Below are 57,671 nucleotides of genomic sequence, written 5' to 3' on the forward strand. Positions count from 1 at the left end.
AAGTCGATCAATGGTCGAATCAATACCTCGACACGTCGATTCTGACTACGACCGGCTTCTGTTTGATTGGACGCAATCGGTTGGAACTCTCCGTAACCGCTGACAGTAAACCGTTTTGGTTCGAGCTTTGGATTGCGTTGTAAGGCACGCATGAAACTGATCGCCCGGTCTGCACTGAGTTCCCAGTTTGATGGATACTGTGCCGTATTGATTGGGATATTATCCGTATGACCGGAGACTTGAATCTGACGTTGTCCTGCCTTGACGAGTAGTGCACTCATGCCTTCTGCGATTTGAAGCGAGCGTCCTCTTACTTCTGCTTGAGCTGGCGAGAAGAGGGCTCGGTCACGAATCGTGAAGACAAGTCCTTCATTTGTAATTTCCACCTTGATGTCTTTTTCGAGTTGTTCATTTTTGATATATTTGTTTGCTTCGTCTTTAATCTTCTCGAGTTCTGCGATTTCATAGCTTTGTGCCTTCGTTCGCGCGTCGAGTTTTTTCGAATCCTCTTCTTCTTGAGTGGAGAGCGAGCTGTTCGTAATCATCCCTGAACCACCATTGAAGACGGAGCTAAACGACTGGGACATCGCTTTTAGCTTGACGGCATCGACATTACTCGAAGCAAAAAGAACGATGAAGAGTGCTAGAAGTAAGGTCAATAAGTCGGCGTAGGGAATCAACCAGCCTTCGGAGATATGTTCGTCATGCGGCTTCTTTTTCCGCTTCATAGTTCGCACGCTCCTTCGGTGTCAGGTACACGAGTAGCTTATCTTCTAAGTTTTTTGGTGATTCACCGTTTTGGATCGACAGAATGCCTTCGATCATCATCTCGTACAGTTGAATCTCGCTCGCTGATTTTTGCTTCAATTTCGTTGCGAACGGGAACCAAAGGACATATCCGGTGAAAATCCCGAACAACGTCGCGATGAAGGCACCTGAGATCGCATGACCTAATTTTTCAATATCTGACAGATCGGATAAAGCGGCAACAAGACCGACGACGGCACCGAGAACCCCAAGGGTCGGAGCGTAAGTTCCAGCTTGCGTGAAGATGTTTGCATTGGCATGATGCCGTTCCGTCATGTTTTCGAGGTCGCGCGTCATGACGTCCTCGACATATTCAGACGGCTGCCCATCGATGACCATCATGACACCACGCTTCATGAACGCATTGTCGACTTCTTCTAAAGCTGCTTCTAATGACAGCAGTCCTTCTTTCCGTGCTTGCGTCGAAAGTGTCAGAAACTGTCCGAGTAAGACTTGTTTCGTCATTAATTTTTGTTCGAAAAAGATGACTTTAAACAGTGCCGGTAGTACCTTTAGGCGTTCCTTCGGGAAGGAAATCATGATGGCAGCGGCTGTCCCGACGAAGATGATGACGAGGGCTGCAGGGTTAAGTAGGGCGACTGGAGGCGCACCTTTTAAGATCATTCCTCCGATCAATGTGATAAGACCTAGTATGATCCCGATTATCGACACGATATCCATGATTGATGTGTGCCACCTTTCTGTATGTAATGCGTATAAGAACGAAAAATAAAAGAGCAGAAGACACTTCTTCTGCTCGGAAATCCAAAAACCGAGAATCAAGCGCCGTTTTCATCGATTAGCATTTGAATGCTTTCGTTTCGTTCGTCACGCTCTATATCGGTCAGTACGTCGTATTTTTTTAACACTTGATACAATTCATTTAGAATCGGTTGCTCCAAATGTAGTGACAAGAGTTCCTCAAATTGATAATACAATTGCGCAGGCATCCATTGTGATTGCCGTTCCAGCCTTCGCCAGACATCCTCAATCGAATGATCAGCCGTCTTAGGGTCCACTGTTTCCCTCAACCTCCTTTAATGATTACACGTCCACTTTTATCTAGTTTACCAAAAAAATAAGAAAACGTTTAGTCGATTGCATATTTCGATAGAACTTCTTAATTCGAGGGAGTATGATAAAGACAATTCTGTCTGAAAAAAATCTAGGGGGAGTAAGATGTTCTCGCATAAAAGACGTTCACCACTGGCACGTTTTGGTCGTGTGGGTGAATTGATGTACCATCAGTTGTTCGATAAACCGGCACGCTTCATCGCGACGGGTTTCACATTGACGATTTTGCTAGGTGGTTTTTTGTTATGGTTGCCTATTTCGCAACAGGAGGGGCAAGATATTTCCTTCATCGATTGTTTGTTCGTCGCGACTTCTGCCGGAACCGTTACCGGTCTATCGACGATTAATATCGCGGAAGCCTTTAATCTGTTCGGGCAACTTATCATGATGCTCTTGATTCAGGTCGGAGGGCTCGGCTTCATGACGATTGCGCTCGTCTTGCTGAGCGTGACAGGGCGAAAGATCGGAATTCGTCAGCGCATCATCATCCAAGAAATGTTCAACCTCGATAGCCCAGGGGGAACGATTCGTCTTGTTCGAAATATCATCGTCACGACAGTCCTTGTCGAAATCGTTGGTATGTTCTTGATTGCGCTCGATTTGTTCATTCAATACAAATATAGCTTTGGGAAAGCACTTTACTACGGTTTGTTCCATGCCGTATCTGCCTTTAACAATGCAGGGTTCGCACTTTGGGGCGATAACTTGATTGGTTTCCAACAAGATACGACGTTCATCCTGACGATCGCGGCGCTCTTGATGATTGGTGGATTAGGCTTTACGGTCATTGCTGACATCGCGGGAAAACGAAGCTTCAAAAAAATCTCCCTACACTCGAAATTGATGGTGCTGTCGTTATTCGTCATTAACGGACTGGGTGTCTTAGCGATGATGCTCTATGAATGGGTGTCTCACTTAGGTTCATTACGCGACGAGTCGTTCTTTCATGCACTTCATATCGTATTCTTCCAAGTCGTCACGACACGGACGGCTGGTTTCCAGACAATCGACTTAACGACGATGGTGCCGCTCTCGATCGGCTTGATGATGGTCTTAATGTATATTGGAGCAGGTTCCGCGTCGACAGGCTCCGGGATCAAGGTTACGACGGCGGCGGTCATCTTAAAGAATGTCTGGACGTATCTACGCGGACAGCGTGAGACCGTTCTGATGCGACGGACGGTGCAAGCACAGGCAATCCAAAAAGCGTATGCGATTGCTGTCTTCAGTTTATTGTTCATCGCTTTGATTACGACGCTCCTTGCGTTGAGTCAACCGAATCTATCGTTCATCGGTCTATTCTTTGAGACCGTCTCTGCATTCGGGACGGTCGGTCTATCATTGAATGTGACACCAGAGTTAAATAGCTTTGGGAAGTTCTTGATCATGTTCATGATGCTGCTCGGGCGTGTGGGATCCTTGACGATCTTGTTCACGTTTGCGGCACAACGAGACCGAACGATTCGTTATCCAAAAGAAAATATGTTGATCGGGTAACCGATAAAAAAAGTCCAATCGACTTCCCTTAGGGAAGAGCGATTGGACTTTTTTAGTGTGTCGCGTGTGTTTGGTAATACTGGACGAGCCGAGGCATCGTTTCTGTTAGGTCCGGACAAATGATTCCAGTATCTCGTAAATCACGTAAGACCTGTGTTGTATCGTATTGAACAGGATGGATGAAATAATCGAGTGTCTGACGTTGCATCTGGAGTCGTTTTGCGACGGTGGGTGTCAACGCTGTACTGATGAGCCGAAATGGTACGATACCACGCGGGTAACGTCCATAATAGGCGACATGTAACATCTCGAAAATCGCGCGTGCGCCATGTGGAAATGGATCCGTCAGATGATATGTCTTATTTTTTCCGGCGGGTGCATGACTGAGATAAGCAGTCGCTTCAATGACATAATCATATGGCACGAGATTGACGAGCGCGTTTGCTCGACCAGGATACGGAAGAGGAGCAAAGGATTGCAGAAGACGCATCGCGTTCAAAACGAAATAAACACCATCCCATTTCGGTGTTTCACCTGTTTCAGAATGTCCAACGACGATGCCGGGGCGGATGATTGTATAGGGAATCGTTCCGAGTTCTTTGCGTAAGCGCACTTCAGCAAGGTATTTTGTTTCTTCGTAAGCATTTTTAAAGCGACTTGTCTGTAATTCCTCTTCGAGAATCGTGCCGGAGCGCAGACCGGAGACATACGCTGTACTGAAGTAGATGTAGCGTTCTAAAGCACGGCATGTGCGGGCAAACTGTGTCACGTTCGCGGTACCGATGACATTGATCCGAAAGGCAGGTTCATATGCCGTAGCTAAATCGTACAGTGCGGCGAGATGAAAGATATGTGTGACCTCTTGTTGCAGGATCATCCGTGTATCAGACGACAAAGCAAGTTGTTCGAGCGTGATATCGCCTTCGTGCAACACGAGTTGCTCAGGTCGTAAGGATGTGCGTTCTAAAAGATCATCGCGTCGCTTAACAGCTGCGTTTCGTTCTGACGATAAATGAAGCACATGAAAACAAGCGATTTGATCTGGAATACGTGCGAGTTGTTCAATTAGTTTGGTCGCTAAAAAGCCGGGAAAACCCGTCATGAAATAGGTCCGCATCAATTCCATTCCTTTCTTGGATCGCGTTCGAGAACGACGGTGAACGTCGAACCATCATTGATTTCTGATTCAACTGAAATCGCTCCTCCGTGTGATTCGATGATTTCCTTACAGATGGCAAGACCGAGTCCGGTACCACCAATTTTCCGGATGTCCGAGTTATCGACCCGGTAAAATTTCGTAAAGAGTTTGTCGAATGCATTTTGTGGAATACCGAGTCCGTAATCGGTCACGGAGAACGTCGCTTTCTCTTCGTTTGCCGAGAGACGGACTTGGATGTGATCCGCCTGCGGAGAGTATTTAATAGCATTCGAAAGCAAGTTCAACATGACTTGCTTGATTTTGTGCTCATCCGCAAAAACGAGTACAGGATCTTCCGGCAGTTCCAATTCAATCCGGTGTTCGACGGTTTCCCGATAGGCATCGACGGTCGATGTGAGGAGATCGCGTAATGAGAACGAGGTAAAGATATACTCCTGTTTTCCACCCTCTAGACGCTGAATATCTAAAAACTCATTTAATAGTGTCGTCAGCCGTTTGGTCTCTTCATGAACGATTTCGACATAACGTTTGATTTTATCAGCTGGTTGCTCTCGGTAGCGAAGCAATTCCATATACCCAAGGATCGATGAGAGTGGCGTCCGTAACTCATGCGATACGGTACTGACAAGTTCATCCTTGACTTGATCCATCTTTGCTTCCTCAGTTCGGTCACGGAAAACGAATAAGAAACCATGACGAGAAATACGACTCTTTTCCTTCTTGATCGCCGTCGCATAAAATTCAAAATAAAGTGGACTTGATTCGTTCGGTCGCTGCAACGTAAAACGAAACGATAGTTCAGAATGTTTTCCGGCGAGTAGCTCTTCGACTTGTCGTAACATATCGAATCGGGTATTCAAATCAAGATTCGGGATCAAGCTGATCCGTTCTTGGATCTTACTTGGCGCAATCCCTGGTACATCAAGTAACTTGCGTGCTTTGACGTTCATGAAGATGAAACTTCCATCCTCTTCCGTCAGCAGGAATCCTTCATTAGAGGCTTGAAGAATCGATTGTGTGATGTCACGTTGACGCATGATGGCATTTTTTTCACGTTCAAGCATTTTCTCGATTTTTTTTCGTTCCGTGATATCACGAACGACGGCGACTCGCATGCGAATATTGTTGTAGATGATTTCACGTGGGAAAACTTCGATTTCGACAGAAGTTCCGTCAGCACGTTGACCAAGAACTTCATAGGGCTCTTCTCGATGCTCTTCGATTCGTTGTAAGACACGCGCATGATGATCCGGATGAATCAACTCAAGTGTCGTTTTTCCTTTCATCTTTTCAAGCTTCGTCCGGAAGATGACCTCTGCTGCACGGTTGGCATCGATGATGATGCCATGATCATGAAAAATGACGGCTTCGACGACGGACTCCGAGAAGAGTCGGAAGCGGCGTTCACTTTTCGTCAGGTGCCATTCGATTTGTTTTTGTGTCGTGATGTCCTGAATGAGTAAAAAGTACGTATCATTCGGCAGACGTGTCATATAAAGCCGTCCATGGAACGTCGAACCATCCAGACGATGATAGGTCCATTCATTTTCCGCTTCCCGACCATGGAGTAAGAAGAGTTGTTCATCTGATAAATCTTTTAAGTTCAGTTGTTCAAGATGTTGACGGCGGGTAGCGACTTCCTTTGCGTCATGGAGAATCGTCGGTTTTAGACCGATGATGTCTTCAGCAAGATCGAATCGGAATAAGGTACTGGCTACCTCGTTGTATGCTCGAATCCGAAACTCCGGATCTGTGATGAATAAGGCAGCATCAAGCGTTGAATCGAATAAGTCTTCTATTTTAAGAGAAGCGACATGGACAAGAAAATAGTCCGTCTCTTCAATCGCTGTGACTGTTAACTGATGTGTCGTCAAAATGACGGTTTCCTGTTGGATCGGAAACAAATCATCCGTAATCGAAAAAAGTTCCTGGATCGTTTCTTTATCCGGAGCGGTCATGAACTGGTGTTGAAACGCGTCATTATGAAAGTGAATCTTTCCATCTGCATCGACAAGAAGTACGGGTTCTTTCATAGCACGTAACGTCGAATGGATGATCCGTAGCGATGAAGGAGATGAATGTTCTGCCATGAGCTACCTCCTGACTGGTCTTCGACCGTGGATTTTAAGACAGTCTTTCCTCGTTAGTTTACTTCTGCAAGACGAGCCGCGTTTCCTGTCGAAGGAAGCAACCAACGAAGAATTTTAGTATAGTGAAAAAAAGGTCACGACGAAGTAGAGGGGAAAAGTAGGATGAAACAATTAAAAAGAAAACGATTGTTACTAGCAGCTTTGTTTGCCATGATAGGAATTTTCGGAACTTATTTTTTTTCGAGTTCTTGGGAACCTTTAATCTTAATCATCAGTATAGTAGGGTGTATCCTTTTTCTTCTTTTGTCCGTTTTAACGCCGTCGCTTGAAAAAAGACTCGATCGAATGGAAGGACGAGAATTTGAAGAATGGCTTGCCGATTTATTTGAAACAGCAGGATATCGGGTCGAGTTGACACCTGCCTCACGCGACTTCGGAGCAGATTTGTTGATAGAGGATGAACGAGGGTATAAGATTGCCATCCAGGCGAAGCGATACAGTGCGGCTGTAGGGCTCGAAGCGGTTCAACAGGTCGCTGCCTCGGTTCCATTCTACGAAATGGACGAGGGATGGGTCGTTACGAATTCGACCTTTACAGAAGCCGCGTATCAACTGGCAGAACCGAATCAAGTTCGCCTCATCGATCGGGAAGAATTGCTCGCATTTGCAAAGGAGATGAACCTGCATTGAACTTGTCGAATGATTGTCGACAAAAGGGGGTTGTCAATTTGAAGAAACGGTGCAATAATCATTTTCGTTAACGAAATATCATACAGATAAAGAAAGTTAAACTATACAGGATGTCTAAATAAACTGGGGACGAAAAACCAGCACGTTTTAGCAGTGAGAGGAGAATTTCTGTTGCGCAAAGTTGTCTATGTGCAGGGTTGCGTTTTTTCGCAAGGTCATGCCGCGATTTATGATGAAGCGCACCAAATGATCGGTGCGGTTCAACACGACGAAAACGGTCGTGTTCAAGTAATGAATGGTGAAGGTAGAGGGGTAGCGTTTGGTAAGTTCATTCCGACATGTAAGAAATGGGTCGTGATGAACCATGATGGACAAGAGGTAGGTCAAATGCGCGAGAAGTTTTCGCTCTTCTCGAAGAAATGTGAGTACAACGTATATGAGCGTGGTACGTTCACGATTTCCTTCGACCTGACAAAAGGAAAATTCTCCGTACGGAGTGCAGCCGGAGAAGTCGTTGCGGAATTATTGCAGGACGGTGATGAATACCGTCTTGTCAAGGATGCTGACAAGCTCTCGATGTACGAACTACTCTCTGTCCTGAAAAGTCTGACGAACAACGTCCACTATAAATCACTGACAGCTGTTTAAATAAAAAAAGATGCCTTCCATGACATGGATGGCATCTTTTTTTCATCATGTCGTTTGCAGGACATGATGGAGGCGTTGTTTGGCTTCGTGTGTCAAATGCGACACACGACGGGCGTAGAGGCAGAGTTGTAAGACATGAACAGTTTCAGGGCGGTAGGCGTTAATCCGCTCGAGCGAGCGTTTGAGACGCTTCTCCGTTAATTCGATCGGTCCACTTGTCTCCGCGTGCTGCGTATAGACGAGATAAAAATTAAGAGGGCTGATTAAATCATCCTCATCGATATTGGGGTTCTGGAAGACGATCGTCAGCAGTTCCCGTGTTTCTTCTAACGAGAAGAGGTGTTTTAAATCATCCAACAGGTAGATGATGGCGGCTTGATTGATCGAGTATTTTTTCCCACGATGCGGTACGCCGATGATGTCCCGAACTTCACGTTTCGTCCAGTTCTGGATCGTCGTCGCTGACATGTGTTCTCCGATTAGAGCATTTGCCAAATGAACGATTTCATTGATCGATAAACCATTTTTTAATGGATCGAATTGTTTCAGGCGATTGATGACCTTTGGCAATTCCGTTCCTTCTATTGCGACGAGGGGTTCGATTCCTTTCCCCTCGTTCAGGCGTTGCAGACAACTTGATAATGTTTGGACTGCTTGAGCATCATACATTTCCAAAACTTCCTCTCTAGGACGTCATTTGACCTTATGTTATCAAATGAAGGTTCAATAGGGCAAATGGCAACTAAAACAACGTACAATAATAGGAAAGGGGGAATCACGATGGAATGGTTTGCTGCCATTGGCACGATTGGAATCGTCGGCTTCATTCTCGTCATTCTTGAATTCGTTGGACGTCGTTTCGGTTTTTCTCCCGAGACGGTTCGGAAATGGATTCATGTCGCTGTCGGTCACTGGGTATTTCTTGCGCTGCTATGGCTTGATCACTGGTACATCGCGATCGTACCATTACTTTTCTTTGCTCTCGTCAATCTGTTGACATTACGAAAAGGAATTGGACAGATGCATGGCGTCGACCGTCCTTCTTATGGAACGGTCTATTATCCGCTCGCATTGGCAGGACTCGTCCTATTCTTCTTCGAACGACAACCGATGGCACTTGTTGCGGGAAGCATGGTGCTCGCTTGGGGAGATGGTCTCGCGGCACTCGTCGGAAAACGCTTCGGGAAGACGTTTTACGTCCGCGGTGAGACGAAACGTTCCTTTGAAGGAAGTATCGCTTTGTTTTTAGCGTCATTCCTTGTTTTGACTGTAACGTTCTTATTTTATGGACAACCGATTTGGCTCGCTGTCAGTTACGGCTTCTTGCTTGCAAACATCGCAGCCTTAATCGAAGCAATCTCATATCGCGATCTCGACAACTTAATCTTGCCATGGACGATCGCGGCACTCGTTGCGTTTGCTTTTTGACTTTCAGTCGTGTAACAACAATTGTTTGAAATAGAGAAAACGTAGTCGAATATAGTCTGGGTACGCACGCCATCCTGCATGACGGATGGTCATATCTCGACACATATCACGGAAAACATAGCGATAGATTTTTTCTTCGGAATCGTCATAAACAGCTGCGTACAAGCCGTGCTCGAGCATATTGGAAATGCGTTCGTCGAGTTTAGCGTAGAGTGTATCGTCGCTGTCTTCACGCAATGTAGCATGTAGCATCTCGTATTGAATACCTTGATTAGCAGAAGCAGTCGCATGAAAGACAGCCGTTTTATCGAGATGAGATACCCCGATGATTAACGCATAGAGTGTTTCCAACATATCGATCGAATGACCGTCTAGTTGTTGGATGGAATCAATAGCCATCAGCGTATCGATTCCAGATGCGCCAACTTTCTTTAAATATGTAAACGCATGGACGGCTGATTCTCCATAAAATTGTCGATGATTGTAATGGACGGCAAGAGAACGATGTCCTGCCGGTTCTTCCGGGAAACGTGTGATGGCTGAAAGGAAAAACTGTTCTGCTTCGTGCATATATCCTTCCTCTTCACTGATGATACCGAGAAGAATGTATCCTTGCACATGCTCGCCGATTTGCTGGTGCGTCTCTTCAATAAGTCGACGCGCTTGAGTGAGTTCGTTCTTAAAATAAAGGGAATGGGCTGTAGCAATGTTGAGCAATGGATGGGATGGAACAAGAACACGTAAGCGCTCGGTTGCGGCAATACGTACGTTCTCTTCTGTATCAGATGTCAGTGCTTCGAGTAACGCAACTTCAGCGACATGGCTCTGAAGTTCATGAGAATGAGCGGTTACGGTTTGTGTCATGTAATGAAATCACCTCTATTAGTTCAAAATCATATATTTTCATTTTCATCATATGACAAGCCGAGTGGTGCCTCAAGAAATAATAAAGAGATTCGTCCGCAATTTCTTCTTTTCATAAAAAATAGCCGATCATTCCTAGAAAAGGAAGCATCGGCTATTTTTACTTTCGAAATTATGCGTGTAAGTGAAGTACATCTTCAACGGATTTGTACGTGTATCCGAGATCGCGTGCGACCGCTTCATACGTGACGAAGCCTTGCGCGACATTCAATCCTTTTTCGAGAGCATCGTTTTCAGCAAGCGCACGATGTGTGCCTTTATTCGCGAGTTCAAGGACATACGGAAGCGTTGCGTTCGTCAATGCCAGGGTAGACGTACGTGGAACGGCACCCGGCATGTTCGCGACCGCGTAATGAACGACACCGAATTTTTCGTACGTTGGATCATCATGCGTCGAGATGCGGTCAACCGTCTCAAAGATTCCACCTTGGTCGATGGCAACGTCAACGATGACAGCACCTGGCTTCATCCGTTTGACCATGTCGGCAGTGACGAGCTTCGGTGCTTTTGCACCTGGAATCAAGACAGCACCGATGACGAGATCACTTTCAGCGACCGATTCAGCAATCGTGTACGGGTTTGAGATCAATGTATTGATCGAGTTACCAAAGATATCATCTAACTGGCGAAGGCGTTCTGGACTAACATCAATGATCGTAACATCTGCACCAAGACCGACAGCGAGTTTCGCAGCATTTGTTCCGACGACACCGCCACCGATGACTGTTACTTTTCCACGACGAACCCCAGGGACACCTGCAAGCAGGATGCCCATACCACCGTGTGGTTTTTCCAAGAACTGTGCACCGATTTGTGATGCCATACGACCGGCGACTTCACTCATTGGTGTTAATAATGGAAGTGTGCGGTTCTTCTCGACTGTCTCATAAGCGATTGCTGTGATGTTCGAATCAACGAGTGCACGTGTCAGTTCTGGCTCAGCAGCTAGATGGAGATACGTGAATAATGTCAGGTCCGGACGGAAATATTGGTACTCTGAAGCGATTGGCTCTTTGACTTTTAAAGCCAGTTCGGCTGTTGCCCAGACTTCAGCAGCAGTCGCGATGATTTCAGCACCAGCTTTGACGTACTCCTCGTTCGTGAAGCCACTCCCCATGCCTGCCATCGATTCAATGATGACACGATGTCCTTGTGCATGTAACGCTGCTACCCCGGCAGGTGTTAATGCAACACGGTTTTCGTTGTTTTTGATTTCCTTTAATACTCCAATGATCATGTGAACGCGATCCCCTTTCGCAAATAAACAAATCAATTTCTCTTCTTCTTCAGTATACGAGAAATGAAAGCGCTCTACTTTATCGGCGTTTTCAAAAATAACCGATATCCTTTGTGTAAAATCACAAAGGATATCGGTCTGCTTTTAGGTACAAATAAAGTAAGGAACGTTCGGGTAATGATTCCATCCGGATACCAGCTTCCTCCTCGATCCGTCGCATCCGATATAGGATCGTATTCGGATGAACATGGAGATGGGAAGCGACTTGCTTGACGTTCCCATCATAATGAAGAAACCATTCTAGCGTCTCACATAAAGAGGAGGCATGTTTCACATCGTAAGCACGCAATCGCTCGATTTCTTCGAGACGAACCGTTCGTCGTCGCAAACGTTCTGAAAAAATTGGCAAGAGCTGAAACAAGCCGAGACGTTCGTAACGCGTCACGTTCTTCAGTTCGAATGGAAAGGCATCTTTCAAACGTAAGACGATACCCGCCTCTTCGTAACGCTCCGGAAGCGCATGGACGCCCGTGAAGACTTCACTACTTGCCGCAACGAAATCCGTATAATCAAACCGCTCCGCAAGCAATTGACGGAAGGACTGAATGAAGGCGTCAAACTGTAGACGCTCTTGTTCTGCGTCGCGGTCGTTTGTGCTGATCCACAAGATAAAATCTGTTTCATCATATGCGTAAAGTAATGGACGAACCGTCTGTTGGATCGTCAATAAATAGCGCAGACGATCCGCAAGTCGTGGTGTGATTGCTTCTGAAAAACGGATGACCATCAAACGACTAATGCCAGGGGGTGCGACATGGAGCTTAGAAAACATTTTCAGGATCTCCGACTCGGATAGTTCTTCATGTAATAACTCAAAGAAGAATTGTTCCGTCTGCTCTTCCTTCCGTTTTTTCTGCATGTCGATCGCTAGTAATTGACGTTGAGCAAGCAGAGCTCCTTTCTTTAAATCTGCTAGTTCTGATGGAGTGAACGGGGTACTGCGAGCAATCGACCAAATGTAGCCGAGAATTTCTGAATCTTGTTTGATGGCAATGGCGACGCGGTCATTCAGTCCAACATCCGTGCGCGCAGAAATGATGAGCGGATCGTCTTGAGTAGCGAGACTCTGGATGACTTCGTCTTTCCAGAGTTGGTCGATGACCGATTCCGGTACCCGGCGACCGATGATCGTTGCGACACGAGCAGGGTCCGTGTCAGCAGTATGCGTACTATAGGCAAGGAGACGGTGATTACGATCTTCAATCGTAATCGGCGCATTTAAGGCGATACCGATCGCTTCCGCTAAATCGTCTAACGAATGGTATGAAGCTTCTAACATGGAGGAATCCCTTCTTTCTCTCTCGTTCAGTATCTTTAGTATAGCTTCTGTTGTGTGAAATCACAAAAAGTATTCTTTCGTATTGTATGAAAACACAACTCCATGCTACGGTAAGCCTCGGAAAAAGGAGAGAGGATGAAATGGCATGGATGTGTTACGTCTGATATCTGCTTGGGTCTGGGGAATTCCAAGCATGGTGTTGTTAGTAGGAACGGGAGTGTACTTTACGATTCGTTTACGTGGTCTTCAGTTTCGTCGCTTGAAACAAGCGTTTCAATTGTCTGTTCAAAAATCAGGACAGGGTGAAGGGGAAATTAGTAGCTTTCAGATGTTAATGACGTCTCTTGCAGCGACGATCGGGAACGGAAACATCGCGGGAATCGCGGTCGCCTTGACGATGGGCGGACCGGGTGCAGTCTTTTGGATGTGGATCATCGGTTTGATCGGAATGGCGACGAAATATGCGGAAAGTCTTCTTGCGATTCTTTTTAGAAGTCGAAATGAACGCGGCGAAGCTGTCAGTGGACCGATGTATTATATCGAAAAGGGACTAGGTGCAAAATTTAAATTCCTCGCCATCTTGTTTGCGGTATTTGGTTTGATTGCATCATTTGGTGTCGGGAACACTGTGCAAGCGAATGCGATGGCAACGGTGCTTGAGCAATCGTTTCATGTACCGCTTCTACTCTTCGGCATTCTGCTCGCGCTGGCAGTCTATGTATCGATTCGTGGTGGGCTCGAACGTGTCAGTGCGATCTCGACGATCTTCGTTCCGATCATGAGCTTGCTCTATATCGGTGCCGCTTGTGTGCTTTTGGTAGTGAAAGCAGATCAGATTCTACCAGCCCTTGGTTTAATCTTTGCGTATGCTTTCCAGCCGCTTGCACCTGCAGGCGCCTTCACTGGTGTATCGATCATGATGGCGATGCAAGTCGGTGTAGCACGAGGCATTTTCACGAATGAGGCAGGACTCGGGACAGCAGCCTTGATCGCCGGATCTGCGAAAAGTGAGCGTCCGGTCGAACAAGGATTGATCTCGATGACAAGTACCTTCATCGTGACTTTGGTCGTCTGTACGATGACGGCACTCGTTCTTCTGACGACAGGATTTTGGGATCCGTCAGGCGGACTACATTCAGGTATGACGCATGATGCAAATCTTTCTGGGGCAGCACTGACAGCAACCGCCTTTACGAGCGTCCTTGGATCATTTGGAGAATGGACTGTCGCATTCTCCGTCTTCTTCTTCGGTTATTCGACGATCATCGGTTGGTATGTCTATGGAGAGAAGTGCTTGGAGTACTTGAGCGGTACGACACGTTTCAACGAAGGATACCGTGTATTCTTTGCACTCGCAGCCTGTTATGGTGCCGTCGCGCAATTAGAACCGTTGTGGCTCGTCGCAGATATCGCAAATGGATTGATGATGATTCCGAACTTGATCGGGATGCTGTTCTTGTCGCACTTGGTCATTGAACAAACGAGGAATTACGAACGGACGGGTCATAAACGAGTCGCTTAAACGAACAAAAGCCGTGATGCCTTTAAACAGGCACCACGGCTTTTATGATGAGACGATTCATCCATTCGTCCGACGACGACTGTAGATGAGGAGTGTCAGTAAGAAAATCAAACTCAGCGCAACGAGGACAGAGAGTGAAGCGACGTTCCAGCCGATGACCTCGAGTAAAACACTGATCGCAACCGTCAAATAGAAGATACCGAGGTACTTTTTGACGAATGGGCTTTCGAAGTGCGTCAATTGCTTCGCGCCAATCGGTGCTCCGAGCAAGGCACCGACGATCAGCATGATTCCGACCAGGATATCGATGTTCGTACTTGCGACCGTGTAATTGACAAGTCCCGATAGGACAATCAGCAACGCGGAAGCAATACTCGTTCCGACCGCACGTTTCAACTCATAGCCAACGATCCCAACGAGTAACGGGGTGATGATGAAGCCACCGCTGACACCAAGTAATGAAGAAATGAATCCGGCGAACAAACCAGTGAAGGCAAGAGCGAGATATCGATTTTTCCACCCCGTCTGTTCACCCGTCGTTGATTTCGGACGTAAGAATTTATTCGCGAAGTAGAGTAAGAGACCGATATAAACGATTGAGATGACGAGATGAGCACCATTGACTGCCTCTAGACGAAGAACGAGTGGTGTCGCGATCGTCGAACCGATGATTCCGACGCCACCGACGACGAGACTATCGCGCCAGACGACATTTTTAAGACGTAAGTGAGAGATCGTTCCTGAAACGGTAGATCCAAGTGTCAGCATAAGACTCGTCGCGATCGCGACACTTGGAGCATATCCTAAAATGAGTAACAGGGGCGTCAAGATGATACCGCCACCGATTCCGAAAAATCCGGAAATGATTCCAATGAAAAATCCGAGGATTAAGAAATAATAAAAAGCGAGATCCATGTACAGTCTTCCTTTCCTTTTCTTCTCTATTATTCACTTAGTATGGCAATGAATGAGAAGAATGTAAAAGGGGACGGCTCCTTCAAGGGGGTTGAAGGAGCCGTTAAGGGGAACTTATTCTTTTGACGCGGCGACTTCCGTTGCTGCATCGATACCGGTATTGGCCTTGACTAAGATACGTTCGAAGTTACCGGCAACCTCGTTCGATTTCGTCAACAATGTCCCGACGATAGCTCCGAGGAAACCAAGCGGGATGGAGACGATTCCTGGATTCGTCAGCGGGAAGAGGGCTTCCCCGACGAACAAGGCTGAACCGTCGACTGCCCAAAGGTTTGGACTGAGTGCGACGAGAATCAGTGAAGAGAATAACCCGACGACCATACCTGTGACAGCTCCGCCAGTATTGAAACGGCGCCAGAAGATCGTCAAGAGAATGACTGGCAAGTTGGCACTTGCCGCGACAGCGAAGGCAAGCGATACGAGGAACGCGACGTTCATCGATTGTGCGAACAATGCCAGTACCATCGAAATCAAGGCGACAGCGATGGAAGCAAGTCGTGCTGCCGTCATCTGTTCTTTTTCCGTTGCTTGCCCTTTGCGTAGAATATGACTATAAAAATCATGAGCAAAGGCAGACGCAGCGGATAAGACGAGTCCTGCAACAACAGCGAGGATTGTCGCAAAAGCGACCGCAGCGACGAAGGCAAAGAGTAAATCGCCACCAAGTGCTTTAGCGAGAAGTGGCGCAGCCATGTTACCAGCAGCATTAGCAGCGATGATATCTTCAGAACCAACGAAAGCAGCAGCACCAAAGCCGAGGAAAATCGTCAAGATATAAAAGACACCAATGATCCATGTCGCGTACACGACGGATTTACGAGCTGTCGGAGCATCCTTAACAGTAAAGAAACGAATTAAGATATGTGGTAATCCAGCTGTTCCAAGAACGAGCGCGAGATTGAGCGAAATCGTATCGAGTGGTAACTTAAATTTGTTTCCAGGATTCAAGAATGAATCCCCGAGCGGCGTGGCTTGTTTCACTTCTGAAAACATCTTGAAGATCGAGAAATCGAACTTCGCGAAGACCATGAACGAGATGACGGCTGTTCCTGCCATCAAGAGAATCGCTTTGATGATTTGAACCCACGAAGTCGCAGTCATACCACCGAAGACGACGTAGACCGTCATTAAGATACCGACGATGATGACACTCGTCGTATAAGGAATTCCTAACAACAATTCAATCAAGGCACCTGCACCGACGAGTTGCGCGATCATGTAAAAAATCGAGATCGCGATCGAGTTCATGGCAGCGACTCCACGAACTTTTGAGGCGTTAAAACGAGCGGCAATCATATCAGCCATCGTGTATTTTCCGAGGTTCCGAAGTGGTTCGGCAACGAGGTACAAGACAACAAGATAAGCAACGAGGAAACCGATCGAGTAAAAGAATCCGTCGAATCCGGCTAAAGCGATCATCCCGGCAATTCCGAGGAACGAGGCGGCTGACATGTAGTCGCCGGCAATCGCCATCCCGTTTTGTGCACCAGTGAGTCCGCCGTCCGCTGTATAAAAGTCGTTAGCTGTTTTTGTTTTACGGGCAGCAAAGTATGTAATGACGAGCGTCAAACCGACGATCGCTGCGAATAGGGCAACGGCAGTATAATTCATTTCGACTCCTCCTTGATCTGTTCGACGAGTCGATCAAAGGCACGTGCTTTTTTGCTATACATCATGCAGAACGTCCACGTCATGATGAACTGGGCAAATGCGAATACCCAAGCTCCTGTAATATCACCCAATACTGGCTCATTCAAAATCGTGAAGTAACTTGTCAAAATCGGAAGCGCAAAATAAAAAATAAGGCAAAAACTAATAGCTGGAAGAATGAAGCCGTTCTTTTGGCGCATCAATTGTTGAAAGGTAGCACTCTCGACGATTGCTGGAGCAGATTGAGTCGCTTCATTTTTTTGAACTTCGGACACTTGATGCATGAGGACGCCTCCTTTAAGGAATGAATGTAAATTCATTATAAGGATGTCGTTTCTGGAAAAGCTATCCTAATTTTTAAGAAGAAAAGATCATTATTATATTAATATTGGTCATACCAATTTAATGTAAGCGTTTTCAATATTGAACATTGTTTGAACGTTATTTTTATATATTAATTACTTTATAAAATGATTCAAAAGACCTAGTCCCTAGAAAAATGAGAACAGCTTAAAAAGCCTGTCTATGGAATCATAGACAAGCTTGAGTCATTTTTCAGATGGACGTTCGATCTTATCTTCGATTTCTCGTAAATGATCCGCACGTTTTGAAAGGGCACGACGCTTCAACCATTCTTCCGTCCCGCGACTAACTCCCCAGATGGCGAGTAAAATCAAAAATAGAAGGACAAGACGCATCGGACGTTCGAGGAACGTGGACCATTCCTTTCCGATTAGCGAGAAGATGATGACGACGATCAGACGCCCGGCACCAGCAGCGATCAAATACGTCCGCAGCGATAGTTGAATCATGGCAGAAATGGACGTGATGATGAACGCAGGCATGAATGGAAGCGAAAAAAAGAATCCGAGTGAGATGGGACTCATGTGACGAACACGTTCAATCCACTGTTGCGCGGCATGGTGTTTTTCAAGCCAACGCGTGACCGGACGACGAAATAGATATCGAATACAAGCGAAGACGACGAGTGATCCAAGCATGCTCCCGACCCATGATACGAGAACACCCATACCAAAACCATAAGTTGCCGCATTCGCGGAAATGATCAGGACGAGTGGTAGGAAAGGAAATAGAGACTCAAGAAACGGGGCAATCAAACCGGTGGCAGCTCCTCCAGGTAAGTCTTGGAGAAAGAAAATCATCTGCTCGATCCAGTCACGAAGTGTATGGAGCATTCGGAATCCTCCTTGCGAGATGTACTACTGTGTTTTATTTTACCTCTTTCTGATTCAGAAAGGGAATGAAATTCCTTGAAAGGGATTCAGGAATTGTAGATTGTACATTCGAAAGGGAGTTGGTATTATACTTAAATGGGTGCGTTTTGCAGGCGTTCCCAGCTAGTCAATAGCTAGACGCTTCGTTTGCCAACGTTCGTTTTACTGCAAAAAACTGACATGGGGGCTAATGAGGAATATGAAACCTTATCGCGTACTATTATTTTATAAGTATGTTCCAATTGAAAATGCGGAACAGCTAACGAAAGAGCATCTTGCTTACTGTAAAGAGCTCGGTATCAAAGGTCGGATTTTGATTGCACCAGAAGGAATCAACGGCACACTCTCTGGAACGGTCGAACAAACGGAACAATACATGAAGGACTTGACGGCGGATCCACGATTCGCTGACATCGAATTCAAAATTGATGAAGTTGAAGATCATGCCTTCAAAAAGACGTTCGTCCGTTACAAAAAAGAACTCGTCACATGGCGTTTTGAGGACGAATTCAACGTACCAGAAGAACACGCTGCGTATCTTGAACCAGCAGAGTGGAAAGAAATGATGAAACAAGATGACGTCGTCATTCTCGATGTACGCAACAACTACGAATACGACCTCGGACACTTCAAGAACGCCGTAAAAGTCGATGTCGATGCTTCACGGGAATTTCCTGAATGGCTAGACGAGAACGAGCATTTGTTTGAAGGGAAAAAGGTTCTCACATACTGTACGGGTGGCGTTCGTTGTGAGAAATTCACGGCGTACTTCCGTAAACGGCAACAGAGTGATGATATCTTCCACCTGAAAGGCGGAGTCGTCATGTATGGAAAAGATGAACAGACACAAGGAGAAGACTGGGAAGGTGAACTATACGTCTTTGATGAGCGTGTACAAGTTCCTGTCAATGCCGTCAATCCGTCTGTCGTCTCAGAATGTTACTACTGCGGAAAACCGGAGACGCGCTATGTTAATTGTGCAAACCCGGAATGTAATCGACAGCACTTCTGCTGTGAAGAATGCGAACCAAAAGTCATGCGTTCGTGTTCCGATGAATGCCGGGAGCATCCGCGCAACCGTTATGAAAAAGAGCAACAAGAAGAATTAGTATAAGGCACGCGTAAAAAGCCGGATGATTTCTTTAATAGAAACCGTCCGGCTTTTTTTGTGTATTCAAGAGGACGGGAACAAGTAACGTAAAATATCTGGCAAACGTTTGGCCCAGGCCGTTTCATGATGGATTGCTTCCGGAATGATCGTATAGCGACTTTGAGTGAGTTTCTGTTCAACCGCTCGCGCTAAGACATCATTCGTGTGTAAATAATCCGTCTCGGTCATCGGACCACTCACTTCTTTTGTGCCGACGTCCATATAACAGCGATGCGTTGCAGACAGAGACGGGCTTCGCTGTATGAATTCAAGGAGTGAGGAGAAGTTTGCCCATCCGGCAGTCGATAAGGCAGCGACGCGCGTGATGACTTCCGGATACGCGAATAATCCATATAGCGAGATGACGCCACCCATCGAACTGCCTATCATTGTCGTATCATCAGGGCGTGTCGCATAGTTGGCATCAATGTATGGTTTTAACTCGCGGATGATCCAGTCCATATAGACCTTACCGTTGCCACCAATTGACGTCCGATGCGAAGGATAGGCGCTCCGCATCAATAAGGCTTCGTCACTCCAAGGAGCATAGTCATCGTACCGATCCATTCCATCTTCTGGACTGTCAATCGCGACGACCATTGCCGGAATCTGTGTCTGTTGTAGTGCAAGATGAATCTCCCAGCCTTTTCCGAACGAGGCGGTTTCTCCACTAAAGACGTTTTGTCCATCATGCATATAAATTACTGGTAATGCTTCAGAAGGATCCAAATGGGGCGGACGATGAATTCGAATCGTCCGGTGGGCTTGTGATGTCGGTAGCGTCATTTCAATTTCCGTAATCGACAATAGAGTCACGACCTTTCAAAGGTTTGCATAATGCGCGGTACAATTGCGTCCGTTGTGTTTTCCGCCGACATAGAGTGCATGGTCGGCTTGACGTAACGATTCTTCGAACGTCCGTTGATATCTTTCATCCACTGTATCAATTCCGAGGCTGACGGTTAAGGACAGTCGGTGACCATCGACGAGGAAGGGACGATCCATAACCGCATGGCGGACCGTCTCGGCAATCTGAATAGCAGCCTCTTGACTACCATTTCGCAACAGAAGCACGAATTCCTCCCCACCATAACGAGCAGCAAAGACATCATCATGTTGCAATTGGATCGCCTGGATGCGTCGACCGAGTTCACGAAGGACGAGATCACCTACTTTATGACCGTACGTATCATTGACACGTTTGAAATGATCGATATCGAACAGAATTACGGAGAGCGGGTAGGAGTCAGCGGCAAATTCCTGCCGACCGTGTTCATAAAAAGCACGGCTATTCGGTAATTCGGTCAAAGCATCGGTCCGACTTTCCGTATAGAGTTGGACCGTTTCACGTGAGCGTTCTAAGACGCGACAAAAGGTACGAAGCAAACGAGATAATTCGTCAGCATTTGTCACATCATAGGCGTCTGCGACTTGATGGAACAGGATGATCGAAACATCGACCTCTCCGCTCGTAATCGAAGGAATCGCTAGCATCGAGTGACGATCGACAGGCAATCCGATTTGAATATCGTTTCCCCAGTCGCAACGCAGACCATAGATGATTGGGGTATGCAAATCGTCAGCTGACAAGGAATGAAACAGTGGTAACACGTCGATTGGTTGTTTCGTCCGAATGTTATAGATGACTTGTTTCCGCTGTTGTTGAATTGAGATCCAACCTTCAGAAAACGGCAACAGATGTGGTAAATCGAGGAGTAACGAATCGATCGTCTCGCGCTCGAAGCGGGAAATCAACAAGTGTTCCTTCGCATCATCAAATCGTTTGGCATTATCGTTTGCTTCAAGGGAGTCACCACGTTCTTGCAACAGACGTTTGAACAAGAAGAGAATCAAGGCGGATACTGTAGCCGCGACGAGCGGACTTTCATCGTAGAACCAGATTCCAAGTAGAGCACTTAACATGCTGATTCCATAAACGAGGGACTGAAGCTTCACGAGACGTCGCCAATCGTATTTCAAGTAGAGGAAGCGATTGACGAACAGACATTGGAAGTAAGAGACAAGGAAGACAGTGATCAAAAAGCCGATGAAGGGAAGCAGGGCTTTCGTATACGTAAAGTTTGAGCCGATCGGTCCACCGAGCGCTTCATACGCAAATACCGGAAGCGAGATGTAGACTAAATCAAACAAGGCGTTGATCGGGTAGAGATAGGCGAAACGTTTCCAGCGAATCGCTTTTCGGTGAGACATGAATTGAAAGACGAGAATACCGACTTGGCTTAAAATCAAAGCGTACGTCAAACCGTAATTGAGGAATAAAAATAAGATGATTCCTTCTTGGAATGTATAATAAATGCCGCCACGACGGACATTATCGAACTGAAACAGGAGAACGAGCCCAAACAAATAAAGAGTATTGACGATGGAGATGGAAGGATGGAAGGTAGGTGGATGAACGATGCCAATCAATAATAACGTCAAGGCGACGAGACTGAAAACGATCCAGCTCGTCCGGGCTACCTGTTGGTAGTAGCGCATGAAACATCCCTCCCCCTGAGAAGTATCTTTTATTCCTATACCCGAATTGTGGAAATTTTGATAAGCCATTTACCAAAAAAATAAGGTTGAGAGAAAAGAAAGAATTGCGTATAATGTGAAAGATATCGAATACAGTCGATGATGAAGAGAGTAACGGTTGATTTTCGTCAACTAGCGAATCAGGGAATGGTGGAAGCCTGAGGACGAACCGGTCGTGAAGCGCACTTCTGAGACGCTACCCGATTCCTGAAGGAAAAGGCGTAGCCGGGGGAACCCCGTTATCCCCGAACAAGGTGGGTGTCAAAAATGACACCAAGAAGAGTGGTACCGCGGTCATTCCGTCTCTTTGCGCGTGGCGCAAGGGGCGTTTTTTATTGCCAAAAATCAGTGAAGCAGGAGGAAACAAAGATGAGTTATAAAACGCAATACGCAGAAGTATTACATCAAGTCATGGAAGGTGCCTTATCGGTTGAACAAATCGAACAACTGATCGAGCAACCGAAACATGAAGATCATGGAGATCTGGCATTCCCATGTTTCATGCTCGCAAAAGCATTCCGTAAAGCACCGAACATGATTGCTTCGGAGCTCGCAGAAAAAATTGATGCGCCGTTGTTCTCAAACGTTCAAGCTGTTGGTCCTTACATTAACGTCTTCTTGAACCGGGAAGTCGTCTCGCAAGAAATCGTCAACCAAGTCCTGACGGAGCAAGAGGCGTTCGGATCAAGTGAAGCGAATGGAAAAACGATCGTCACTGATTTTTCATCACCAAACATCGCGAAACCTTTCTCGATGGGTCACTTACGTTCAACAGTAATCGGAAATGCGCTCAACCAAATCTCACGTAAAAAAGGGTACGACGTCGTCGGTGTCAACCACTTAGGGGACTGGGGAACACAGTTCGGGAAATTGATGGTGGCTTACACGATGTGGGGTGAGGAAGAAACGGTCCGTGCAGAACCAATCAAGGAATTGTTGAAATTATATGTCCGGTTCCACGAAGAAGCGGAAACAAATCCGGCACTTGAAGACGAAGGACGTCTCTGGTTCAAAAAACTCGAACAAGGTGATGAGCAGGCAACAACGCTTTGGACGTGGTTCCGTGAAGTCTCACTCGTCGAGTTCAACCGTGTCTATGAGATGCTCGGTGTTAAATTCGATAGTTTGAACGGAGAAGCCTTCTACAACGATAAGATGCAACACGTCATCGATTTGCTCGAAGAAAAAGATCTCCTCGTCGAATCAGAAGGGGCAATGGTCGTTGACCTCGAAGCAGAGGGTATGCCACCTGCCTTGATTAAAAAGAAAGATGGCGCAACGCTTTATGCGACACGTGACTTAGCAGCTGCTGTCTATCGTCTCGAAACGTACCGCTTTGAGCAAGCGTTCTACGTCGTCGGTGGGGAACAAGCGCTTCACTTCAAGCAATTGTTCGCAGTCTTGAAGAAACTTGGATTTGAGAACGTCGACGGAATGCACCATGTGCCGTTCGGTCTGATCATGAAGGACGGAAAGAAAATGTCGACGCGTAAAGGTCGGATCGTCTTACTTGAAGAAGTACTACAAGAAGCGATCGACGTCGCGAAGCAAAACATCGCGGAAAAAAATCCGAACTTAGCGAATGCCGAAGCCACAGCTCGTCAAGTAGGTGTCGGCGCCGTCATCTTCCACGACTTGAAGAACGAACGGATGAACAACATCGAGTTCGATCTTGAGCAGATGTTGAAATTCGAAGGCGAAACAGGACCGTATGTCCAGTACACGAATGCCCGTGCGCACTCGTTGCTCCGTAAAGGTGGCTATGATGGCACACCATTCGCTGGTAGTGCCGATGATCATGCATGGGGTGTCGTCTCGATGCTAAACCAATTCTCGACGGTCATCGATCGCGCGTTTACACGTCGCGAGCCGTCAATCATCAGCCGTTACGTCTTAGATCTTGCACAAAGCTTCAATAAATACTACGGACACGTCCGTGTTCTCGAAGATGACGCAGCAAAACAATCGCGTCTTGCACTCGTCAAGTCCGTCACGATCGTCTTGACAGAAGGTCTTCGTTTACTTGGTGTCGGCGCTCCGGAAGAAATGTAAGACCAATCCACGAATAAGAAGAGGTAGATTATGAAGACTGAGACGAAAGACCGATTACAGCAAGCTGCTTCACAGATGAAGCAGGAGCCTTTGGCAGAAACCGTCGCCTTCATGGCTGATTTTCACGGGAAAGTCGCTGCTTGGTTACCGGGAGAGTCTGTCGATTTCGTTCACGATTTCGTGACGGCGCCGGAAGCTGATTTGATTGCTCCGATTGAAGGAGACGCGTTGCGCACGAAAGACAATTTTGAATTCTTCATGCGTAAGAAACAGACACGAAAAAAACTCGGCGAACTGTTGACGCTTTGGAAGTCGGCACGCACGACAGAGACGTTGAGTCAAATCGATGCGATCGGATTAAAAAAATGGCTCGCTCGTAATGAATTCCGTTCGGAAGATAAACCATGGGATTATTTGAACCGTCTGCATGTTCTTCTGTTCCTTGATTTGATGACGACGATCATCGATGATCATCGATTGACGAGTTTGCATGAGCAACTTGTCGGTACAACACCAGTTCCGACGAGCTTCGTTCGTCGTCAAGGGGATGTCCGTCAAGTCATCGAAGCATTCGCGGAAGAGACGAACTTCACACAAGTGGATATCGTCAAGGCATCGCTTGTCCGTTATCTCTGATCAATAAGATGCATGAACAAAAGCCGTCGAGCCCTGTGCCCGACGGCTTTTGTCGTATCCTCTTACTTCGCCTGATAGAATACGATCGATTGTTGCACTGAATCGTAAAGACACCATTCTCGTTCGAACACGACAGGACCTAGATTGATGGCATATCGTCCTCCATTAATGGATAAAGATTGATACAATGGGCTCGACAGAGCAATACCATTTCGAAACAAACCTCTGATATGACTATGACCAAAAAAGAGTACTGGTTCACGTTGCTGTGACAGATCAGGCGAAAAACCACGGGACCAATTCAATTGATCTCCATGAATCAACAATGCACCCTCGATGTGTTGTTTTCGAGGGCAGTCGCGTAACGCATCGATGACAGGAGATAGTTGCGGTGGAACGAGCGACAGGATGCGCTCTTCTTGATTACCCAGTAACGTCTTAAAATCAATTAGATTTAAAAAATCATCATCAAGCGTCACGACGAGGGAGAGCGATTCGAAAGAATAGCGCTTCGCTCGCTTTTTACCGACATGGCATTCATGAACATCACCGAGACAAAACAAATGCGCATCGGGAGCGAGCTGTCGTATGTCAGCTAGGACAGCCGCTGTGTCGGCTACTGAACTGTGAAGATCCGCAAAAAGGGCATAACGCATGATCGACCACTCCTTTGTTAAGGAGATACCCGAAAATGCGTTATGCCTATCTTTTGAATATGAGCGTTCAGATCAATCGATTAACGGAAGTTAATGAATTGAACATCGACTGATAATGGAAGCTCACGAACGATCTGCATGACTTGTTGTAAGTCGTCACGTGATTTACCTGTGACGCGGATTTGGTCATCTTGGATCTGTGTCTTCACTTTTAATTTCGATTCCTTGACGGCATTGTTGATCTTTTTCGCGTCGTCACGGTCGATTCCACTTTTCAGGATGACACGTTGTCGGACCGTATTCCCGGCAGCCTGCTCGACTTTTTCATACTGCAGGTTTTTGGTTGGGACTTCGCGCTTGATCAATTTTGCTGTTAAGACATCTTTGACTTGATCGAGTTTGAAATCGTCATCTGAGATTAGAATTAAATCCTCTTTTTCGAGCTTCATGTCGCTCTTTGAACCTTTGAAGTCGAAGCGGTTCGTGATTTCCTTCAGTGCGATTTGGACCGCGTTCTTGACTTCCTCGATGTTGATTTGTGACACGATATCAAATGAATTATCTTTTGCTGCCATTTCAATCTCCCCTTTCATTCCACTCTCTATTTTAGAGAGGAATACCGGAAGCGTCCACTGCTTTGAAATTTTGTTATAATAAAAACCATGAAATGAAAGGGGTGCTTAGCTTTGAAACAAACAGCAGACATGTTGACGCTCACACCGCAAGAACTAGATGAGCGATTTGCCTATAGTGGAAATGATTTAGGAGCGACCTTCTCAGAGACAGCGATTCACGTGCGCTTGTGGGCGCCGACAGCAGAACGTGTCGTGATTCGTCTCTACAAGACACTACGCGCACGAAAAGTCGAAGAGGTCGAGATGGTGGCAGACGAACGGGGAACGTACGTCGTTGAACTCGATCGAGCGACATATGAAGGTTATTTCTATACGTTTCAAGCGAGCATTAACGGACAAAAGGTCGAGGCGGTCGATCCGTATGCGAAAGCCGTCGGAACGAACGGAAAGCGCGGCGCATTAATTGACCCGACCAGTGTGACACCAGAACGATGGATTGAAGAACGTCCATTGTTCCATTCTTCGCAAGACGCAGTTGTCTATGAATTACACGTACGCGATGCAACGAGTCATCCGGCCAGTGGTGTCGTTGCACGTGGTACGTTCGCTGGACTGACGGAAGCAGGGACACGGACACCAAATGGTGGATTGACAGGGCTTGATTATTTGGCAGACCTCGGTGTGACACATGTCCAGTTACTACCGATCTATGATTTTGGCTCGGTCAATGAGACAGCGCCGAACGACCCGGATAACTATAACTGGGGTTATGATCCGGTGAACTACTTTGCGCCGGAAGGTTCGTACTCCTCGAATCCGGATGATCCACGAACGCGGATCCTTGAATTAAAACAATTGGTGCAGGCGTTACATGATCGCGGGATCCGTGTCATCATGGACGTCGTCTTCAATCATACGTATGATGCGGCGACGGTTCCGCTTGGTCAGTTCGTTCCTGGATACTTTTATCGTCAAGAGGCGGATGGGAGTCTCTCAAACGGTAGTTTCTGTGGAAATGATACTGCATCTGAACGTCTGATGATGCGAAAGATCATTCTTGATTGTGTGACGTACTGGGCGAAAGAATACCATCTCGATGGGTTCCGCTTCGACTTAATGGGACTTCATGATGTTGAGACGATGAATCAAGTGCGCCATGCACTTGACCGGATTGATCCATCGATTCTGATCATCGGTGAAGGCTGGGATCTCGATACGCCACTTGATCCGGAAGAAAAAGCGAACTATTTCAACGCACCGAAGATGCCAGGAATCGCTCATTTCAACAACGGTTTACGGGACGGGGTCAAAGGCGACGTCCAAACGCCAGAAGACCGTGGTTTCATCAGTGGTGCATTTGACCGGACGAGTGAAGTCAAACGGGGAATCGCTGGTAACGTCTCTTCGCAAGGGTTTGCCGATGAGCCCAATCAAGTCGTCTCGTACGTCGAGGCTCATGATGATTTGACGATTTGGGATAAATTGACGGTGTCTCGTCCAGAAGACACGGAAGAGCTTCGTCGGAAACGGCAAATGCTTGCGAATGCGATCATTTTGACGGGACAAGGGATTCCTTTCCTCCATGCCGGACAAGAGTTCTTCCGGACGAAAGACGGTATTCGTGACAGCTTCAATGCCGGAGAGGTCGTGAATCGTCTCGACTATGAACGGGCAGAAACAGAGCGTCCAGCAGTCGAGTACGTCAAAGGATTGATTGCCCTTCGTCGTCAGTATCCGATGTTCCGTCTCGCAAACGCGGCGATGATTAAAAAACATCTTCGTTTCCTTGAAGAAGAGGAAGGTGTCATTGCCTTTGAACTGAAGCGAACATATGAAGGATACGTCGAACGGCAGCGTGTCTATCACAATGCGACGGAAAAAGATATCACGATTGAATTGCCAAATGGTGAATTCGAGGTGTTGGTTGAGTCGGGTGCCGTTAAATTACACGCACCACGGTTGCACGAAGAAAAACAGTTAGTCGTTCCAGCATTGACGACTACGGTTATTGCGGAACGAAAAGCAGATTACAAGAAATACGCGGTAGCAGGTGGTGCAGCACTGACGATCATCGGATTGTTGTACGCAGCGAACAAGCGTCGAAAGAAAACCGATTAAATGGAGAAGGATGAAGCACTAAATGGCTTCGTCCTTCTTTTGTGTGCGGATGACAGTCCGATGTCAGCCTGTCATACAATTGACTTACGAAAATCATTGAAAGATTGTTTGAACATACATCTTTCGGGAACAATTCATATGTAGTATTTTAAATGTTGTTTTGACGTGAAAGGATGTACGTTGTATGTTCGGTTTCGGTGATTTATGGAAATTCTTTTTGTCGTTCTTTTTACTATTGCCTATCGTGACATTGATTCATGAGATGGGACATTACTTTTTTGCCCGATTATTCGGCGGAAACATGGAGATCAATATCGGTTCAGGAAAGTCGTTGCTTCGTGTTGGTCCGATTCGTTTGAATCGCGTCTATTTTTGGGATGGCTGGTGTCAATATGAGGCACTACGTAAAGAGACGAAATTCGCTAACATTCTGGTTTATGCCGGTGGATCGATTGCAAACGTGGTGAGTATCTTAGCCATCAATGGTCTGATTTATGCCGGTGTGTTCGAGGCGTCGATCTTTACCTATCAATTCGCGTATTTTTCGTTTTATTTCGTCTTTTTCTCCCTCTTCCCGATCGATCATCCGAACGGTTATCCGAGTGATGGGAAAGCGATCATTAATGTCTTCCGGTACGGTAAATCAGAATACCATCCGCAATCCTAAGGTAAAAAATAAAGCCTCCTTCCACCGTTGGAAAAGAGGCTACTTACTCAAGATTCCGATTCGCTAGACGAATCAGGTTCCGTGTTCGCTTGTTCCTGCTCGAGTTCGACGAGCTTTTGAATCAAGATATGGCGTGGCATATGCATTAGTTGTTCAAGTGGTACGTTCAGACGTTTCGCAAGTTCGACAGCTGTCTCTGCGGATAATTGTAAAGGTTTCATCGTGTTCGTCCTCCTTTTTCCATGAAGTTAGTATAACAGGAGGTGCAAGCCGAGCGCATCAATAGTAGCGAGAAACTGAGAAGGTTGATACCGTATGAAGTAGGAAGTGATGCATATGTATAAACCTGCTGCAGAGCTGTTACTCCATGAATCCGTCTCACTGTTTGATCGCATCGGGGAGGATTTGCTTCTTTTTCGAGATCGCCACGGATTTATGAAATGTGATGCGGATTTAAGACCACTGTGGGAAACAGCATGTGCGTATGTTCCATTCTCCTGGTACATTGAGCCAGGCGGTGGACGATTGTTCATCGTATTTGAAGAGTCAGCTTATTTTGGTTTATTGGATTTAGAGCAAGGGCATTTAAATTACATTAAGCGACCCGCTGCTTTCTCCGAAGCATGGTTCAGTAATTTATTCTTGTGGCAAGATGATGAAATCTTCCTATACACGGCAGAAACGGACGTCGTCTGTGTGAACGTTCAAACAGGGGACTGGCGGTACTCAAACTATGAAGAGGTGCCGCTGTTCGGACGCTTAGTTGAGCGAGGATATGATACACGTTTGACGTTCGAGCGATTCATCGCACCTACGACGATCATCTCCTATGATGATCTACAAGAACGGTATGTGATTTGGGATGCCGCGACGAATCAGGAATCGGTCATTCCTTTTTCGGATTACGCGGAGTATTCACTCGTTGACCACCGGCACCAATTGTTTTCGATCACCGATTCCTCTCGGTTTTACTTGTATGAGAAGAGTCAGCTGAAATATAAGTTCGAGGGATGCTACTCCTCCGTTTTACTCAAAAGTGTGTTACTCGATGAAGAGGCGCGGCGTCTTGCGATCGTGTCGACATCGACTACATTCGGCAACACATGGGTTCAAATTTTTCAAAAGACGTAATGAAACATCCTTTTCGCTTTTCAGCAAGAAGGATGTTTTTTGTACGTTTATACAGGAAGGAGACGCATCATGGAACGGCTTGGTCATCTGATTAGTGCGTATTTTCGAGGAGTGTTGGTCGTTTGGGGGCTTCTACTCGTCGTGCTTGGTTATTTTGCATATCAATTACCCGATCGTCTAGAAGGAAATGGATTTACACGTGACGGTGATTTTCAACGTGTCGAAACGGTGCTCGCTCAAGATTTTGGGCAGGATCCACATACGATCATCGTCCTATTTGAGAATCAAGAGAATCTACGACAAACGATGGTACAACATGTCGAGCGCTTCCGTGACATCAAAGGAGTCGGGAACGTCATTGGTCCCGTCGAAAATCCGCGAGCGATGCGGGACGATAAGGGATACGTGACAGTCGGTGTACCAACACTTGATGCGAAATGGGCAACAGCGGTCACACGTCAACTGGATGGTACCGGGACGATTCGGCTAACGGGTGAACCGGTCGTCGTTGATGATTTGAATACAGCGTCCAAAAATGACCTCATCCGAGCTGAGTTAATCGGAATTCCGGCAGCATTGATCGTCTTACTACTCGTTTTCGGTACACCCGTTTCCGCCATCTTACCCTTGATCATGGGACTCGTCACTTTTGTTTTTGGTGCCGGTGTTCTTTATTTCGTTGCCGGACAACAAGAGTTATCAATCTTCGTCTTGAATGCGGTCGCAATGATTTCGCTGGCACTCGGCATTGATTTTTCGTTGTTATACGTTAATCGGTTCCGTGAAGAACGGCAGGACGGACAAGGGATTCGGTCGGCAGCGATTCGTTCGGTCGAGACGGCAGGACGCTCGATTTTATTTTCCGGAATCTGTGTATTCGTCGGACTTGCCGGATTGTTGTTGATTAATGTTGATGTCTTCCGCGCTGTCGCAATCGGGACACTCGTTTCGGTACTCGGGGCGGTTGTCAGTGCGTTGACATTATTACCGGCACTATTAATCGTTTTCGGGAAGGTACTAGAAAAAGGACGACTTTTCCGGCAACAAGCAGGTCGTGGAGAAGATCGTTGGCGCCGCCTCGCACGTTTCGTCATGAAGCGCCCTGTCACAGTGACGATTCTATCTTTATTACTTCTTTTACCTTGTTTATTTCCGTTACGTGACTTGACGTTGAACATTCCGCAAGCAACTGCCCTGCCGGAATCCTATCCGTCGCGTCTGGCCTTTGAGTCGTGGGAAAAAACATTCGGGAACGATGGAACGGACGCCGTTCTCATCTTGTCTGCGGATGCTGCCTCAGAGGTGGGACGAGAAAAAATCGAAGATGTGACGATTCGACTCGAATCAGATTCAGAAGTGCGTTCCGTCGTGTCCGCCGCAACGATCGCGGAACAGCAACAGGTTCCGCTCGAGCAGTTACTCGCTGTTTCGGCTGGGCGCGATGCACTGAAGCCGTTTCTATCAGAGAACGATCAAGCACGGATCAACGTCAATTTAAAAGGAAATCCCGGCGATGCTACTTCGCAAGACTGGGTACGGAAGGTGCAGGCGGACGGTTACCTTGTCGGGGGACCAGCAGCCTTTAATCAGGAAATTTATGATGCCATTGAATCGAAACTCCCACTGGCTATCGGTGTCGTCGTCTTGGCGACATTCATCATTCTGCTAATCGCGTTCCGATCCATCTTGATTCCAATCAAAGCGATTCTGATGAATTTGCTCAGTTTAGGAGCAACGTTTGGATTACTCGTCGTCTTGTTCGAGTCCGGCGCAGTTCTTCCGCAGGAGACGATCGGCATTCTAACACCGGTCTTCATCTTCTCACTCGTCTTCGGCTTATCGATGGATTATGAAGTGTTCCTCGTCTCGCGAATGGAAGAATATTATGACGAGACGGGCGATAACGATCATGCGACCGAGATGGGACTGGCGAAGACGAGTAAAATCATTACGTCCGCTGCCTTGATCATGATTGTCGTCACTGGTGCGTTTGCCTTTACAGGTGTTAGTCCGATCAAACAACTTGGCGTCGGTATCGCGCTTGCAATTTTTATTGATGCGACGATTGTCCGGATGCTCCTTGTCCCCGCACTGATGAAGCTATTTGGTCACTGGAACTGGTGGTGGCCGGGAGGGCGTCGTAAAGCGATCCGCAAGTGACACATCGCGTAAGCACATCAGTAGCTATTCAGAGGAAGACGAGCGTATACTGTCGATATTCAATTCAAGAAATTAGAGGAGGCACTTCACTCATGGCAACTCAAGCAATGTTTGAACCATTTACACTACCAAACGGTGTGACGCTGAAAAACCGCGTCTTGATGGCACCGATGACGAACTATGCGGCACAAGAGAACGGCGAAGTATCGGATGCGGAACTCGCGTACTACGCAGAACGTTCAGGTGGCGTCAGCGCTGTCATTACAGCATGTGCGAACGTCACAGCAGACGGTCAAGGATTCCCGAATGAGTTTGGTGCGCATCGTGACGATCTCGTGCCGAGTCTGAAGCGACTCGCGAAAACGATTCAAGATAAAGGCGCAAAAGCGATCTTACAAATCTTCCACGCTGGTCGTATGGCACCACCAGAACTCGTCGGTGGGCAAACGGTCAGTGCAAGTGCTATTGCACCCGTGCGTGAAGGTGCGATGACACCACGTGCGTTAGAGGCAGAAGAAGTCGAAGCAATCATCGAAGCATTCGGTCAAGCGACACGCCGTGCGATGGAAGCTGGATTTGATGGTGTTGAGATTCACGGTGCAAACACGTACTTGATCCAACAGTTCTTCTCACCACACTCAAATCGTCGTGAAGATAAATGGGGCGGTAGCTTAGAAAAACGTCTCGCCTTCCCATTAGCTGTCGTGGATGCAGTCGAAGCTGTCGCTAAACAAAATCCTTCGTTCATCGTCGGATACCGTTTTTCTCCAGAAGAAATTGAAAATCCAGGAATCACACTCGATGATACGATGCGCCTCGTCGATGAGCTGGCGAAAAAAGACCTCGATTACTTGCACGTTTCCGTGATGGACTTCTTCGCAGGTTCAATTCGTGATGAAAATGAAACGACATCACCTATTACACTCGTTCAAGAACGTGTTGGTGAACAAGTACCTATCATCGGTGTCGGATCGCTTCACACAGCGGACGAAGTCGAACAAGGTTTGGCTGTCGTTCCAATGATCGCTCTTGGTCGTGAACTGATCATGGAACCGAAATGGGTTGAGAAAGTCGAAGCGGGTGACCTTGCGTCAATCCGGACAGAACTTGATCCAGAAGCACAAGCAGAACTCGTCGTTCCAGATGCATTATGGGCAGGCATCACAAGTCGCCCAGGCTGGTTCCCAATCAAACAAACGAGCAAATAATAGAACAGCATCAAAAGCACTCTAGATTTCGTGTCTAGAGTGCTTTGAGACTGAAGGTAAAGTGCAATTTTTCTCTAACGAGAAGGATTGCGCTTTTTTGTTCGTCTCGCATCGTTTTCCTGGGACAAGCATCGCGCCGCTTCGCTTCGCTGCAGGGTCGCTCTTGCTTGTTTTTCCCTAGGAAGCGATGTCGAGTGAACAAAACGCTTCTCGAATCCTTCTTCTAGAAAAAAATAACGCGTTTCACGCCACTCCTACAGGAAAAAGCGCATTATGCGCTGTCAGAGACAAACGAGACCCGTTTTCCTGCTCGAAGCGGGAAAACTGGCTTGTGTCTCGCCTGAGGAAAGGGCGTGAAGAGACGCGTCATTTTTTGGAGTCATCCCTGTTGTCTACAATTTTTTTGTTTATTAATAGGCAACCTGTCCCATCCGAACGCCGCAGAACGTATGCAAAGTGACCGGATCCTGTAGGTTCGTTCGTTCTAACATATCGTTTAAGAGTAACGCACAGACGTAGGCATCTTCTTTCGCATCATGGTGCTGGAAAGAGACGTTGAGAAACTCTGCCATCGTATTCAATCGATGGTTCGGCAACCAAGGATACAATTTGCGGGATAATTTGACCGTGCAGCCGTAGGTGAAAGCGGGCATCTGGTACATATCGTATTTTTGAATCGCTTTTTGGAGTGCCCCCATATCAAATGATGCATTGTGAGCAACGATCAGTTGAGCGCCTGCAATCAAATCGTATAAGCCATGGGCTTCCATTGCTTCAGGTAACGTCGGCGCATCAAAGACATCGCTCGGACGAATTCCGTGGACCCGAATGTTTCCAGCATCGAAATTTTCTTCTGGATTGATTAAGACCTGTTTACTCTCCATGACACGACCGTTCGAGAGAACGGACCAACCAAACGCACAAATGCTTCGGCTATTTCGGTTTGCCGTTTCAAAGTCAATTGCTAATGTATACATCCAGCAGGCTCCTTTCTGTCATTCACTAGTAACAGAATACATGTTCGTATTCTGGAAGTCCATCAAAAAAGACCATCTGCAAAGCAGACGATCTTAGATCCATTCCATTCACTTCGCGGTAGCGACTTTTTGTTCCTCTGCGACGTACTCTTCCGGTTTAAATAACAGAACGCGATCTTTATAGGCGAAAACAAGGGCCGTCAAAACAGCCATTGCATCAGCGATCGGAAAAGCGAACCAGACACCATTGACACCGAAGAACACTGGCAATATCAAGACGAGTGGAATCGTGTATAACGTTTGGCGTGACAAGGACAAGAATAAAGCGACTTTTGCTTTTGCAAGCGATTGGTACATTCCGTTGACAATCATTTGAATTCCGTAGACGAACGATAAGGCGAATAAGATACGCATCGCACTCGAGCCTTCCTGTAGAAGTCTCGCCTCTTCTGTGAACAAGCCGACCCAAAAACGAGGGAACAGTTGAATGAGTAACCACAAGCTGATCGATAACGATAAGCCGTAGCGGATTGCCAACTTGATGGCAAGCGACATCCGGCTAAACTGCCGGGATCCGAAATTATACCCGACGATCGGTTGCATCCCTTGCACGATCCCCATGATCGGCATACCGACGAGCGCCATGAACTTATTGATGACCGCAAACGTTGCCAGTTCTGTCGTACCCCCGTACCGGACGAGCATATGATTGACGGTGATGAATAGAACGGATTGAGAGACTTGCATGATGAACGACGATGATCCAATTTGCATCATCCGGAACGTTAATCGGAAATTAGGTTTAAAAGCACTCCGATTGAGCGTCAAGCCAGTTTGTCGGCGTTTCGTAAAGAAGAATCGAAAAACAAGTACAGCACCAACGATTTGCGCAACGACTGTCCCGAGTGCAGCACCTTGGATGCCCCAATCAAGACCAAAGATGAACAGCGGTGTCAGGACGATATTGATCGCAACTGTCGTCAGCATGACGCGCATCTGATAGTTCGCGCGTCCTTCTGCGCGGAGCATCGCACTCGACGCCATCGTCAACATGAAGAAAGGAGATCCGATCAAGAGGACGCGTAAGAAAGCGATACTGTACGGCATGATCTCATCCGTCGCTCCAAAGAGACGTAGCAACGGTTCGACGAAGATGAAAGCACTGATGATAGCGAGCATACTGATGAAGAAAACAGCCATCAAGACGTTGGCATAAGCACGACTGGCAGCATCTGTTTGTTTTTGACCGAGTCGTTGTGACGCAATTGCAGCACCACCGATCCCGATCGAGTTGGCGATTGCCATTAATACGAGCTGGACGGGGAAAGCGATTCCGACGGCGGCCACGGCAGCCGTACCGATTCCTTGAGCGACGAAAATCGTATCGACGATATTGTAGAGTGCCGTGACGAGCATCCCGACCATCGCTGGTAAAGAGAGACTAAGTAAAAGCTGATTGACAGGTGCTTCACCCAAACGGGCAGTGTTTTTATTCATGGAAGGAGGACCTCCTATTTTAGACAAGTGGTAAGTAGGGTTTTACTCAGAGTAGTCGCTTCTTTAACGAGATGCAAGAAATCACTCTAGTCAATGTGTTCGTTCTATGAAAAAAGGATGCGCCATGAAGCGCATCCGATGGATCTCGATTTAAGATGGTGTAGGCAGGTAACCTTTCGAATATTCGAAAGCAATGAATAAAATAGCACCGAGCGCCAAATAAGCGAGGAGCGTGATCGTTTGTTGTTTTTTCGGCATCTGATGATACTGAACAGACTCTTCAGCAAGACGAAGTGGTTCAATCCGCTGATCGATCCGTCGCAATAAGGCATCGTAATCGTTGGCGGCATCATATTGATACCGTAACAGATCATCTGCTTCCTGACGTGCCTCTTCCGGACTCGCTTGTCGCAAGTCTTGTAAATCGAGACGAAGCGACCAAGCGATCGGATCGTAGGTACTCTCGATTGTTTGTTCTTCCTCACCTTCTAGTTCTGGAGCAAGTGCGACTTCAGCGTCTGCACGTTCTTGCTCTGCCTTTGCCCGTAAAACGCGTTCACGTGCGGCACGGTACAACATTAAGGTCGACCGGTTCGCCTCATATTGTTTCGCGAACTTATACCGTTTCCAAACGGCACTGCCGCCTAAAAAGGCAATCAAGAGCAAAATCAGACTAAAGTGGGTGATACCATAGGCAATCAAGGCAGCAAGTCCCGCGACCCAGACGATGATCGGAAGTCCCGCAAGAATCCGTCCGCCGTCAAGCGGACTGACGGGAAGTAGGTTGAAGAGATTCAATAGAGCCCCGAGGTGGAAGATGACGAGCCAGAAGTCATTTCCCGTCACAGCATATCCGATCGCAAGCGGAATCAGGGATACGAGACCAGCGAGTGGTCCACCGTACGCGAGAATCGCTTCTTGTTTTGGCGTTCGAAATGTATCCTTGATGCCGATGACGGCTCCCATGAACGGAACGAAAATGGCAGGACCGGTCTTAAAACCGAGTCGTTTAGCGGCGAGTAGATGTCCCATCTCATGAATGAATAGGAGATAGAGCAATCCGACCCCGAACCAAACACCGAATATTTGAGCGTAAAAGAGAAGAGAGATTCCGAACGAAATCAAAGTGCCTCCGAACTTTGAAAATTTCAATAAGGCAAGGATGACCTTTCCTTTCGTCAAGAGAAAGGCGCCGGCAACAGCAAGTCCACCCCAACGTTTTTTAGCCATCGTGAAATTCCTTCTTTCATCATGTGACGTTCTTCCTTAAGTGTACGACACAATTGTAGAAAAAGTTTCATTCAGACTGCTCGGGGATTAAATAGAAGCAGCTTCCATCTGGTTGACGGGCTTCACTACCAACCTTAAAATGATGTGTCGTCGCAAGTGCAGCAGCAATCGACAATCCGAGTCCACTTCCTGAACGATCGCGTGCTGCATCGAGTCGGTAAAACCGGTCGAATAACCGAGCGCGTTCTTCGTCCGTTAGAGACGTTCCCCGATCAAGGACAGCCAGACGTTCTTTGCGCAGGTACAATTCTGGTGAAGTAGCATACTTCAGGACATTATCGATATAGATCGTCAAGATACGTAACACCGCTTCGCGATTTGCCCGAATCGTTCCGGAGGCATCAACAGGAATGATCGTCCCTGTTGCGTGATACATCCGATCAGCGAGTTCGCTTCCAAGCTCTGCTAAGTCAATCACTTCGACAGATGTTTCCTCGTAACCGAGACGAGACAATTCGAGCATAGGCTCAATCAAGGTCGTCCGCATCGCATGTGTCTCCTGCAAGATGTGTTCGATCGATTCATCGAGTACGTCGGGCTTCGTTTTGCCCCAGCGTTTCAATAATTGAGTGTATCCCTCAATGACGGTCAAGGGTGTCTTCATTTCATGCGAGACATCCGCGACGAACTGCCGTTGTTGTTCCATCGTCTGATCGACACGACCAATCATCTGATTGAAGACGCGACCGAGGCGACCGATCTCATCATCACGTTTGGTCTGCACGGTCTCAAGCGTTCCAGAAGAGGAGATTCGTTGCATCGTATCATTTAGTTGCCTGAGCGGGCGGAGCGTCTGATAAGCAATCCAGAAGCTACTGATGAACGCGATCAGGATTCCAACGACCAACACGATGGTGAAGGTCAAAACGAGTGTCGAGACTGTATCATCGACGCTCTCATCTTCGAACAGATAGGCTTGATCCTGATAGACGATGCCGAACCAATCGCCAGACTTAAAAGGTTCCTTCGAGCGTGGGATATCGGGGAGGTCATTTGCTTGTACGTCTCCGTTAACAGTAGACGAGTCGTCGCCATCTTCATCGTTTGAGATGACCCAGCGTCCATTTTCGTTCGATAAGACGACAGCATCCTCATGAAGCGTCAGCAATGTTCGGACCGATGAATCATCTTCCATCAATTCCTCTGCCTGTTCCAGTTGGGTATAACGCGATTCAATTAAATGATTTTGGACGACGAGTGTCACGACGATGAACGAAAGGAATAACAAGAGTGTCGTAAAGGCGGTGACGGATAAAGCAAGCTTCGTTCGAAGCTTCATGGAATCGCCTCCCGTAGCACATAACCAACCCCACGAACGGTCTGAATCAAAGCTGGAGGGTGGGCATCGACTTTTTTGCGAAGATAACGGATGTAGACGTCGACGATGTTCGTCTCGCCGAAGTAATCGTACCCCCAGACGTGATTTAGGATTTGTTCGCGTGTCAGGACATGTTCCTTGTTTTCTAGTAAATATGTCAGAAGTTCGAACTCACGTGGTGTCAAATCGAGTCGCCCTTCATTGCGAAATGCTTCATGTCGATCAAGATTGAGTACAAGATCAGCGAACTGTAACGTGCGCGGTGCGTTACTAGTTGAAGTCGGAGTGCGTAATAACGCTCGGATCCGAGCAAGGAGTTCCTCCATCTCGAACGGTTTCGTCACATAATCATTCGCACCAAGATCGAGTCCCGCGACTTTATCGTACACTTCTCCACGTGCTGTTAGCATAATGACGGGGACGTGCATGCCTTTTCCACGGAGCCTGCGCAACACCTCGGAGCCGCTCAGCTCCGGCATCATCACGTCGAGTAAGACGAGATCAACCGAATGCTCAGCGGCAGCGAGACCATCTTTTCCGTTGGGGGCGACACGTGTCGCGTACCCGGCATATTGGAGTTCGAGTTCAAGGAGGCGTGCGATTTTCGCGTCGTCCTCAACGATTAAGATGGTGGTTGACATAAACATCCTCCTTTAATGATCATTCATCGATTTCTGTCACTTCGTCTGATGCGTTCAACTCAAGTTTGACGGAACCACCAACTCGGATGTCATCATCTTGTTCCATGTTTGATGTACGAGAGTACGATTTTTGCGCACCATTCTGTTCAATGATGATCTCTTGATTCGTTATTTTAGAGAGTGTACCGCGGACTTCTTGCTCCCGTGCATCGTCACGGTCTTCATCGCGTACATCATTACGATTTTCGTCATCCTCTTCCCGATCAAGCTCACGGACTTGACCATCTGCATTCAATTCGATTTTTACGATATCCCCAGATTTCGCAACGTCACGTTCCGCACGATCCGCCATTGCGTAAATCGTCTCTTGTCCATCTTGTTCGAGTGTCAATTCACTTTGTGATAGGGCACGAAGGATACCGTACCGTTCATTCGCATCGTCCGATGAATCATTTGAGCGATTGCCATCGTCCTCTCGGTCATTGCGATCATCTGGATCTTCTCGCTCAAGTTCCGTGATTTGCTGATTCGCATTCAGATCGATTTTGACCCAATCCTCTTTTTGCACGGCTTCACGTTCTACTGACGAAGCAAAGTCATACGTCTGAGCGTCACCGTTAACGTCGATCGTCATCGAACGATCTGATAGTTTCTGCAATGTGCCTTCGATTTCTTGATCGTCACGCATTGAAGCAGGAAGCTTTTGTTTGACTTGGCGCGAAGCAGCTTCGACTTTTTGCTCTGCCTGCTGTGAAGTGGTGACCGTCGAGTTGACGAGAGAGTGTCCTGGGCCTGTGAAGAGTAGGAACGCACCAGCTCCTGTTAAGACTGTACCCGTTACGGCAAGTGTAGCGATTCCTTTTTTGAAACGTTTATTTCCTTTATCTGTTCGTTTTTCAGTCATGATGATGTCCTCCTTTGAGTAGTGGCTGTTGTTCTTATACATAGAATAACCAGACCACGTGAAAGGAAACTGAGGAACAGATTAGAATTTGATGAGAATTAGATCGTCTTGATGATCCGAGCTGGATTTCCACCAACGACGCTGTTTGCCGGTACATCCTTGACGACGACACTACCTGAGGCAATAACTGCATTATCTCCGATCGTCACACCGGGATTGATGACCGCGCGTCCACCGATCCAGACATTGTTCCCGATGACGACCGGTTTTCCTAATTCATAACCGCTATTGCGCTCGACAGGATCGAGTGGGTGGGTCGCGGTATAGATATGTACTCCTGGAGCAAGCATGCAGTTGTCGCCGATCGTAATCGGACAAATATCGAGCAAGACACAGTCATAGTTGGCATAAAAACGAGCCCCTAACGTAATGTTGTAGCCATAATCACATTTAAAGGTCGGTTCGATGTAAAAGTCGGCTTGCTCCGTCTGAAATAATTGTTGCAAAAGCATCTTTCGCTTGGCACGATCATGGACACTCAATTGATTAAACTCATAACAGAGCGATTGTGCCCGGATGCGGTCGGCCACAAGTTCTGGATCTTGTGCTAAATAGAGTTCCCCTTTAATCATCTTTTCTTTTTCAGTCATCTGATTCACTCCTTCATCGTTATTACTTTCATTAGACTAAATGGCACCGGGTGATGCAACTGATATCCCGTTAAGACACGCGAAAACAGGATAGCCGAAGCTACCCTGTCGAGATTCGATCCTTATGCTAACTCGATTCCACCTGTGACACCATAGATTTGCGCTGTGACATAGCTTGCAGCGTCTGAAGCAAGGAAGACATAGACATCAGACAGTTCGACCGGTTGACCACTTCGTTTCAGTGGTGTTTCCTGCCCGAACTCTGGAATGTTCTCGCTTGGCTGACCACCCGAGATTTGAAGCGGTGTCCAAATCGGACCAGGTGCGACGGAGTTGACACGGATTCCTTTTGGCGCGACTTGTTTAGCGAGTCCACGCGTGAAACCGTTGATGGCAAACTTCGTCGAAGCGTAATCCAAGAGATTCGCGCTTGGATTATATCCTTGGACAGATGTCGTCGTGATAATCGAAGCGCCTTCCTTTAAGAGTGGCAAGGCTGCCTTGACGACCCAGAAGAGGGAGAAGACGTTGATTTCGTATGTCTTGCGTAATTGCTCCGTCGAAAGGTCGAGAATGTTTTCGACAGCTTGTTGTTTACCCGCGACAAGTGCCAAAATGTCGAGTCCACCGAGTGATTCATGTGCTTCTTTGACGAGTTGTCCACAGAACGCTTCATCACTTAAATCACCAGGTAAGAGATATGCTTTTTGTCCCGCTGCTTCAACGAGTGCTTTGACCTCTTCAGCATCCTGTTGTTCTTCCGGTAAGTAGTTAAGGACGATATCAGCCCCTTCACGAGCGTAGGCGATTGCTGCTGCTCGGCCGATGCCGGAGTCGCCACCCGTAATCAGTGCTTTTTTGCCGATCAATTTGCCAGAACCTTTATAACTTTCTTCTCCACAATCGGGAACAGGTTCCATTTTTGCTTGAACCGCTGGGGCGTCCTGATATTGTTTTGGGAAATCGTCATTGAAGTATTTTGTTAACGGATTTTTCGATGCAGCCATGTAAACATTCCTCCTGAAAGTTGGTTTTGGTATAGGTTGTATGTTCCCTCAACAAGTCGGATTAAACGTTTTTGATGGTAGTAAATTTGGAAATTGATGGCTTACACTAGAAAAAGAGGAGTGTGAAGAAGATGATTGCTGGACTGTATGAAGCCCATTTACCGGTCAAAGAGCTCGAACGATCGATTGTCTTTTACGAAGAGTTAGGTCTTGAATGTGCGTTCCGAAATGAACGCGTCGCTTTCTTTTGGATCGAGCACGGTAAGAGTTGGTTGGGGCTATGGAAAGCAGGTCAAGCTGAGTTACCGTATCATCCGTCGATTCGCCATGTTGCGTTTCGGATGGAGCATGAAAATATCGACAAAGCACAGGACTGGTTAAAGGAGAGAGGGATTGAAGTTCGATCAGCCTTCGGTGTAGCAGGAGCAAATCAACCGCTCGTTCTCGATAATCATCCACATGCGCACGCAGCAATCTACTTCGAGGATCCAGATGGTAATTCACTCGAATTGATCGCACCGTTACGCTTTGATATGGAGACGATGAACGGAACGATGTCGTATCAGGACTGGCAGCATCTTTATCAGATTGAAACGGAAAAATGAAGAGGTGACTGTAACGTTCAGTCATTGATTACGCATTCAAATCGCAAACTGCATGACGTGTTCTTTTATAGAAAACGGTTCGAAATGAACAAAAAGTGCAATCTTTCTCCTCATAATAGAGAAAAATTGCACTTAATCTATCTTGCAATAAGTTTAGACACGAGCTGATTGGCGCTCGCTCATTGCTTGTAGAGCTGCTTGGTTTAGTAAGTTCCACGGTTTGTTGTAGTGCGGTTGGAAGAAGAAATCGACGAAAGCGAGCTCTTCAAGTGTCATGTCATTTTGAATCGCGACAGAAAGTGTGTTCATTGCCTGTGTCAAATCAACTTTTGAGATGATTTGTGCACCGACGACACGATGTGTTGCCGTCTCGAAGACGAGCTTCAATTGGACGTCTTCTGCTGTTGGCATGAACTCTGGACGATACGCATCTGTAACTGTCGTGCTGCTCACTTCAAGTCCGAACAAGGGTGCCGCTTCTTCTGTCAAACCAGTCGACGCGATGTTCAAATCATATAAGCGAAGACCAGATGTGCCTTGTGTTCCTTGGTAACGAATCTTTGGCGCGAGTAAGTTTTTTCCGATGAGCGTACCCATCCGGACAGCATTCGTTGCGAGTGGAATATAGGCATGTGTCCGAGCTGGGTTGTAATAGACGGCACAGCTGTCACCAGCAGCAAAAATGTTCGGGTTGCTCGTCCGCATATAATCGTCAACGATGATGGCACCGTTCGGTAACATATCGACTTGTCCTTTTAAGAGTTCTGTGCTTGGGCGGAAACCGACACAGAGAATGACGAGATCCGTTTCAAATGTGCCTTTATCTGTAACGACGTGTGTGACAGCACCGTTTTCTCCTTTGAAGCTTTGGACGGTTTGTCCAAGTTCAAGACGAATGCCGCGATCTGTTAATTCGCGTTCAATGACGTCAGTGAACGAGCGGTCGAGGTATTTGTTGAGAATGCGATCTGCACTGTCGATGAACGTAACATCTTTTCCGTAGGCTTCAAACGCTTCGACGAGTTCAGCACCGATATAGCCTGCACCAACGACCGTGATCCGCTCTGCATCTGATGCTTTTTCGATGATTGTTTGAGCGTGGTGATAGTTTTTACAGAGCTCGATTTGATTCAACTCAATACCAGGAAGCATTGGAATGATTGGCCAAGATCCAGTCGTCATGATGAGTTTATCGTACGTATCGTGAACGACTTCACCAGTCATGAGGTTTTTCGCAATGATCGTTTGACGTTCACTATCGATTTCAAGTACATCATGTTTCAGACGCATCTCGGCTCCGAGCTCAGCAAGTTCACTTGGTGACGAGTAAAATAGCGATTCCGCGTGCTTGACGACACCACCGACGTGAAGTGCGATCCCACAAGAGAGAAACGATACATTGTCATTCCGCTCATAAACGGTGATCTCGACATCTTGTTGTGAAGCGAGTTCTTTGACTGCTGCTGTTCCTGCGTGTGTACATCCGATGACTGCTACTTTCATGGGTAAAGTCTCCTTTGTGTTTTGTTTGTGATGTAAATCACATTCATTTGATATACTTAGTGTAATCATTCACAAGTTCACTTTCAAGTAGTTTGTTCAACATTGAGCATAATCTTGTCTAAATTGTGAATGAGTGAGCAAAAGTGTTTGGATTATGTGAAGAATGCGTAAAACTGTTTTAGTTACTGAAATTCGGGTTATAATGAAAATAGATTTTTAATGAAGGGGTGGAAACCGATGGATACCGAGAGGACCAATCATCTATTCAGCTTACCTGATTTTTAGCAGTACCGGTCAAGACGAACAAGACGGTAATGGCTTATAAAAATCAGGGAGAGCGAAAATAGATGAATACCCAAACGGGACGTATAAAACCTCTCCCACGATGTAAATGGGAGAGGACAATAAAACATGAAACGAATCGCAACCATCTTAACCGGAACGCTGATCATGGCGTTCGGTTACTACACATTGAATGAACAGTTCGGATTAGCAGAAGGCGGCTTTATTGGGTTATCGTTGCTCGGTCGATACTTTTTTGATATCAATCCTTCGATCTCGATGATCGTGTTCGATATTCCATTTTTCATTGGCGCTTTGTACTTCAAAGGAAAACGTTTCGTCAGCGAAGCGTTACTTTCAGCAGGTGCGTTATCACTCTTTTACGAGATGTGGCACCGACTTGATTTGTTCCACTTTCCAGAACAGGCTTGGCCAGCGACACTTATCGCAGCGATCGCTAGCGGAATCGTGACCGGATATGGTCTCGGACTTGTTTTGAAAAGTGGAGCAGCGACAGGTGGAGACGATCTACTGTCGATGGGACTCAGTAAACTGACAGGTCTATCGATCGGAACGATTTTGTTCGGACTCGACGCCATCGTGTTAGTGATTTCACTTGTTTATCTGCCACTTAGCTTGACGTTATACACATTACTGGCCGTAGCGATCGCCGGTCGTGTTGTTGCTGTCATGACACGGGAGCCTATCATCGTACCGGCACCTGTCGTACAAAAAGTCACGCAGTGAAATGGATGAAGATCTAAAAAAATTATGTATCGGATTCGACATCGTCGAGTCCGATTTTTCAGGTTCATTAATTAGAAAATAAGTTCAAAGGAGAACGATTAGATGATTCGACAAGCACATGCTTCTGAAGCACAACAGATTGCCCCGTTGATTGAGCAAGCGATTCATGAGATTGCTGAGACATTGACGGGAACGACAGAAAAAGAAGAGGTTCTAGAAAGGCTCGCTTATTTCGTTTCCCAAACCGGAAACCGGCTCAGTCATGAGAACATCCTCGTGAAAATCATCAAGGACGAAGTAGCGGGCATCGTGATCGCTTATGCCGGAACAGAGGCGAAACAACTCGACGAACCAATTAAAGAACAATTGAAACAGTGGACAGGTCAAGACGTCCAGATCGACGTCGAGACGGAAGGACCGGTCTATTACCTGGATACCTTATCAGTGGATGCGCGTCATGGTGGAAAAGGAATTGGTACGGAACTGTTGCAGGCAGCAGCGGAAGTAGGCGAGAAACAGGGACTACAAGCGTTTACGTTAAACGCTGATCAAACGAACGTTGGAGCGCAACGACTGTATCGCCGTCTTGGCTTTAAACCGGTCCGGACGATTGAAATTAGTGGCGGTACCTTTGATTATATGGAACGTCGTTACGATATACAGCAATGAAAAAACCATGTCGATCTCCACAGTGTCATTCGGGAATCGACATGGTTTTTATAGTCATGCCATCATGGCATCGTTAGTTGATACAAATCGCTTGCGCGTCTTCTGATTCGTATCGGGCATCACTCGTAAAGCGGAAGCTTGGTGTAGACATGAAGAGGTTCACCTTAGCACTCCGTTTTCATAACATTTTTGCTTAGTTAAATGGTTTGAGTGCGTCCGTAATCCGTTCACCTATCATTTTGGCCTTGACGTCACCTTTTTCAACGAGCGCGAACCATTCGTTCGCATCTTTAGTGATTTGCGCTACTTTTTCTTTACCGAGACGGTTTTCAAGCGTGGGTTTCATCGCAACGATGAACAGGTTAGCTTCCATTGCTTTTGCCCGTGCTGTATCGATGTCTTTCTTCTCGATTGCTTCTTGTGTTTCTTCATGAGATTCGTCGACTTTTTCCGTCAACGCTTGTGCGAATAATCCTTCGATTTCTTTGTAAGAAACGTCAGCTGGCTTTGTCTTCGAGAAGTCATAACGTTCTTTTAGTATTTTGACAGCCTCTTCCTCGCCATCCGCTAAAGATTTTTCAACTGCAAGGAGGGAAGCATATCCTTCTGCTTGCCCTACCTGTAATTCTTTTTCGTCCGTCCCGCTTTTGACACCATCCTCGATTTTTTGAGCATAATCGAGTGCAGCCAAGTAGAACGAACGATAAATCGATTTATCCGTTACTTGTTTCGCGACATTGAAGTCACCGATTTTTTTAGTATCAATGGCTTCTTGCTGAGCAGATAGACCAGAAGTAATTGCTTGAGCAATCGCGTCTTCATTTTTGAAATCGTAGCTTACGTCGCACTTTTTCGCTGTCGGGATGAAAACGGTCTTTGCCATTGCTTCGACATCTTTGAGTGCTTCTGTTGCAGCTTCCGGTTTACCCGCAACGAGTGCTTCTTCAGCTTTTGCTTGAGTTGCCTTTTGTAATTGATAGAAATAGGATTGTAGACCTTTATCGACGAGTTGACGTGCGATGTTCTGATCGAGATTCTTCGCTTCAACATCTATTAAAGCGGATTGAATGACTTGGTCGATTTCTGGTGCTACCGTTTTGACACCACCTTTTAGTTTTGCTTCATAACTCGTCTTGACCATCTTCCAATCCATTGCTTGTCCGTCTTTCGCTTTGTCGAGTTCTGCTTTGATCGAGCTGTAGATCGTCAATTCATCTATCAATGTCGTTGCAGCGATTCCAGCATCCGCTGATTTCGTTTCTGTCGACTGCTCTTTTTTCGGTACAGTCGTATCGGTTTCGTTCGAACCGCAGGCAGCTAAGATGCCAGCTAACATAAAGATCGAAGCTAGTTTTATGCGCTTTTTCATAATCGTGACCTCCTACAAAAGTGATAAGAAGTTTCTATCATGTAGTTGTTTTCAGAAATCTGAACGTAAGGAGAATAATTCATATTTTTAATTGAACTTTAAATAAAAAACGGCTTTGGAATAAGAATCCAAAGCCGTCCAAAATCAAAAATCAGAACTGTTCATACAGTTTTGTCAAATACGTATAGACTTCATCCGATGCTTGGAACATCATGACAGAATGTCCGAAGATCGCTGCTGGATTGAAGCCGTGATCCAGATCAATTGTCGATGCGATCGTGACATCACGGTCGCTATCGAGAACGACGCGGAAGTATTTGAACTCTTGGTTGAAATCGTTAATGGCATTAAGAATCGGAAGATCCTCGACACCATCTGGTACGTGTGTCACCGTACGAGCGAACAATTCGACATCTGTCGTCGTCTTACTGAAGACGATCATCATCATCGGTTCTGCTCCTGCAGGTGTTTTTTCTTGTGTCATGAAGAAGACGTGTGTCTCATTCTCACGTGCTTCCATTGGAATGCCTTTTTCAACGAGGAAAGCTTGGAAAGCTTCTAAGTGTTGTTGCTGTTGTGGCGCGATTCCTTGTTCGTTTGTTTCGGGTTGACGATCTTGGTGAATCGGTGTCACTTTATTGTTCTCGTTTGATTCGTTCGAGTTACGTTCCTGGTCCATTGCAAAATCCCCCTTTATATACTATAGATTTAGTTTCAAGCATTTCAGAAGGAAATGCAACTAATGTCCGTTCAGATAGGAAGAAAATACAAAACGAATGGGATATGTCATATCTGTGAAGCCGCAAGCAACTGACTTGAAAATACATACCTAACAGGGTATATTGAGTGGCAGATAGTACTTCAAGGAGGAATCATTTAGATGAAAACGATCATCGTAGGTGGCGTCGCAGGTGGCGCAACGGCAGCGGCACGACTACGCCGGATTGACGAAACGGCAGAAATCATTTTGCTCGAGCGCGGAAAAGAGATCTCGTTCGCGAACTGCGGACTGCCTTACTATATTGGAGATGTCATTAAAGATCGCAATAAATTACTTGTCCAAACGCCAGAGGGGATGCATGCACGATTTAATTTAGACGTCCGTAACTTGTCGGAAGCGATTCGGATCAACCGTGAAGCGAAGACTGTCACGATCCGTAACGTTGACACAGGTGAAGAATACGATGAATCGTACGATCATCTAATTCTTTCTCCAGGTGCAAAACCAATTCGTCCGAACATTAAAGGACTGAGTGATGCAACAAATGTCTTTACGTTACGGAACATTCCGGATACGGACCGGATGCGAGAATACGTCGATACGACACGTCCGGAACGGGCAGTCGTCATCGGTGGAGGATTCATCGGTCTCGAGATGGCAGAAAATCTTGTCGAACGTGGGGCACACGTCACCCTCGTTGAAATGGCAAACCAAGTCATGGCTCCGATCGACCCGGAAATGGCAGCGATCGTTCATGAACATCTTCGGGCAAAAGGCGTCGAGCTGATTCTAGAAGATGGCGTCGCTCGTTTTGAAGAAGCAGGTCGTCGTGTCGTCTTGACAAGTGGACGCGTGATTGAGACAGAGATGAACATCTTATCAATCGGTGTCGCACCGGAGAGCACGCTCGCAGCAGATGCTGGTTTAACGCTTGGAATTAAACAGACGATTCAAGTCGACAATCAACTGCGGACATCCGATCCGTCGATCTTTGCGATTGGTGACGCGATCGAAGTTAAAGATTTTATCACGAAGGAAGCGACACATATGCCGCTCGCATGGCCGGCGAACCGTCAAGGGCGCCTCGTCGCCGACATCATTGCCGGGCGCGATGTCCGGTACAGTGGAACGCTCGGTACAGCAGTAGCGAAAGTCTTCGATTTGACAGTCGCTTCTACCGGTAACAACGAAAAACGATTGCGTCAACTCGGTATGCGTTATGAAGCGATTCACCTCCATCCGGGATCCCATGCGGGTTACTATCCAGGGGCAAGTCCCATTTCGATGAAGCTGTTATTTGATCCAATTGAAGGAACGATTTATGGTGCACAGGCAATCGGTATGACAGGTGTCGAGAAACGAATTGATGTCCTCGCGACAGCGATTAAAGGCGACTTGACAGTGCTTGATTTACCAGATCTTGAACTATCATATGCACCACCGTATAGTTCAGCAAAAGATCCGGTTAACATGGCAGGATATATCGCGTCGAATATCGTCTTAGGTGACAGTACGAACGTTCATTGGCACGAAATCGATGCAATCGTCGCAAACGGTGGTTTGTTACTCGATGTTCGTGAACCATCGGAAAACGAGTTAGGTGCGATTCCGGGATCGGTCAACATCTCGTTACCGACGTTACGTGAGAAGTTAGATGATCTGCCGAAAGATCAAACGATCTATGTAACATGCCAAGTCGGATTACGTGGATATGTCGCGAGTCAATTGTTGCAACAACATGGTTATGATGTGAAAAACTTAAGCGGCGGCTACAAAACATGGTCGGTCGTGCATCGTGATCAGGAAGCGCGAAGCCAAGCGAAGGAGGAGACAGCTGTAACGTTAACGAAACGTGAACCAACAACGAAGACTGCACCAGAACAAGTGACGCTGCTCGATACGTGCGGCTTACAGTGCCCAGGCCCAATCTTAGAGCTGAAAACAAAAATCGATCAGATGACGGATGGCGAGCAGATTTTCGTCAAAGCGTCGGATCCAGGATTCTTGCCGGATGTTCAAGCATGGGCGAAAAAACTAGGTCACACAGTCCATTCAGCGGAGATGAATCAAGGGGTCGTCGAGGTCTTGCTTGAAAAAGGGCAAGGAGAGATACCTGCTGCAGCACCGGTTCAAGTCAATCCGGCAGACGATGCGACGATGGTCGTCTTCAGTGGTGATCTTGATAAAGCACTTGCCTCTTTCGTCATCGCACAAGGTGCACAAGCGATGGGGAAACAAGTGACGATGTTCTTTACGTTCTGGGGCTTGAACATCATTCGAAAACCAGACGCACCGGTAGTCGAGAAAGCAGGCATTGAACGGATGATGGGCATGATGATGCCAAAACATGCCGGAGAATTACCGCTCTCGAACATGAACATGGCAGGAGCCGGTCAAAAGATGATGAAAAAAGTCATGAAGGACAAACAAGTAGATGCGCTCGAGACGATGATGGCAAAAGCGCAAGCGGCCGGTGTCCGAATGATCGCCTGCACGATGTCGATGGATATCATGGGCATTAAGAAAGAAGAACTCCTCGACGGCATTGATTACGGTGGTGTTGCCAGTTACCTTGGTGCAACGGATGGTGCTAATTTGAATCTGTTCATCTAATCTAAAAAACTGTTTATGTGAACGTGTCAAACCTGACATCTGATGTGAGGTTTGACACGTTTTTTGTGTTCTAAGGTATAGATGAGTTTGATTTTTCAAAAAAAATTGCGTATGATAATTCACATGTGAAAAAAACTTACATACAAATAGAGAGAAAAGACGGATGGAAGTGAGGAGATATGATGGAAAAGGAATTAATGACGTTAGTGAATAGAGCCAGTGATTTGTTATGGACAAATGTACTGATCACGTTACTCGTCGTGTTAGGCATTTATTTTACATTCCGGATGCGGTTCGTTCAATTCCGGATGATTCCGGAGATGGTTCGCTTATTGTTCCAAGGAACAGATGATGGAAAAGATGGTGTCTCCCCGTTTCAAGCATTCGCAATCAGTACGGCAGCTCGTGTCGGTACCGGAAACATCGCGGGTGTAGCGGCTGCAATCGCACTCGGCGGTCCGGGAGCAGTCTTTTGGATGTGGTTGATTGCCTTAATTGGATCGGCATCAGCATTCGTCGAAAGTACGCTTGCTCAGATTTACAAGGTACGTGACGGAAAAGAATGGCGTGGTGGTCCAGCCTATTACATGGAAAAAGCGCTTGGACAACGGTGGTTAGGAATTGTCTTTAGTGTTCTGATCACGATCTCATTTGGTTTTGTCTTCAACTCTGTCCAATCGAATACGATCTCGCTTTCTCTACAAAGTCAATATGGCGTGGATAAGATGTGGATTACGGTCGGATTGGTCGTCTTGACGGCACTGATCATTTTTGGCGGTGTCCGCAGTATTGCGACAGTCGCTTCGTTCATGGTTCCGATCATGGCAGGTGGTTATATCTTAATCGCTCTCTATATCATGGTGACGAATCTTGAAGTATTACCAAGTGTCTTTAAATTGATTTTCCAAGAAGGGTTATTCGAGTTTAAGACGTTAGCAGGGGGAGCAATCGGGGCGGCCGTTCTGAATGGTATTCGTCGCGGTTTGTTCTCGAACGAAGCCGGTATGGGTTCAGCACCGAACGCAGCGGCAACAGCGGAAGTCTCTCACCCGGTCAAACAAGGCTTGATTCAATCATTCGCGGTCTTCGTCGATACATTGATGGTCTGTTCGGCGACTGCGATGATCGTTCTCGTCAGTGGGGTTCCGACAAAAGATGCGAATGGAGATGCCTTAGCTGGTATTGATTTAGCACAGGGAGCACTTGCGTCACAAGTTGGATCATTTGCGACAGGATTCATGGCACTCGCCATCTTCCTATTTGCGTTTAGTTCCGTCGTCGGAAACTACTACTACGGTGAATCGAACATCAACTTCATCCGTGAAAATAAACAAGTCATGATGGCATACCGCGTACTCGTCCTCGTCATGATCGTCTTCGGTTCACTTGTCGAGTCAGCTAGTCTCGTGTGGGCGTTAGCGGACATCTTCATGGGACTAATGGCGATCGTCAATCTGTATGCGATTTTCCGTCTCGCAAAGATTGCGAAGCTTGCCCTCGATGATTACATGGCACAACGAAAAGCAGGGAAAGAGCCACGGTTTTATGCGGACTCGATTCCGAACTTGCCAGGGAAAGATACGCTTGAAGCATGGCAGGAATCAAAAGAAGACGAAAAAGCAATCTAAGGAAAAGGGAGTCAGAGAAATCTGGCTCTTTTTTTGTATAGAACGAATTTAAAAAGGGAATACAGAGTACAGAAGGGAGGGGGAGAATGGAAAACGTACATTTCGTCCGCGTCACGGATGCGGTCTGGGAGTCGTTCGGAAACGATCCCCACATCATCATGGACTGGATTTTATTCATTCATGAGACACAACCCGATCATGAACAATTATTCGCTCTCGAACAGACGAACGCCATCTATCATTTGATGAATCAAATCGATATCTATATTGATCAAGACACACATTACAACCTGGGACGAGCGATCGTTGGCGAAGAGTTAATCGTTAATGAAGAGAAAGCGGCGATCGTCGGGATTCTTCCTTTACCGCTTCTGATCATTTCCGCTGAAGTGATGCGGAACTTTGATCAGCGGGCACTCGCTTCGATTCATGATGAAGCTGGAACGCCAGGCGAATTCGAGGATGTTTGGGAACAGTTCGCCGATTTACGCGCCTATTTTCAAAAAGCAGAAGAAGCGGAAGATACGATTTTAATTTATTATGTCTGATCAGCTTAAATCATAAAAAAAAAGAGACCCGCTTCCAAGTCGTAGACTGGAAACGGGTCTCTCGTCGTTCAGATGAAGCAAGACGTCTTCACATGGAAGCCGTTCTTTTTTACGATAACCTTTAGATTAAAAATCGATTTCGTCTGGATCCGGTCCGAGGCGGACATCCGTTGCCAGACGATCAATTCTCTCAAGATCATCGGCATCGAGTTGGAAATCAAAGACGTCGAAGTTTTCCGCAATGCGTGCTGGAGTAACAGATTTTGGAAGAGCGACGATGCCGTTGTCGAGGTGCCAACGTAAGACGACTTGTGAAGGTGTCTTGCCGTGTTTCTCTGCGATTTCCTTGAAATCATTGATTTCGAGGAATTTCCCTTGCATGAGTGGACTCCATGCTTCGACTTGGATGTTGTGATCTTGCAAGTATTCGTGCAGTTCGTGTTGCGGCAATTGTGGATGCAATTCGACTTGGTTGATCATTGGTGCCATCAAGCCCTCTTCTGCCAATGTATCGAGGTGATGTTCCTTGAAGTTCGAGACACCGATCGCTTTGATCTTGCCTGCTTCATAAAGTTCAACCATTGCTTTCCACGCTTCGATATAGCCTTCGACTGGCCAGTGGATCAGGTAGAGGTCAAGGTAGTCTGTTTCGAGACGTTCGAGCGATTCTGCGAATGCTTCCTTCGTCCGACCGGCACGAATATCATCGTTCCAGACTTTCGACGTTAAGAAGAGATCCTTACGTTTCACGCCGCTTTCTTTGATTCCTTTTGCGACACCGCGCTCGTTTTTATAGACAGCAGCTGTATCGATATGACGATAGCCGACACGTAGTGCTTCAGCAACAGCAGCGGGTGCTTCTGTTTCTTCGTCTACTTGCCAGACACCGAATCCGATTTGGGGAATCGTAATACCGTTTGAAAGTTTTGCGTATTGCATGTGTTACTCCTCCTCATAAAACGTAGTTTAGATTTGCTCGTTTAGTTTAGCACGAACGAACGAAACCGTCCGTTTCCATGCTCATGGAGGAATAGAATGGGTTAAAATAAAAGAGAATTCATCACATCTGACCGTATGTCAGAAAGAGGGGGGAGAAAGGATGGCTCAAAAGAATAAAAAGCTATCAAAGGGAGCTTGGCTTAGTATTAGTGCCTTGTTGGTCACGCAAGCAGTTAGCTTATTTTTCAGTGCACGAAAATCAGGACGTAACCCGTGGGTATGGGGAGGTGCGGGACTCCTTCAGTTTCCACTTCCAGCAATCGCGTATTTGATTTTAGAACGACAAGCGAAGCAGAAAAAATAATGAAACAGGTCCGATCACCATGATCGGACCTGTCGTTGGTTAAGAAGAGATTTTTTCCTGTTGAGCAACTGATTTTTTCGGACGTGGGAAACCAAAGATGATGGCAATCGATCCACAGACGAAGAGCAGGAACGGATAGAACAGATACGGAATCAGTTCTGGTGAAGCTGTCTTCGTCAACTCTGCTGCGATCAGCAGTTGTGCCCCATACGGAATGATGCCTTGAATACCACAAGAGAAGATATCAAGAATACTCGCTGATTTCTTGCGGTCGATTTCATACGTATCAGCGATTTCAGCCGCGAGTGGTCCAGCGACGAGAATCGAGATCGTATTGTTCGCCGTTGCGAGGTTCGTCGCACTGACGAGTGCTGCCATACTGAATTCAGCACCGCGACGCTGTGAAATCTTGCGCGTCAACGTCTCTTTCAAGTAGGCGATTCCGCCATTGAACGTGATCAAACTGACGAGACCACCCATGAGGAGTGTCAAGATTGAAATCTCTGCCATGCCCATCATTCCTTCAGACATCGAAAGGACGAACCCACTTAAGCCAAAGCTACCGTCGATCATACCGATGATTCCAGTGAGCAATGTGCCACCGACGAGAACAAGAATGACATTGACACCAAATAGTGCAAGGACGATGACGGCGAGATACGGAATTAATTTGTAGAACTCGAATGCTTTAGCTGCTGCCGCATCGCCAGAACCAGAAACGAACGCGAGTAAGATGACCGTTAAGACGGCAGCCGGGAGAACGATCATGAAGTTCGTCCGGAATTTATCGCGCATGTTCGTTTTTTGTGTCCGAACGGCAGCGATTGTCGTATCCGAGATGAACGACAAGTTATCACCGAACATCGAACCACCAACGACTGACGCTGCTGCGATCGCAACGTTGATACCTGTTGCTTCATGAATACCAAAGGCGATTGGAGCAAGTGCAGCAATCGTTCCAGTCGAAGTTCCCATTGCCATCGAGATGAAGGCAGCGATGACGAACAGACCGCTCATCAGGAGTGACGGAGGTAGGAACGTTAAGGCAGCATTGACGGTCGCATCAATGGCGCCGATTGCTTCTGCCGTTCCAGAGAACGTACCGGCTAATAAGAAGATGAAGACCATAATCATGATATCGGGATTTCCGGCACCGGTTGCGATTCGTTCAACCGTTTGATTAATCGATCCTTTCGTCGTGATTGCAGCAAAGATCAGCGCGATCAAAGCAGCGATCAGAATCGGGAATTTGTAAAAGTCGTCATAGAAGATACCGGCTCCGATGAAGAGGACCAGAAATACGACGAGGGGAAGCAGTGCCCATTTGTTAGGCGTGATCATTTCATTCATTGTTGACACCTCGTTTCTCAAAGATACAAAAAAAGACCCCTTCGCAAGAAAGAAGGAGGTCTTTATGAAATAAAGACGCTCTTCTTATCTCTCAAGCTTTCGCTTGCTGGATTTGGCACAGTACGAATCAAATCGTCCGCTGCCGAAACATCATTGGGCCAGTCCCTCCGTTTCTCGCGATAAAAAGAAGTCATTCAATTGTTGTAAAACACGTTTCTTACCGTACCGCATTGAGTAACGCGTGTCAACTGTACTTTACTGAAGTGCCTGTTCTAACGTCTGGACGTTTTCTTCCATCAACTTAAAATACGAGCTGTTTTGCTGCGATTTCGTCACCGACTCGAGGTTATGGATCGTCACGGATTTAGCTCCGATTTCTTTTTGGATGACACGCGCAACCTTTGGTGAAACCGTTTCTTCGAACGCGACGTGTTTCAAATCATGCATCCGCGCTTCTTTCACTAAAGCAGCCAGTTGTTTTTGTGAGGGTTCATCGGAAGGGGAAATTCCGGCGATTGGAAGCTGCGTGAAACCATATCGTTCGGCGAGGTAACCGTAAGCTGCATGTGTGACGAGAAGTTCTTTTTTTGATCCGTCAGCGACGGCTTGCTTGAACTCTTTATCGAGTGCGTCAGCTTGCTGATCGAACGCTTTCAAGTTTTTTTCGAATGTTGCTTTGTCTTTTGGTACTTCTTTTGATAAGGCGACTGTGATAGAACGTGCCATTGCTTTGGCGTTGACAGGATCAAGCCAGACGTGTGGATCGTATTTTCCATGATCGTGTTCTTCCTCTTCGTGCGCATGTTCATCAGTTGCGTGATCATCGTGCCCTGCATCTTCGTGCGCATGCTCTTCTTCTGTATGTCCCTCTTCTTCATGTGCGTGAAGCGTAGCATCCGATTCCAGCAAAGTGACATCCTTACTCGTCTCGACGAACCGGACGTCCGTGCCTTTTAGACTCTCTTGGATTTTTTTTGAATAGGGTTCAAGTGTCGTACCCGTCAAAAGGAAAAGGTCACCTTTGGCAATCTCAGTGAGTTGCTTTGACGTCGGTTCATAGGAGTGCGGATCTGCTCCAGGTGGGACGATCATCTTGACGTTGACTTGATTACCACCGATTTCACGGGCAATGGCAGCTGTTGCGAACGTCGATGTATAGATTTCCGTCTTTTTATCATCTGAAGTCGATGAATCGGTGTTTGATCCACAAGCTGCGAGGATACTTGCGCTCGCGAATGCGACCGTTAAAGCAGGAATGATTTTTTTCATTATATGTTACCTCCGTTATTAAAACGTAATTATTCCGATTTGGACTTTTTCACTATAGCGGAACGTTTGAGAAGCGTCAAGTACGAATACCGAGACGTTCGACTTCTTTTAAAACGGGGTAAAAGGATAATAAAATGAAGGAATTGATACGTCTTTTGGAGGTGATCAAGTGAAACGTGAAACTGCATGGCTAATGGGGGGAGCTGCACTACTAACGACAGCAGCTGCGGGAGCAAGTATCTGGAACAATTACGGTGCATTACTTCGGTGGACTGAACCCGCCTTGCCAATCACAGAAAAACAACTCGCACCGCGGACAATCACTTACAAACAAGTGGGAGACCGTACCTTACAACTCGATCTCTATTATCCGCCGGGGGAAGGACCGTTTCCGGTCGCGATCTACGCGCACGGTGGCGCATTCGTTCGTGGAGAGCGCGAGGATCTGTTCTGTTTTAGCCCGATCGTTGATCGCCTGCTTGAACTTGGGGTTGCTGTTTGTAGTATCGATTATCGTCTGTTTGAAGAAGGGAGTTATTTTCCGGATAATCTCGAAGATGTACGGGATGCCTTATGCTTTTTGAACAAAGAAGCAGAAGATCTTCGCATTTTAAGAGGACGGATGATAGTATGGGGAGACTCAGCCGGAGCTGCACTCATGCTGACGACGGCACTTGCCCCATCTGCTTTCGTTGGTGAGCGCGATGAACGACACATGCCATTGATCAGTGGTGTCATTGCCTTATATCCACCGACGAATTTTTTATTGTTTACTTTCATTCAGACCTGGATCGCTCACATTAAGTTTTATAAAGGTGGACGGGAAGAATGGCGCAAGCTCATGACCCACGTTTCACCTGTGACGCATCTCTCGTCAGACGCCCCACCGATCATGCTCCTGCATGGCAAAAAAGATCCAATCGTTCCGTTTTCCCAAGCTCTTCACTTCGTTGAAAAAGGAGCCGATGTCGGAGCTGATGTCCGTTTGTTTTCTTTTCCGAACGGTACCCACTCACTTGCTAGTTTTGCACAGACAGAAAATCCATTGAAAATTGAACGACTGCTCGAACGAATTGAACGCTTCACTTGTCAGGTGTTGTTATTGCCACCGCGACAACTTCCCGATGAAAAACATGATACAATCAGTCATATTTCTTGAATGAAGGAGACAGAGGCATGACTGAAATTTGTTTAGTGCGACATGGTCAAACGGATTGGAACTTAAATGAACGAATCCAAGGAAGAGAAGACATCCCGTTGAATGCAACAGGAAAAAGACAAGCGGAACTCAGCGCCGCTTATCTAGCCAATGAAAAGTGGGATGTCTTGCTAGCAAGCCCGTTGTCTCGCGCTGTTGAGACAGCAGAAATCATCGGACGTGCTGTCGGATTGACGATCACAGCGACCGATGACCGACTCGTCGAGCGTGAATTTGGTGCTGCTTCCGGTGAACCGGTTGCGTCGATTTATGAAGCTGTTCAAGCGAACGATACGAAACGTGTTCCGGGTCTTGAAACGGAACAAGCGATTCAGGATCGCGTATTCGAAGCATTACAGGAAGTGACACGAACGTATGAGGGGAAACGAATCTTAATCGTCTGTCACTCGCATACG

General features: G+C 46.8%; 54 protein-coding genes, 1 riboswitch and 1 other annotated feature (2 of these 56 cut by a window edge). Of the genes, 22 read left to right on the forward strand and 32 right to left on the reverse strand.

Going from position 1 to position 57,671, the window contains the following annotated elements; all coding sequences use genetic code 11:
- The 3 genes from BW42_RS13255 to BW42_RS13265 all read right to left on the reverse strand — a co-directional run.
- A protein-coding gene (locus BW42_RS13255) for a flagellar motor protein MotB (protein WP_035412064.1) crosses the window boundary here: on the reverse strand, window positions 1-728 show its 5' portion. The gene continues 46 nt to the left of window position 1, outside the view; 728 of the gene's 774 nt are visible here — the first part of the coding sequence; its start codon is at window positions 726-728; its stop codon lies off the left edge, out of view.
- Window positions 703-1,488, reverse strand: a complete 786-nt coding sequence (gene motA, locus BW42_RS13260) for a flagellar motor stator protein MotA (RefSeq protein ID WP_035412066.1) — start codon at window positions 1,486-1,488, stop codon at window positions 703-705. Before motA ends, BW42_RS13255 begins: the two co-directional genes overlap by 26 nt.
- Window positions 1,489-1,586: 98 nt before the next feature.
- Window positions 1,587-1,826 carry a hypothetical protein gene (locus tag BW42_RS13265; RefSeq protein WP_023469697.1) on the reverse strand — a complete coding sequence of 80 codons (240 nt, stop codon included), beginning with the start codon at window positions 1,824-1,826 and terminating at the stop codon, window positions 1,587-1,589.
- 160 nt (window positions 1,827-1,986) lie between these two features.
- Here BW42_RS13265 and BW42_RS13270 point away from each other — a divergent pair, with 160 nt between their 5' ends.
- Window positions 1,987-3,378: a TrkH family potassium uptake protein gene (locus BW42_RS13270; protein WP_035412070.1), complete on the forward strand. Its 1,392-nt coding sequence runs from the start codon at window positions 1,987-1,989 to the stop codon at window positions 3,376-3,378.
- A 52-nt stretch (window positions 3,379-3,430) separates the two neighbouring features.
- Here BW42_RS13270 and BW42_RS13275 read toward each other — a convergent pair whose 3' ends face one another.
- On the reverse strand, window positions 3,431-4,495 hold the full coding sequence (locus BW42_RS13275; protein WP_035412072.1) for an SDR family oxidoreductase: 1,065 nt from the start codon (window positions 4,493-4,495) through the stop codon (window positions 3,431-3,433).
- A complete protein-coding gene (locus BW42_RS13280) occupies window positions 4,495-6,627 on the reverse strand; it encodes an ATP-binding protein (protein ID WP_035412075.1) in 2,133 nt (710 codons plus the stop codon). The genes BW42_RS13275 and BW42_RS13280 overlap by 1 nt, the downstream gene beginning before the upstream one ends.
- 345 nt (window positions 6,628-6,972) lie before the next feature.
- Here BW42_RS13280 and BW42_RS13285 point away from each other — a divergent pair, with 345 nt between their 5' ends.
- Entirely contained in the window at window positions 6,973-7,317 is a 345-nt protein-coding gene (locus BW42_RS13285; RefSeq protein ID WP_231496919.1) for a restriction endonuclease, read from the forward strand.
- A gap of 171 nt (window positions 7,318-7,488) precedes the next feature.
- Window positions 7,489-7,965 (forward strand): hypothetical protein, encoded by a 477-nt coding sequence (locus BW42_RS13290; protein WP_023469691.1) that lies wholly within the window; start codon window positions 7,489-7,491, stop codon window positions 7,963-7,965.
- Window positions 7,966-8,010: 45 nt separating this feature from the next.
- Here the strand turns inward: BW42_RS13290 and BW42_RS13295 are convergent, their stop codons facing one another.
- Window positions 8,011-8,634, reverse strand: a complete 624-nt coding sequence (locus BW42_RS13295) for a DUF1836 domain-containing protein (protein WP_035412080.1) — start codon at window positions 8,632-8,634, stop codon at window positions 8,011-8,013.
- 111 nt (window positions 8,635-8,745) lie between these two features.
- Here BW42_RS13295 and BW42_RS13300 point away from each other — a divergent pair, with 111 nt between their 5' ends.
- Entirely contained in the window at window positions 8,746-9,393 is a 648-nt protein-coding gene (locus tag BW42_RS13300) for a diacylglycerol/polyprenol kinase family protein (protein WP_035412085.1), read from the forward strand.
- Window positions 9,394-9,396: 3 nt separating this feature from the next.
- Here the strand turns inward: BW42_RS13300 and BW42_RS13305 are convergent, their stop codons facing one another.
- The 3 genes from BW42_RS13305 to BW42_RS13315 form a co-directional block, all read right to left on the reverse strand.
- Entirely contained in the window at window positions 9,397-10,257 is an 861-nt protein-coding gene (locus tag BW42_RS13305; RefSeq protein WP_035412088.1) for a M48 family metallopeptidase, read from the reverse strand.
- Between the two features lie 172 nt (window positions 10,258-10,429).
- Window positions 10,430-11,554 (reverse strand): alanine dehydrogenase, encoded by a 1,125-nt coding sequence (ald, locus tag BW42_RS13310; protein ID WP_035412092.1) that lies wholly within the window; start codon window positions 11,552-11,554, stop codon window positions 10,430-10,432.
- A gap of 121 nt (window positions 11,555-11,675) precedes the next feature.
- Window positions 11,676-12,893, reverse strand: a complete 1,218-nt coding sequence (locus tag BW42_RS13315; RefSeq protein ID WP_035412096.1) for a CdaR family transcriptional regulator — start codon at window positions 12,891-12,893, stop codon at window positions 11,676-11,678.
- 145 nt (window positions 12,894-13,038) lie between these two features.
- Here BW42_RS13315 and BW42_RS13320 point away from each other — a divergent pair, with 145 nt between their 5' ends.
- Window positions 13,039-14,415: a sodium:alanine symporter family protein gene (locus BW42_RS13320; protein WP_035412099.1), complete on the forward strand. Its 1,377-nt coding sequence runs from the start codon at window positions 13,039-13,041 to the stop codon at window positions 14,413-14,415.
- Window positions 14,416-14,472: 57 nt separating this feature from the next.
- Here the strand turns inward: BW42_RS13320 and BW42_RS13325 are convergent, their stop codons facing one another.
- The 4 genes from BW42_RS13325 to BW42_RS13340 form a co-directional block, all read right to left on the reverse strand.
- A complete protein-coding gene (locus tag BW42_RS13325) occupies window positions 14,473-15,330 on the reverse strand; it encodes a sulfite exporter TauE/SafE family protein (protein ID WP_035412101.1) in 858 nt (285 codons plus the stop codon).
- A 114-nt stretch (window positions 15,331-15,444) separates the two neighbouring features.
- The gene (locus BW42_RS13330; protein ID WP_035412105.1) at window positions 15,445-17,001 is read right to left on the reverse strand and encodes a cation acetate symporter; all 1,557 of its coding nucleotides are present in this window, start codon (window positions 16,999-17,001) and stop codon (window positions 15,445-15,447) included.
- Entirely contained in the window at window positions 16,998-17,324 is a 327-nt protein-coding gene (locus BW42_RS13335; protein WP_035412108.1) for a DUF485 domain-containing protein, read from the reverse strand. Before BW42_RS13335 ends, BW42_RS13330 begins: the two co-directional genes overlap by 4 nt.
- A 264-nt stretch (window positions 17,325-17,588) precedes the next feature.
- Entirely contained in the window at window positions 17,589-18,236 is a 648-nt protein-coding gene (locus BW42_RS13340; protein WP_023469681.1) for a TVP38/TMEM64 family protein, read from the reverse strand.
- 238 nt (window positions 18,237-18,474) lie between these two features.
- Between BW42_RS13340 and BW42_RS13345 the strand changes: the two genes are divergently transcribed.
- Complete coding sequence (locus BW42_RS13345; protein WP_081780436.1) at window positions 18,475-19,389, forward strand: rhodanese-related sulfurtransferase; 915 nt, start codon at window positions 18,475-18,477, stop codon at window positions 19,387-19,389.
- A gap of 60 nt (window positions 19,390-19,449) precedes the next feature.
- Here BW42_RS13345 and BW42_RS13350 read toward each other — a convergent pair whose 3' ends face one another.
- Complete coding sequence (locus tag BW42_RS13350) at window positions 19,450-20,232, reverse strand: alpha/beta hydrolase (protein WP_035412112.1); 783 nt, start codon at window positions 20,230-20,232, stop codon at window positions 19,450-19,452.
- 15 nt (window positions 20,233-20,247) lie between these two features.
- Window positions 20,248-21,924 carry a GGDEF domain-containing protein gene (locus BW42_RS13355; RefSeq protein ID WP_035412114.1) on the reverse strand — a complete coding sequence of 559 codons (1,677 nt, stop codon included), beginning with the start codon at window positions 21,922-21,924 and terminating at the stop codon, window positions 20,248-20,250.
- Window positions 21,925-22,053: 129 nt separating this feature from the next.
- Window positions 22,054-22,273: a binding site (T-box leader), on the forward strand.
- 59 nt (window positions 22,274-22,332) lie between these two features.
- Here BW42_RS13355 and argS point away from each other — a divergent pair.
- Entirely contained in the window at window positions 22,333-24,015 is a 1,683-nt protein-coding gene (argS, locus tag BW42_RS13360; protein WP_035412116.1) for an arginine--tRNA ligase, read from the forward strand.
- A gap of 30 nt (window positions 24,016-24,045) precedes the next feature.
- A complete protein-coding gene (locus tag BW42_RS13365; protein WP_035412119.1) occupies window positions 24,046-24,651 on the forward strand; it encodes a hypothetical protein in 606 nt (201 codons plus the stop codon).
- 62 nt (window positions 24,652-24,713) lie between these two features.
- On the opposite strand, the gene BW42_RS13370 is transcribed toward BW42_RS13365, so the two are convergent.
- Both BW42_RS13370 and BW42_RS13375 read right to left on the reverse strand, forming a co-directional pair.
- Window positions 24,714-25,307 (reverse strand): metallophosphoesterase, encoded by a 594-nt coding sequence (locus BW42_RS13370; protein ID WP_035412121.1) that lies wholly within the window; start codon window positions 25,305-25,307, stop codon window positions 24,714-24,716.
- 80 nt (window positions 25,308-25,387) lie between these two features.
- Complete coding sequence (locus BW42_RS13375) at window positions 25,388-25,882, reverse strand: YajQ family cyclic di-GMP-binding protein (RefSeq protein WP_023469671.1); 495 nt, start codon at window positions 25,880-25,882, stop codon at window positions 25,388-25,390.
- A 111-nt stretch (window positions 25,883-25,993) separates the two neighbouring features.
- On the opposite strand from BW42_RS13375, the gene pulA reads away from it, so the two are divergent.
- Together pulA and BW42_RS13385 are read left to right on the forward strand one after the other, a co-directional pair.
- On the forward strand, window positions 25,994-28,000 hold the full coding sequence (gene pulA / locus BW42_RS13380) for a type I pullulanase (protein WP_231496920.1): 2,007 nt from the start codon (window positions 25,994-25,996) through the stop codon (window positions 27,998-28,000).
- A 184-nt stretch (window positions 28,001-28,184) separates the two neighbouring features.
- Complete coding sequence (locus tag BW42_RS13385; RefSeq protein WP_035412122.1) at window positions 28,185-28,667, forward strand: site-2 protease family protein; 483 nt, start codon at window positions 28,185-28,187, stop codon at window positions 28,665-28,667.
- 47 nt (window positions 28,668-28,714) lie between these two features.
- Here the strand turns inward: BW42_RS13385 and BW42_RS16205 are convergent, their stop codons facing one another.
- Complete coding sequence (locus BW42_RS16205) at window positions 28,715-28,888, reverse strand: YycC family protein (RefSeq protein WP_069201452.1); 174 nt, start codon at window positions 28,886-28,888, stop codon at window positions 28,715-28,717.
- Between the two features lie 115 nt (window positions 28,889-29,003).
- Between BW42_RS16205 and BW42_RS13390 the strand changes: the two genes are divergently transcribed.
- The 3 genes from BW42_RS13390 (at window position 29,004) to BW42_RS13400 (ending at window position 33,166) form a co-directional block, all read left to right on the forward strand.
- The gene (locus BW42_RS13390) at window positions 29,004-29,798 is read left to right on the forward strand and encodes a hypothetical protein (RefSeq protein ID WP_081780437.1); all 795 of its coding nucleotides are present in this window, start codon (window positions 29,004-29,006) and stop codon (window positions 29,796-29,798) included.
- Window positions 29,799-29,867: 69 nt separating this feature from the next.
- The gene (locus BW42_RS13395) at window positions 29,868-31,958 is read left to right on the forward strand and encodes an MMPL family transporter (RefSeq protein WP_035412126.1); all 2,091 of its coding nucleotides are present in this window, start codon (window positions 29,868-29,870) and stop codon (window positions 31,956-31,958) included.
- A gap of 92 nt (window positions 31,959-32,050) precedes the next feature.
- Complete coding sequence (locus tag BW42_RS13400) at window positions 32,051-33,166, forward strand: NADH-dependent flavin oxidoreductase (RefSeq protein ID WP_035412128.1); 1,116 nt, start codon at window positions 32,051-32,053, stop codon at window positions 33,164-33,166.
- Window positions 33,167-33,576: 410 nt separating this feature from the next.
- Here BW42_RS13400 and BW42_RS13405 read toward each other — a convergent pair whose 3' ends face one another.
- The 8 genes from BW42_RS13405 to BW42_RS13440 all read right to left on the reverse strand — a co-directional run bounded on the left by BW42_RS13405 (window position 33,577) and on the right by BW42_RS13440 (window position 41,450).
- Entirely contained in the window at window positions 33,577-34,143 is a 567-nt protein-coding gene (locus tag BW42_RS13405; protein ID WP_035412131.1) for a 3'-5' exonuclease, read from the reverse strand.
- Between the two features lie 108 nt (window positions 34,144-34,251).
- Entirely contained in the window at window positions 34,252-35,640 is a 1,389-nt protein-coding gene (locus BW42_RS13410) for an MATE family efflux transporter (RefSeq protein WP_035412133.1), read from the reverse strand.
- A gap of 150 nt (window positions 35,641-35,790) precedes the next feature.
- Window positions 35,791-36,870, reverse strand: coding sequence for a site-2 protease family protein (locus tag BW42_RS13415; RefSeq protein WP_035412136.1), 1,080 nt, complete (start codon window positions 36,868-36,870; stop codon window positions 35,791-35,793).
- Window positions 36,871-36,937: 67 nt separating this feature from the next.
- Window positions 36,938-38,209 carry a HAMP domain-containing sensor histidine kinase gene (locus BW42_RS13420; RefSeq protein ID WP_035412139.1) on the reverse strand — a complete coding sequence of 424 codons (1,272 nt, stop codon included), beginning with the start codon at window positions 38,207-38,209 and terminating at the stop codon, window positions 36,938-36,940.
- Window positions 38,206-38,889, reverse strand: a complete 684-nt coding sequence (locus BW42_RS13425; RefSeq protein ID WP_035412143.1) for a response regulator transcription factor — start codon at window positions 38,887-38,889, stop codon at window positions 38,206-38,208. Before BW42_RS13425 ends, BW42_RS13420 begins: the two co-directional genes overlap by 4 nt.
- A gap of 19 nt (window positions 38,890-38,908) precedes the next feature.
- On the reverse strand, window positions 38,909-39,793 hold the full coding sequence (locus BW42_RS13430) for a hypothetical protein (RefSeq protein WP_035412145.1): 885 nt from the start codon (window positions 39,791-39,793) through the stop codon (window positions 38,909-38,911).
- A gap of 98 nt (window positions 39,794-39,891) precedes the next feature.
- Window positions 39,892-40,443, reverse strand: coding sequence for a maltose acetyltransferase domain-containing protein (locus BW42_RS13435; protein ID WP_035412148.1), 552 nt, complete (start codon window positions 40,441-40,443; stop codon window positions 39,892-39,894).
- A 122-nt stretch (window positions 40,444-40,565) separates the two neighbouring features.
- On the reverse strand, window positions 40,566-41,450 hold the full coding sequence (locus tag BW42_RS13440) for an SDR family oxidoreductase (protein WP_035412151.1): 885 nt from the start codon (window positions 41,448-41,450) through the stop codon (window positions 40,566-40,568).
- Window positions 41,451-41,581: 131 nt separating this feature from the next.
- On the opposite strand from BW42_RS13440, the gene BW42_RS13445 reads away from it, so the two are divergent.
- The gene (locus tag BW42_RS13445; RefSeq protein WP_035412154.1) at window positions 41,582-42,055 is read left to right on the forward strand and encodes a VOC family protein; all 474 of its coding nucleotides are present in this window, start codon (window positions 41,582-41,584) and stop codon (window positions 42,053-42,055) included.
- A gap of 153 nt (window positions 42,056-42,208) precedes the next feature.
- On the opposite strand, the gene BW42_RS13450 is transcribed toward BW42_RS13445, so the two are convergent.
- Window positions 42,209-43,558 (reverse strand): FAD-dependent oxidoreductase, encoded by a 1,350-nt coding sequence (locus tag BW42_RS13450; protein ID WP_035412157.1) that lies wholly within the window; start codon window positions 43,556-43,558, stop codon window positions 42,209-42,211.
- Between the two features lie 411 nt (window positions 43,559-43,969).
- Here BW42_RS13450 and BW42_RS13455 point away from each other — a divergent pair, with 411 nt between their 5' ends.
- Both BW42_RS13455 and BW42_RS13460 read left to right on the forward strand, forming a co-directional pair.
- Window positions 43,970-44,587, forward strand: a complete 618-nt coding sequence (locus tag BW42_RS13455) for a YitT family protein (RefSeq protein WP_035412160.1) — start codon at window positions 43,970-43,972, stop codon at window positions 44,585-44,587.
- Between the two features lie 102 nt (window positions 44,588-44,689).
- Window positions 44,690-45,256 carry a GNAT family N-acetyltransferase gene (locus BW42_RS13460; protein ID WP_035412163.1) on the forward strand — a complete coding sequence of 189 codons (567 nt, stop codon included), beginning with the start codon at window positions 44,690-44,692 and terminating at the stop codon, window positions 45,254-45,256.
- Between the two features lie 193 nt (window positions 45,257-45,449).
- Here the strand turns inward: BW42_RS13460 and BW42_RS13465 are convergent, their stop codons facing one another.
- Together BW42_RS13465 and BW42_RS13470 are read right to left on the reverse strand one after the other, a co-directional pair.
- Window positions 45,450-46,625, reverse strand: a complete 1,176-nt coding sequence (locus BW42_RS13465) for a hypothetical protein (protein ID WP_035412165.1) — start codon at window positions 46,623-46,625, stop codon at window positions 45,450-45,452.
- A gap of 151 nt (window positions 46,626-46,776) precedes the next feature.
- Window positions 46,777-47,304, reverse strand: a complete 528-nt coding sequence (locus BW42_RS13470) for a YbjN domain-containing protein (RefSeq protein WP_023469644.1) — start codon at window positions 47,302-47,304, stop codon at window positions 46,777-46,779.
- Window positions 47,305-47,505: 201 nt separating this feature from the next.
- On the opposite strand from BW42_RS13470, the gene BW42_RS13475 reads away from it, so the two are divergent.
- The 3 genes from BW42_RS13475 (at window position 47,506) to BW42_RS13485 (ending at window position 52,135) form a co-directional block, all read left to right on the forward strand.
- Complete coding sequence (locus BW42_RS13475; RefSeq protein ID WP_035412168.1) at window positions 47,506-49,959, forward strand: CoA-disulfide reductase; 2,454 nt, start codon at window positions 47,506-47,508, stop codon at window positions 49,957-49,959.
- Window positions 49,960-50,141: 182 nt separating this feature from the next.
- Window positions 50,142-51,587, forward strand: coding sequence for a sodium:alanine symporter family protein (locus tag BW42_RS13480; RefSeq protein ID WP_035412170.1), 1,446 nt, complete (start codon window positions 50,142-50,144; stop codon window positions 51,585-51,587).
- Window positions 51,588-51,673: 86 nt separating this feature from the next.
- Complete coding sequence (locus BW42_RS13485) at window positions 51,674-52,135, forward strand: hypothetical protein (RefSeq protein ID WP_023469641.1); 462 nt, start codon at window positions 51,674-51,676, stop codon at window positions 52,133-52,135.
- Window positions 52,136-52,261: 126 nt separating this feature from the next.
- Here the strand turns inward: BW42_RS13485 and BW42_RS13490 are convergent, their stop codons facing one another.
- Window positions 52,262-53,074 (reverse strand): aldo/keto reductase, encoded by an 813-nt coding sequence (locus tag BW42_RS13490; RefSeq protein ID WP_035412173.1) that lies wholly within the window; start codon window positions 53,072-53,074, stop codon window positions 52,262-52,264.
- 160 nt (window positions 53,075-53,234) lie between these two features.
- Between BW42_RS13490 and BW42_RS13495 the strand changes: the two genes are divergently transcribed.
- Window positions 53,235-53,438, forward strand: coding sequence for a hypothetical protein (locus BW42_RS13495; RefSeq protein ID WP_035412176.1), 204 nt, complete (start codon window positions 53,235-53,237; stop codon window positions 53,436-53,438).
- 39 nt (window positions 53,439-53,477) lie between these two features.
- On the opposite strand, the gene BW42_RS13500 is transcribed toward BW42_RS13495, so the two are convergent.
- Both BW42_RS13500 and BW42_RS13505 read right to left on the reverse strand, forming a co-directional pair.
- Complete coding sequence (locus tag BW42_RS13500; RefSeq protein ID WP_035412179.1) at window positions 53,478-54,788, reverse strand: Na+/H+ antiporter NhaC family protein; 1,311 nt, start codon at window positions 54,786-54,788, stop codon at window positions 53,478-53,480.
- 81 nt (window positions 54,789-54,869) lie between these two features.
- Window positions 54,870-54,974: riboswitch (SAM riboswitch) on the reverse strand.
- A gap of 69 nt (window positions 54,975-55,043) precedes the next feature.
- Complete coding sequence (locus BW42_RS13505) at window positions 55,044-56,057, reverse strand: metal ABC transporter solute-binding protein, Zn/Mn family (RefSeq protein WP_035412181.1); 1,014 nt, start codon at window positions 56,055-56,057, stop codon at window positions 55,044-55,046.
- A 169-nt stretch (window positions 56,058-56,226) separates the two neighbouring features.
- Here BW42_RS13505 and BW42_RS13510 point away from each other — a divergent pair, with 169 nt between their 5' ends.
- Window positions 56,227-57,216 (forward strand): alpha/beta hydrolase, encoded by a 990-nt coding sequence (locus BW42_RS13510; protein WP_052019150.1) that lies wholly within the window; start codon window positions 56,227-56,229, stop codon window positions 57,214-57,216.
- 17 nt (window positions 57,217-57,233) lie between these two features.
- On the forward strand, window positions 57,234-57,671 hold the 5' portion of the coding sequence (locus BW42_RS13515) for a histidine phosphatase family protein (RefSeq protein ID WP_035412184.1). The gene runs 153 nt beyond the window's last position; 438 of the gene's 591 nt are visible here — the first part of the coding sequence; it begins with the start codon at window positions 57,234-57,236; its stop codon lies beyond the right edge, outside the window.

Source organism: Exiguobacterium sp. RIT341 (assembly GCF_000632205.1).
Taxonomy (GTDB): Bacteria; Bacillota; Bacilli; order Exiguobacteriales; family Exiguobacteriaceae; genus Exiguobacterium_A.

Excerpts from the sequence above, each read along its gene's own strand:
- BW42_RS13475 (WP_035412168.1), top strand. The coding sequence starts at position 47,506 with ATGAAAACGATCATCGTAGGTGGCGTCGCAGGTGGCGCAACGGCAGCG.
- BW42_RS13285 (WP_231496919.1), top strand. The coding sequence starts at position 6,973 with ATGGAAGGACGAGAATTTGAAGAATGGCTTGCCGATTTATTTGAAACA.
- argS (WP_035412116.1), top strand. The coding sequence starts at position 22,333 with ATGAGTTATAAAACGCAATACGCAGAAGTATTACATCAAGTCATGGAA.
- BW42_RS13415 (WP_035412136.1), bottom strand. The coding sequence starts at position 36,870 with ATGGCTAAAAAACGTTGGGGTGGACTTGCTGTTGCCGGCGCCTTTCTC.
- ald (WP_035412092.1), bottom strand. The coding sequence starts at position 11,554 with ATGATCATTGGAGTATTAAAGGAAATCAAAAACAACGAAAACCGTGTT.
- BW42_RS13505 (WP_035412181.1), bottom strand. The coding sequence starts at position 56,057 with ATGAAAAAAATCATTCCTGCTTTAACGGTCGCATTCGCGAGCGCAAGT.
- BW42_RS13295 (WP_035412080.1), bottom strand. The coding sequence starts at position 8,634 with ATGTATGATGCTCAAGCAGTCCAAACATTATCAAGTTGTCTGCAACGC.
- BW42_RS13395 (WP_035412126.1), top strand. The coding sequence starts at position 29,868 with ATGGAACGGCTTGGTCATCTGATTAGTGCGTATTTTCGAGGAGTGTTG.
- BW42_RS13345 (WP_081780436.1), top strand. The coding sequence starts at position 18,475 with ATGAAACCTTATCGCGTACTATTATTTTATAAGTATGTTCCAATTGAA.
- BW42_RS13405 (WP_035412131.1), bottom strand. The coding sequence starts at position 34,143 with ATGTATACATTAGCAATTGACTTTGAAACGGCAAACCGAAATAGCCGA.
- BW42_RS13370 (WP_035412121.1), bottom strand. The coding sequence starts at position 25,307 with ATGCGTTATGCCCTTTTTGCGGATCTTCACAGTTCAGTAGCCGACACA.
- BW42_RS13465 (WP_035412165.1), bottom strand. The coding sequence starts at position 46,625 with ATGAAAAAGCGCATAAAACTAGCTTCGATCTTTATGTTAGCTGGCATC.
- BW42_RS13440 (WP_035412151.1), bottom strand. The coding sequence starts at position 41,450 with ATGGCTGCATCGAAAAATCCGTTAACAAAATACTTCAATGACGATTTC.
- BW42_RS13325 (WP_035412101.1), bottom strand. The coding sequence starts at position 15,330 with ATGGATCTCGCTTTTTATTATTTCTTAATCCTCGGATTTTTCATTGGA.
- BW42_RS13485 (WP_023469641.1), top strand. The coding sequence starts at position 51,674 with ATGGAAAACGTACATTTCGTCCGCGTCACGGATGCGGTCTGGGAGTCG.
- BW42_RS13490 (WP_035412173.1), bottom strand. The coding sequence starts at position 53,074 with ATGCAATACGCAAAACTTTCAAACGGTATTACGATTCCCCAAATCGGA.
- BW42_RS13435 (WP_035412148.1), bottom strand. The coding sequence starts at position 40,443 with ATGACTGAAAAAGAAAAGATGATTAAAGGGGAACTCTATTTAGCACAA.
- BW42_RS13315 (WP_035412096.1), bottom strand. The coding sequence starts at position 12,893 with ATGTTAGAAGCTTCATACCATTCGTTAGACGATTTAGCGGAAGCGATC.
- BW42_RS13400 (WP_035412128.1), top strand. The coding sequence starts at position 32,051 with ATGGCAACTCAAGCAATGTTTGAACCATTTACACTACCAAACGGTGTG.
- BW42_RS13460 (WP_035412163.1), top strand. The coding sequence starts at position 44,690 with ATGATTCGACAAGCACATGCTTCTGAAGCACAACAGATTGCCCCGTTG.
- BW42_RS13330 (WP_035412105.1), bottom strand. The coding sequence starts at position 17,001 with ATGAATTATACTGCCGTTGCCCTATTCGCAGCGATCGTCGGTTTGACG.
- BW42_RS13445 (WP_035412154.1), top strand. The coding sequence starts at position 41,582 with ATGATTGCTGGACTGTATGAAGCCCATTTACCGGTCAAAGAGCTCGAA.
- BW42_RS13495 (WP_035412176.1), top strand. The coding sequence starts at position 53,235 with ATGGCTCAAAAGAATAAAAAGCTATCAAAGGGAGCTTGGCTTAGTATT.
- BW42_RS13275 (WP_035412072.1), bottom strand. The coding sequence starts at position 4,495 with ATGCGGACCTATTTCATGACGGGTTTTCCCGGCTTTTTAGCGACCAAA.
- BW42_RS13385 (WP_035412122.1), top strand. The coding sequence starts at position 28,185 with ATGTTCGGTTTCGGTGATTTATGGAAATTCTTTTTGTCGTTCTTTTTA.
- BW42_RS13355 (WP_035412114.1), bottom strand. The coding sequence starts at position 21,924 with ATGCGCTACTACCAACAGGTAGCCCGGACGAGCTGGATCGTTTTCAGT.
- BW42_RS13420 (WP_035412139.1), bottom strand. The coding sequence starts at position 38,209 with ATGAAGCTTCGAACGAAGCTTGCTTTATCCGTCACCGCCTTTACGACA.
- BW42_RS13375 (WP_023469671.1), bottom strand. The coding sequence starts at position 25,882 with ATGGCAGCAAAAGATAATTCATTTGATATCGTGTCACAAATCAACATC.
- motA (WP_035412066.1), bottom strand. The coding sequence starts at position 1,488 with ATGGATATCGTGTCGATAATCGGGATCATACTAGGTCTTATCACATTG.
- BW42_RS13280 (WP_035412075.1), bottom strand. The coding sequence starts at position 6,627 with ATGGCAGAACATTCATCTCCTTCATCGCTACGGATCATCCATTCGACG.
- BW42_RS13470 (WP_023469644.1), bottom strand. The coding sequence starts at position 47,304 with ATGGACCAGGAACGTAACTCGAACGAATCAAACGAGAACAATAAAGTG.
- BW42_RS13390 (WP_081780437.1), top strand. The coding sequence starts at position 29,004 with ATGTATAAACCTGCTGCAGAGCTGTTACTCCATGAATCCGTCTCACTG.
- BW42_RS13305 (WP_035412088.1), bottom strand. The coding sequence starts at position 10,257 with ATGACACAAACCGTAACCGCTCATTCTCATGAACTTCAGAGCCATGTC.
- BW42_RS13425 (WP_035412143.1), bottom strand. The coding sequence starts at position 38,889 with ATGTCAACCACCATCTTAATCGTTGAGGACGACGCGAAAATCGCACGC.
- BW42_RS16205 (WP_069201452.1), bottom strand. The coding sequence starts at position 28,888 with ATGAAACCTTTACAATTATCCGCAGAGACAGCTGTCGAACTTGCGAAA.
- BW42_RS13410 (WP_035412133.1), bottom strand. The coding sequence starts at position 35,640 with ATGAATAAAAACACTGCCCGTTTGGGTGAAGCACCTGTCAATCAGCTT.
- BW42_RS13455 (WP_035412160.1), top strand. The coding sequence starts at position 43,970 with ATGAAACGAATCGCAACCATCTTAACCGGAACGCTGATCATGGCGTTC.
- BW42_RS13430 (WP_035412145.1), bottom strand. The coding sequence starts at position 39,793 with ATGACTGAAAAACGAACAGATAAAGGAAATAAACGTTTCAAAAAAGGA.
- BW42_RS13340 (WP_023469681.1), bottom strand. The coding sequence starts at position 18,236 with ATGCTCCATACACTTCGTGACTGGATCGAGCAGATGATTTTCTTTCTC.
- BW42_RS13320 (WP_035412099.1), top strand. The coding sequence starts at position 13,039 with ATGGATGTGTTACGTCTGATATCTGCTTGGGTCTGGGGAATTCCAAGC.
- BW42_RS13300 (WP_035412085.1), top strand. The coding sequence starts at position 8,746 with ATGGAATGGTTTGCTGCCATTGGCACGATTGGAATCGTCGGCTTCATT.
- BW42_RS13480 (WP_035412170.1), top strand. The coding sequence starts at position 50,142 with ATGGAAAAGGAATTAATGACGTTAGTGAATAGAGCCAGTGATTTGTTA.
- BW42_RS13365 (WP_035412119.1), top strand. The coding sequence starts at position 24,046 with ATGAAGACTGAGACGAAAGACCGATTACAGCAAGCTGCTTCACAGATG.
- BW42_RS13500 (WP_035412179.1), bottom strand. The coding sequence starts at position 54,788 with ATGAATGAAATGATCACGCCTAACAAATGGGCACTGCTTCCCCTCGTC.
- BW42_RS13450 (WP_035412157.1), bottom strand. The coding sequence starts at position 43,558 with ATGAAAGTAGCAGTCATCGGATGTACACACGCAGGAACAGCAGCAGTC.
- BW42_RS13270 (WP_035412070.1), top strand. The coding sequence starts at position 1,987 with ATGTTCTCGCATAAAAGACGTTCACCACTGGCACGTTTTGGTCGTGTG.
- BW42_RS13335 (WP_035412108.1), bottom strand. The coding sequence starts at position 17,324 with ATGCATCAAGTGTCCGAAGTTCAAAAAAATGAAGCGACTCAATCTGCT.